Source organism: Pseudomonas sp. B21-036, from assembly GCF_024748925.1.
In the GTDB taxonomy this organism is placed as follows: domain Bacteria; phylum Pseudomonadota; class Gammaproteobacteria; order Pseudomonadales; family Pseudomonadaceae; genus Aquipseudomonas; species Aquipseudomonas palmensis.
The window spans coordinates 1477027-1531212 of the sequence record NZ_CP087178.1; the positions used below are offsets into that span (position 1 = coordinate 1477027).

The following is a 54186-nucleotide window of genomic DNA, read 5'->3' on the forward strand; positions in this document are numbered from 1 at the left end:
CTGTTGACGGTTCCCTGAGCGAAGAAGCCGCTCTGCGCGCAATCACCACCTTCTACTTCGAATACGACAGCTCGGACCTGAAGCCAGAAGCCATGCGCGCTCTGGACGTTCACGCCAAAGACCTGAAAGGCAATGGCGCTCGCGTCGTCCTGGAAGGCAACACCGACGAGCGTGGTACTCGCGAATACAACATGGCCCTGGGCGAGCGTCGTGCTAAAGCCGTACAGCGCTACCTGGTACTGCAAGGCGTTTCCCCAGCCCAACTGGAACTGGTTTCCTACGGCGAAGAGCGTCCAGTTGCTACCGGTAACGACGAGCAATCCTGGGCTCAGAACCGTCGCGTCGAACTGCGTAAGTAATTCGATATGCGAACGTGCCGCCGTGCTGTAACCGTCCTGGCTCTCGCCCTGCCACTCGTGGCCTGGGCCGAGGTTCCTGTTGTTGATGACAACGCTGGCTATAACGGCGCAAGCAGTTATCCGCCAGCGGGTTATGGTACGAGCGGCGCCTACGCCGGGGGAGGGGTTTCGGCCCCTGCCTCGGCGCAGGGTCAGCTGTTCATGCAATTGCAGCAGATGCAGGATCAGATTTCGCGCCAGCAAGGCGTGATCGAAGAACTGCAAAACGATGTAGCCCGCCTGAAACAGGAAGGCCTGGAGCGTTACCAGGACCTGGATCGGCGTATCGGAGCCGGCGGTGCACCCGCTGCAACTCCAGAGAATTCCTCCACCGGTGGTGACGTAGCCGCCGGTGCCGCTGCAGGCGCGGCCACCGCCCCTGCGGCCAGTAGCGAACCTGGCGACCCGGCGAAAGAAAAGCTCTATTACGACGCTGCTTTCGACCTGATCAAGGCCAAGGATTTCGACAAGGCCAGCCAGGCATTCAATGCCTTCCTGCGCAAGTACCCCAACAGTCAGTACGCCGGCAATGCCCAGTACTGGCTGGGTGAAGTGAATCTTGCCAAGGGCGACCTGCAGGGCGCTGGCCAGGCGTTTGCCAAGGTCAGCCAGCTGTATCCGAAGCACAGCAAGGTGCCGGACTCGCTGTACAAGCTGGCCGATGTCGAGCGCCGCCTGGGTCACACCGACCGGGTCAAGGGTATTCTGCAGCAGGTGGTCACCCAGTACCCGGGTACCTCCGCCGCACAGTTGGCCCAGCGCGACCTGCAGAAGCTCTGAACTGCCCGCCTGGAAGAAACCCGCGCTAGTCGCGGGTTTTTTCGTTAGAATCGATGCCCTTTTATTGACACACGCTGCTGCGAACTACGCGATGCCGGGTTCGCTGCAGTGCCTGACGGAGGCGGACAGCCTGTTTAGCTGTTACGCCCGTGGCGACTATGCAAGACACATTACGAATTACCGAAGTTTTTTACTCGTTGCAGGGTGAAACGCGTACCGCTGGGCTGCCCACGGTATTTGTACGTCTCACCGGCTGCCCTTTGCGTTGCCAGTATTGTGACAGTGCCTATGCCTTCAGTGGTGGCACCGTGCGCAGCCTCGACTCGATTCTCGAGCAGGTGGCTGGTTTTCGCCCGCGTTACGTGTGCGTCACTGGCGGTGAGCCATTGGCCCAACCCAACGCCATCCCCTTGCTCAAGCAATTGTGCGACGCCGGCTATGAGGTGTCGCTGGAAACCAGCGGAGCACTGGACATCTCGAAGGTCGACCAGCGCGTCAGCCGGGTGGTGGACCTCAAGACGCCGGGCTCCGAAGAGATGCACCGCAACCTCTACGAGAATATCGAGCTGCTGACCCCGAACGATCAGGTCAAGTTCGTCATCTGTTCCCGTGAAGACTATGACTGGGCGGTATCCAAGCTGATCCAGTATGGTCTGGAGAAGCGTGCCGGGGAGGTGCTGTTTTCGCCGAGCCACCATCAGGTCAAGGCCAGCGACCTGGCCGACTGGATCGTGGCCGATAATTTGCCGGTTCGTTTTCAACTGCAGTTGCACAAGCAATTGTGGAACGACGAGCCGGGACGCTGATTGGGGAGTGATGTCATGACTGAGAAACGTGCGGTAATCCTGCTGTCTGGTGGCCTGGACTCGGCCACGGTGGTCGCGATGGCCAAGGCCGAAGGCTACAGCTGCTATACCATGAGTTTCGACTACGGCCAGCGTCATCGCGCCGAGCTGGACGCCGCTGCGCGAGTTGCCCGTGACCTGGGTGCAGTCGAGCACAAGGTGATCGGCCTGAGCCTGGATGGTATTGGTGGTTCGGCGCTGACCGACAGCAGCATCGATGTACCCGAGACGCCGGGTGAAGGCATTCCAGTGACCTACGTACCGGCGCGCAATACCGTGTTCCTGTCGTTGGCGCTGGGCTGGGCCGAGGTGTTGCAGGCGCGGGATATCTTCATCGGCGTGAACGCGGTGGATTACTCGGGCTACCCGGATTGCCGTCCCGAGTTCGTCGAGGCATTCGAGCGCATGGCCAACCTGGCCACCAAGGCCGGTGTCGAGGGGCAGGGCTTTCGCATCCAGGCACCGTTGCAGAACCTGAGCAAGGCGCAGATCGTTCAGGCGGGCATGGCGCGTGGTGTCGACTACAGCCTCACTGTGTCGTGCTATCAGGCTGACGATCAAGGCCGTGCCTGTGGCAAGTGCGACAGCTGCCGCCTGCGTGCAGATGGCTTCCGGGCAGCCGGCGTGACCGACCCAACCCGATATTTTTGATTTTTTTACGGTGGGGTGTTGATTTCCTTAAGGAAATCAGTATTATACGCCCCACGCAACGGGTCGTTAGCTCAGTTGGTAGAGCAGTTGGCTTTTAACCAATTGGTCGTAGGTTCGAATCCTACACGACCCACCATTTCGAAAACCCGCTTTCCATGAGAAAGCGGGTTTTTTTTCGTCTGTTGAATTTCCCTCCCTGTTCAGCAACTGAACCGTGATCTGCGGGTTGACCTGGAGATTGCGTTCGCGCCAGCTCGGCTGGGTGCGAGCTGGCGCGGGAGGGGGTCACCGGTTTACGGGTTGCCTACCGAGAGTGTCTGCAGGCCCTGGCTTCGGGCCTGCTCGAGCAGTTCTTCGGTGTCTGCCCCGCCGGGCAGCGCGAGCACGATGTCCGGTCGGCTATCGGCCAGCATGAAGCGGTTGCGCAGGCGTTCGGCCTGTTTGCCGTGGTGCTGCCAGTTGGGTGGGTAGCGCACGATGTGGGCTGCGTTTTCCCGGGCCCAGTCCTCGATATGTGCACCGAGGAACTGACTGCCACCGTGGATGACCACCTGCACCGGGTGCAGGCGCTGGAAAGCTTCCAGAGCCTGCCGGCACACCCGGCTGTCGGCGTAATGGCGGCCGGCGCAAATCAGTACGCGCATAGGCGTTCTCCCTGAGCCACGTTCTTCAGAACCACTGCTTGAAGCGGCGGATGTACAAGGTCTTCATGGTCTGGGCGACCACGCAGTAGCTGAGCAGTGTGCCCACCAGCCAAGGGAAGTATTCCCACGGCAGCGGAACCAGGCCGACCATGCTGCCCAGCGGCGAGAAGGGCACGTAGATTCCCAGCGCCATCACCAGCCCCGTCGCCAGCATTACCGGCAAGGCTGCAGTGCTCTGGATGAACGGGATCTTGCGGGTGCGCAGCATGTGCACCACCAGGGTCTGGGACAGCAGCCCTTCGATGAACCAGCCCGACTGGAACAGGCTGGCCATTTCCACGCTGTTGGCGGCGAACACGTACCACATCAGCGCGAAGGTGGTGATGTCGAAAATGGATGAGGTTGGCCCTATCCACAGCATGAACCGCCCGATGTTCCGGGCATCCCATTTGCGTGGCTTGGCCAGGTACTCCTTGTCCATCTTGTCCCATGGCAGCGCCAACTGGGAGAAGTCGTACATCAGGTTCTGCAGCAACAGGTGAATCGCCAGCATCGGCAGGAAGGGGATGAAGGCACTGGCGACCAGCACCGAGAACACGTTGCCGAAGTTGGAGCTGGCGGTCATGTTCAGGTACTTCATGATGTTGCCGAAGGTCTCGCGACCCTTGATCACCCCTTCCTCCAGTACCATCAGGCTCTTTTCCAGCAGGATGATGTCTGCCGACTCCTTGGCAATGTCGGTGCCGCTGTCCACCGAGATGCCGACGTCGGCGTCGCGCAAGGCAGGGGCGTCGTTGATCCCGTCACCCAGAAACCCGACGGTGTGGCCGTTGGCTTGAAGGGCCTTGAGCACACGGGACTTCTGCAGTGGCGTGAGCTTGGCGAACACCGTGCGCTCTTCCACCCGGCGCGCGAGCACCTCATCGTCCATGTGCTCGATGTCGCGGCCCAGCAGCGGCTCGCCTGCCTCCAGGCCCACTTCCCGGCAGATCTTGGCGGTAACGGTGGGGTTGTCGCCGGTGAGTACCTTGACCGTCACGCCGTTGTCGCGCAGTGCGGCGATGGCCGGGCCGGCGCTTTCCTTGGGCGGGTCGAGGAAGGTCAGCAAGCCTTCGATGATCAGCTCGCGCTCATCGCTGGCGCTGTACTGGGTCTGCGTCTCGCCTGCGGCTATTTGGCGGGTACCCACCAGTAGCACGCGAAAGCCGTCGCGGTTATAGGCCTCGGCGAGTTTGAGCAGGGCCGAACGGCGCTCGGCATCCAGGCTTACGGCAGTGCCCTGCTGGCGGACCCGGCTGGCGGTCTCCAGCATCTCTTCCACGGCGCCCTTGCACACCAGCAGGTGACCACCACTGGCATCGGCCAGTATCACCGACAGACGCCGACGTACGAAGTCGAAGGGCAGTTCATCGACCTTGCGCCAGGCTGCCGGAGGGGTGAACTGCGGATTGTCCTCGGCGAAACTGACCACGGCGCGGTCCATGAGGTTTTTCATGCCGCTCTGGTGGTGGCTGTTGAGCCAGGCCAGTTGCAGCACCTCGTCGCAGCGGTTGCCGCCGACATCGACATGGTGTTCGAGGATGATGCGGTCCTGGGTCAGGGTGCCGGTCTTGTCGGTGCACAGTACGTCCATGGCGCCGAAGTTCTGGATCGCGTTCAGGCGCTTGACCACTACCTTGCGCCTGGCCATGGCGGCCGCACCCTTGGCCAGGTTGGCGCTGACGATCATCGGCAGCATTTCCGGGGTCAGGCCAACCGCTACCGCCAGGGCGAACATGAAGGCTTCGGCCCAGTCCCCCTTGGTGAAGCCGTTGATCAGCAGCACGATGGGTACCATCACCAGCATGAAGCGGATCAGCAGCCAGCTCACGCTGTTGACCCCGCGGTCGAAGGCGGTCTGCGCGCGGGAGCCGACGATGGAGCGGGCGAGTGAGCCGAAATAGGTACGAGCCCCGGTGGCGACCACCACGGCCGTGGCGGTCCCGCTGACCACGTTGGTGCCCATGAAGCAGATGTTGGGAAGGTCCAGCAGGTCCTGTTGGTCGGCGGCCTGGGCCTTGGCGGATTTTTCCTGCACCGCACCCAGGGTGTCGTACTTTTCCACTGGCAAGGCTTCGCCGGTCAGTACCGCCTGGCTGATGAACAGGTCGCGGGACTCGATCAGGCGAATGTCTGCGGGGATCATGTCGCCGGCAGACAGCTGGATGATGTCGCCCACCACCAGTTCGCGCATGGGTAGTTCTCGAACCCGCGCCTGGGCCCCTAGCTGCTCGCGCCGCAGCACGGCTGCGGTGGTGCGCACCATCGCCTTCAGGGCTTCGGCGGCCTTGGCCGATCGGTGTTCCTGCCAGAAACGCATCACGCCGCTCGCCAACATCATCACCAGCACGATGATTACGCCGGTCAGGTCGGTTTCTTCGCCGGCCTGCAGCGGCAGCCAGAAGTCGGTGAAGAAACTGATACCCGTCAAGGTCATCAGCACATAGATGAAGGGGTTGTTGAAAGCGTGCAGCAACTGCACCAGTGCATGGGGCGGACGGTCATGGGCGACTTCGTTGTGGCCGTCCCGTTGCAGGCGCCCCTGGGCTTCTCCTTCGGTGAGCCCGGCGGGGCTGGAGTTGACGTTGGCCAGGGTAACGGCCAGGCCGTTCTGGGCCTCGCGCGCGGCGCGCATCGACAGCTTGTTGCTGTCACGGGTGGGGTGGGTGTGGCGGGGTGTTGGGTTTTTTACAGTCATGGTCTGTGCTCCTGCCGCCTGCTCGCGGCACGACACACCGACAACTCAACTAATCATAGGCGAGTGAAAGTATGTCGAGTCGCGGGCAGGCGATCGATTCGAAGAGTGGAATCTTTAGCGGTGACGTTCGCTGCCTGTTGAATGAACGTGCACAGGCAGCGAACCGACTACTGGCCTCTTCCATAATGTGCTCCACAGATTTTTATTAATGCGAAGGCAATAAAGTGCCGGCGAATTTTCCAACTAGGAAATTCGTTTTTTAATAAGCGCAAAGTTGCCGTTTATTCAAGGGGAAGTACGCACCCCGAATGCATGCAAACCTGGATCAGGCGTGCTGCAGAAACAGGGCGGCGCCCCGACTCGGTGGGTCCTGACTGTCGTCCAGGCTCCAGCGCTGCTGGCGTTGGCCGCTTGTGGAGCAGACGCGCCAACGGGCCCGCAAGGCGCTGCTGGCAGGGGAGTCGCAGAGGAGCCTTGGCGCACGCACGGGCAGCCTGGGCGCGCGCAGAAGCCTGGCCCGCAGGGCTGAAGTGAAGGCGCGTACGCCCGGTATTGCAGAAGAAGTGAAGTACATAACGTGTGCCTCGCGACCGGACGAACCGGGGAGGCAAGCCACGTTGGAGCATCAAGCCCTAGCGCAGCTTACCCGACCGCGGAGTCGAGTCCCGTCATTTTCAGGGTTAAGTGCCTGGCGTTGCGCAGCGGCAATGACCAGACAGCGTCTAGATACTATGTCCATTGGCTTCTTTGGTGAGTTGAAAAAAGGCCGGATTTCCGGCCCGCGCAATTTACTCAGGAGGGGGAGCGAAGTCAACAGCAATCAGGCGTGAAAATTGAAACGTTAATAAAATTTCACACAAAGCAGCCAGCGGCAGAGGAGAGTCTGCCTGTGCCAAGGAATAATGCTAAGTGGGCAGAGTTTCACCGGTGGAAGGGTAATGTTTTTTTGAAACAGCAATTAATGTCTGTTTTGCTATAGCGATTCTGTATATGGCATTTTTTTGTAATTGCTATGGTACTTGGCATGGATTCAAAACCAGCCAGGGAGTGGGGCTATGTCTAAAACTATTGTCGTCGTGGGGGGAGGTGTCGGCGGCACGATGCTCGCCAATCAATTGGTCAGACAACTGTACCCGGAAATACTCAAACACCAGGTCACGGTCAAACTGCTGTCGAATTCGCCGGATCATTATTACAAACCTGCCTTCATGTACGTTGCCTTCAACAGCTATTTCCAGGAAGACCTGAAACGGCCCGAGCGTTCGCTGTTGCGACCTGAAATCGACTTCCAGGTGGAGGAGGTCACCCGCTTCGACTTCCCCGGACAAACCCTGCACACCCGCTCTGGAAGGCACGTGGGCTATGACTTTCTGGTGATCGCGACGGGCTGCGTACCCGCTCCCGAGCGCATCGAGGGGCTGCAGGAGGCGGGGGATCATTTCTATCAATACAAGGCGGCGCGACAATTGGCGCAACGTCTGATGACGATTGAAAAAGGGCGCATCTTCATATCCGTTTCTTTCCCACAGACGCCCAATGTTCCGCATCAGTGCGGTATTGCGCCGGTGGAAACTACCTTGATGCTGGATGACTTGCTGCGCCGTCGCGGTGTTCGCAATAACATTGAAATTGTTTATACCTATCCGACCACTGCGCAATTGCTCAGAAACTGTCTGTTCATGCAGCGGCCAACCGGAGAACTGTTGCCCACCCTTTTGAACAGAAGAACATCAGGTTTCAGCGTGGCTTCACCCTGGACCGCGTGGACCCGGATCAACGTATTGCCTATTCGGCCGAAGGCCAGGCGCAGCCGTTCGACATCCTGATGGCGACCCCACCCATTCGTGCAGTGGACGCGGTGATACAGAGCGGTGCGTCCCAGGCCCCCAACAACGAGGGCTGGCTGCCGACCAACCACGAGACCCTGCAGGTCTACGGCCTGGAGAACGTCTACGTGATCGGCGACACCATGGACCTGCCCATCAGCAAGGCGGGCGGTGCCTGCCATAACCAGGCACCGGTGGTGGCCAACAACATCGCCGGCGAGATCCGCCTGGGCACCCCCTGCGCCGTCTACGACGGGAAGGTCCAGGCCGTTGCGCAGATGGGCCTCAACGCCGGCATGCCACTGACCTACAACTACCAGCAGGATGTGGTGCCCACCCCGCCGACCAAGCTGGGCGGCCTGTTGCGCAATGGATTCAACCGGGGTCTCTACTGGGCGGTTGCCCGTGGAATGATCTGAGTCGAGCGGTGCAGGAGTACGTCGATATGGAAACCTTCGAACCTACCGTGGAACACCTTGCTCACCCGGGCGTTGATGCCCTGATGAAAAAACTCGAACCGCTGCTGGTCAGTGGTCGCATGGACAACATCATCGACTTGCTGTCGCTGGGGTCCGACCTGGTCGACCTGCTCGACACCGCGATGGTGGACAAGCTGGCCCATGGGTTCGAGGACGTGACAGCCCTGACCTGGACCGTGGGCAACGCGCTGCGCATGGCGCAGGCGCAGAGCAGCGATACCCAGCCACCAAGCCTGCTGGGCCTGGTGCAACTGCTGCGCGAGCCGCAAACGCGACGTGGTATCGCGCTGGTGTTGAGGGTGTTGAACAATCTTGGACGGCAATATTGATCGCATGGAGCGAGAGGAACGTGGCAATGCTTGTAAAACAGCAACAGGGTCTGCGCGGGAGTACGACCTGGGACCCGCAAGGCTATCAGCAGTTTTCGCGTTTGAGGGAGCGTCCGGTGATCGAGCTGCTCGATCACCTGCCCTTGCAGGCACCAGCGTCCATCTATGATTTGGGCTGTGGTACCGGAATCGCCACCCGGCTGCTGGCCGAACGCTGGCCGGAGGCACAGTTGTTCGGCGTCGACAGCTCGGCGGAAATGCTCGCCGAGGCCCGAGCCCTGCCGGTCAATGCCCAATGGCTGAACAGCGACATAGGCCAGTGGGAGCCCAAGCAGCCGGCAAGCCTGCTGTTCGCCGCTGCCGTGCTGCATTTCATGGAGGACCACGAAAACCTGCTGCCGCGGCTGCTCGGCAATCTGCACGCCGGCGGCTACCTGGCGCTGCACATGCCCAACTGGCGGGATGCACCCTGGTACCACCTGATGCTCAGGGCCCTGAGCGAATGCGGGCCTGCGGGCCGGGTGATCGGCACGCTGGAGCTGCGCAAGTTCATGTCGGCGCGCAATGTCCTGTCCCTGGACTGCTACTACCGGTTGCTGGCGCCGCTTACCAGCAAGCTGGATATCTGGGAAACCGAGCATCTGCAGGTGGTCGAAGGCCAGTCGCCGGTGTTCGACTGGGTCAAGGTTTCGGCACTGCGCCCGGTGCTCAGCTCCCTGGATGACGAGGACCGTGAGGCCTTTCTGCGCAAGTACCTCAGGCTTCTGGAAGCGCACTACCCGCGTGAGGACGACGGGCGCACGCTGTTCCCGTTCAAGCGCACCTTCATCGTGGCCTCGGTCTGAGATTGCCCTTGGGCGGTCACTCTCGACAGCCCTGCAAGCCGCGACTGGTCTCTCCCTCAGAATGAGGGGTGTCAGCGCGTGCAGGGCTTCTGGAGGGGGGGCGTTTTCGTTTTCTGTTCGCTTATTTTTGTTTGGGTTCGGGTCTGGCGACTGTCGGAGTGTCGGGCAGGAATGGTATGTTCTCCTCCAGAATGAAGATGAAGAAACTGGAATGATCATGCCTAGAGCCTCCCACCAAGATTTGCGCCGTGCCTTTCGTAAACTCCTGGCCTCCCCGGTCTGCTATCACACGGCTTCCGTGTTCGACCCGATGTCTGCGCGAATCGCCGCCGACCTCGGCTTCGAAGTCGGCATCCTGGGCGGCTCGGTGGCTTCGTTACAGGTGCTGGCGGCTCCGGACTTTGCCCTGATCACCTTGAGTGAATTTGCCGAGCAGGCCACGCGCATCGGGCGTGTCGCACAGCTGCCGGTGATCGCCGACGCCGACCACGGCTACGGCAACGCGCTGAACGTGATGCGCACCGTCACCGAGCTCGAGCGCGCCGGCGTGGCTGCGCTGACCATCGAAGACACCCTGCTGCCTGCCCAGTTCGGGCGCAAGTCCACCGACCTGATCAGCATCGACGAAGGCGTGGGCAAGATCCGCGCTGCCCTGGAGGCTCGCGTCGACCAGGAGCTGTCGATCATCGCGCGCACCAATGCCGCGCTGATCCCGGTCGAAGAAGTCATTGCCCGCGTGGTCGCGTACCAGAATGCTGGCGCCGACGGCGTGTGCATGGTCGGCATCCGCGATTTCGATCACCTCGAAGAGATTGCCCGCCACGTCAGCGTGCCGCTGATGCTGGTGACCTACGGCAACCCGCAGCTGCACGACGACACGCGCTTGGCCGAGCTGGGCGTGCGTATCGCCGTGGATGGCCATGGCGCCTACTTCGCCGCGATCAAGGCCACCTACGACTGCCTGCGCGAGCAGCGCCGCATCACCAGCAGCGCCTCGGACCTCAGTGCCACCGAACTCACCCATACCTACACCGTACCCGGCGACTACATCGTCTGGGCGCGGGAGTTCATGGACGTCAACGAGTAACATCGCTTCACCTCAATATGGATAGCAAACGGATCAATTCATGAAGAAAACACTGGGAGTGGTGTGCGGGCTTGCCGTCGCCGTAGCGGCCGTATGCACGGCCGGGGCGTGGTATACGGGCAAGCAGTTGCCTGGCGTGCTGGAGCACGCTACCGCACAGTCCAATCTGCAGATGCAAAAGTCGTTCAAGGGCCTGGGTGCCACGGCGCGGCTTGAGCTGGTATCGCTGGAGCAACACCTGTTCAGCAGTGTCGCGCGTTACAGGTTCACCGTGCAGAACCTGGAGCTGGGCGATGAGCCGAGCAACCTGGAACTGACCCTGGTCGATCGCATCGAGCACGGGCCGTTTCCCTGGCAGCGGGTCAAGGCATTCAAGCTGATGCCGGTGATGGCGGCATCCAGCACCTCGATCGAGAAGGATGCCACCACAGCCGAGTGGTATGCGGCCAGCGGTGATGTCTCGCCGGTGCAGGGCGAGTTCAGCCTGGGCTATGACCAGTCGTATGACGGCACGTTGAGGCTGATGCCGCTGGACATCGCCAAGGACGGTTCGTCGGTGAAGTTCTCCGGCTTCGACCTGGGCATGAGCGGTGACTTCGAAGGCAAGCGCCTCAAGCTCGACGGCAGCATGGGCACCTTGCAGGTGTCGATGGTCGATAGCGAGACGCCGCCGCTCAAGTTCGACCTCAAGGGCCTGAAACTGGTTGCAGACCTCACCCTGACGCCCTACGACTTCTATGAAGGCCAGGCCGACGTGACCCTGGACGACAGCGCCTTCACCTTTGGCGATCGCCAGGTACCGCTGACCGTCAAGGGTGTGGAGCAACGCAACACCTACAAGGTCAACGGCGACAAGGTCGATGCCAGGGCCGCCTACAAGGTCGACGCCATCACCTATGACGGCAAGGCCGTGGGCGGCGGGCAACTGGTGGTGGCGGTCAACCGCTTCGATATCCCTGCGCTGCAGGCGATCATGGCGATCTATGAGAAGCACATGCCCCAGTTGCAGGAGACGGCCGCTGCCGGCCAACCGCCCGAGCTGGAGCTGAATGCCGAAGAGCAGGCGCTGATGCAGGTGCAGATGATGCAGTTGCTGGCGGGCAAGCCTCAGGTGGCCGTGGAGGACCTTTCCTTCAAGACCGCCAACGGTGAAAGTCGCTTCAACCTCACCCTGGACCTGGCCAAGCCGACGTCGGCCGACCTGCCTTCCGATCAACTGGTGCGCCAGATGATCGAGAAACTGCAGAGCAGCTTGTCGCTGTCCAAGCCGATGATCGGTGACCTGGCAGCCTTGCAGGCCAGCCTGGAAGGGCAGGACGAGGCGCAGGTCAAGCAGGCCGCAATGGCCGGCGAGATGGTCGGGCAGATGGCCTTGTATTCCAAGCTGGCCACGCTCAAGGGCAATGACATCATTGCCAACCTGCACTATGCCGATGGCCAGGTGGCCTTCAACGGGCAGAAGATGACCGTTGAAGAGTTCGCCGCGCTGGTGATGTCCAGCCTCGGCGGCCTGCAACCGGCAGGCAACTGACCGCTGGGCTGGCGGGCTTGCCCCGCCAGCCTGGTTTGGCAAAAAACCCTTTAGAATTCATTCGATTATCTGTAGCCTTCGGCAACCCATAAAACCCGAGGCCGCAGAGGGTCTTTGGTTCTGTCGTACAGGCTGAACCGTTATCCGATTTGCCAGGGCTCGGTGATACACTCGACTTACGCGCACTAGCGCCTGCAGGTCTTGCGAACATGACCCAGATTTCCGAACGCCTTCTGGTCCAGGCCCACCTCGACGCCAAGCAGCCCAAGCCGCTGACGCCCGAGCAAGAGGCTGACTACCGTGCCGCCATCGCCGCCGAGCTCAAGGCTCAGGACGCCGTGCTGGTGGCCCACTTCTACTGTGATCCGGTGATCCAGGCCCTGGCCGAGGAGACCGGCGGTTGCGTGTCCGACTCGCTGGAGATGGCCCGTTTCGGCAACCAGCATCCGGCCAAGACCGTGGTGGTGGCCGGTGTACGCTTCATGGGTGAGACGGCGAAGATCCTCAACCCCGAAAAGCGCGTGCTGATGCCGACCCTGGAGGCCACCTGCTCGCTCGACCTGGGTTGCCCGGTGGAGGACTTTTCGGCGTTCTGTGACAAGCACCCCGAGCGCACCGTGGTGGTGTATGCCAACACGTCGGCGGCGGTCAAGGCACGGGCCGACTGGGTGGTGACCTCCAGCTGTGCGCTGGAGATCGTCGAAAGCCTGATGGACAACGGCGAGACCATCATCTGGGGGCCTGACCAGCACCTGGGCCGCTACATCCAGAAGAACACCGGCGCGGACATGCTGCTGTGGGACGGTGCCTGCATCGTTCACGAGGAGTTCAAGTCGCGTCAGTTGCTGGACATGAAGGCGCTGTACCCGGACGCGGCGATCCTGGTGCACCCCGAGTCGCCAGAGGCGGTGATCGACCTGGCCGATGCGGTGGGTTCCACCAGCCAGCTGATTGCGGCTGCGCAGCGCATGCCGAACAAGACCTTCATCGTGGCCACCGACCGCGGCATTTTCTACAAGATGCAGCAGCTGTGCCCGGACAAGATCTTCGTCGAGGCGCCCACTGCCGGCAACGGCGCGGCGTGCCGCAGTTGCGCGCACTGCCCGTGGATGGCGATGAACACGCTTGAGCGCACCTTGCAGTGCCTGCGCGAGGGCAGCAACGAGATCTTCGTCGAGCCGGCGCTTATCCCGCAGGCACTCAAGCCACTCAAGCGCATGCTGGACTTCACCCAGGCGGCGCGGCTCAAGCTCTCCGGCAACGCCTGAAAGCAGCATCGCGGGTCGAGCCCGCTCCCACAAGGGGGCGGGGCTGACCCGCGATATGGTGTGCGCGCTACCTTGATGCGTGTCAGCGCATCATGTCCTTGACCATCCGCTGCTGTTCCATCAGCTCGCGCTGACGGGCATCGATCTTCGACGACAGCACAAAGTTGTTGCCCGCCCGCTGCTTGGCGTAGTCGAGCTGCTGCAAGGCCTGGTCGAAGTCGCCCACCAGAGCAAAGTACTCGGCGCGAGCCTGGTGCAGGCCGATTGTGTTGCCCGACAGGCCGCGAACCTCCGCCACCTCATACCAGACATCCGGGTCTTGTGGCCGATTCTTGAGCAGCGCATCCAGTGCCTTCTCTGCCTCGGCCGGGCGGTTCTGCTTGAGCAGCAGGTCGATGCGTGACTGCTGCAGCGGGTAGTTGCCCGGGTACAGGGCTCGCATCTTCTCCACCCGTTGCTGGGCATCGGCCAGGCGGTTGTTGGTGACGTCCAGGTCGATCTGCGCAAGGTTGTAGGTGATGTCGTTGGGTGCCTTGGCGAGCAAGGGCTTGAGGCTCTCGCGGGCCTCGTTGAGCTGGCCGCCCTTGATCTGCGCCAGTGCCAGGCCGTAACGCGCCGCATCCAGGTTGGGGTTTTCGTCCAGCAGGGCGCGGAAGCGCTTGGCACCCAGGCCCGGCGTGCCTTCGTAGGTCAGTTGCAGGCGTGCACGAATCAACTGGTAGCGCAGGCTGTCGTCCACACCGCCCTTGGGGGCCTGTTCGGCACGGTTGCGGGTGTCGGCGACCCGCGACTCGGTAACCGGGTGAGTCAGCAGAAATTCCGGTGGCTTGGCGCTGTACTGGTACTGGCGCATCAGCCGTTCGAACATGGTCGGCATGTTGCGCGGATCGTAGCCGGCCTTTTCCAGGTTGAGGATGCCGATGCGGTCGGCCTCCTGTTCGTTCTGGCGCGAGAAGCGCCGTTGTTCCTGGATGGCGGCGGCCTGGGTGCCGGCAATCGCGGCGATGCCGGCATCGCCAGCCCCGGCAGCGGCGGCAATGATGCCCACCAGCAGGGCGCCCATCATCGGCAGTTGCATGCGTTGCTGGGCTTCCACGCCGCGGGCGAAGTGGCGTTGCGACAAGTGCGCCAGTTCGTGGGCCAGCACCGAGGCGTACTCGCCCTCGGTCTGGGCGTTCAGGAACAGGCCGCCGTTGACCCCCACGATCCCGCCGGGGGCGGCGAAGGCGTTGAGTTCCTTGCTGTCGATCAGGATGAACTCCAGGCGCCGGTCCTGCAGCTGGCTGGTTTCGGCAAGGCGGTAGACGCTGGTTTCGACGTAGTCCTTGAGCTGGGGGTCGGACAGCTGGCGCACGTTGCCGCGCAGCAGGCTCAACCAGGCGCGGCCCAGTTGGTGTTCCTGTTGCGGGGAAACGATGGCCGAGCTGGCGTCGCCGAGTGACGGCAGGTCGTCGGCATGGCTCGGTAGAGCCAGCAGGCAAGCCAGCGTCAGCAGGGTAGGGCGCAGAAAATTCATGCACGAAGCTCGGGTCGACAAAGAACCTTACTGTAGCCGGCTCACACGTTGACGACCAGTGGCGGTATCCTACGAGGTCTGTGCATGCCGCTACCTGCCGTGGGCATGCACCTGCCTGGAGAAGCCCGATGACCGATGCCGTACCCTGCGACGCCGAACTGGATGCCAGCGGCCTGAATTGCCCCTTGCCGTTGCTCAAGGCCAAGATGGAGCTCAACCGCCTGGGCAGTGGTGCAGTACTCAAGGTGGTGGCCACCGATGCCGGCTCGCAGCGCGACTTCCGCACTTTTGCCCGCCTGGCCGGTCATACGCTGCTGCATGAGCAGGCCGACGCCGGGGTCTACACCTACTGGCTCAAGAAAGCCTGAACCCTTCTTTTTAAGGATCACCGATGTTCAAAGTGCTTCGTGGCTGGCTGCACCGCTATTTCTCGGATGAAGAAGCGGTGGTGCTGGCGGTCCTGCTGTTTCTGGGGTTCACCGCGATACTGACCCTGGGCGGCATGCTGGCTCCGGTGCTGGCGGGCATGGTGCTGGCGTTCCTGATGCAGGGCCTGGTCAATGCGCTGGAGCGCCTGCGGGTGCCCAGCAAGGTGGCGGTGGGGCTGGTGTTCCTGCTGTTCCTGAGCGCGCTGGCGGTGTTCCTGCTGGTGCTGGTGCCGTTGCTCTGGCACCAGTTGATCACCCTGTTCAACGAACTGCCGGGCATGCTTGGCAAGTGGCAGTCGCTGCTGTTGCTGCTGCCGGAGCGCTACCCGCATCTGGTCTCGGATGAGCAGGTGCTGCAGGCCATCGAGGCGATGCGCGGCGAGATCGGCAAGTTCGGTCAATGGGCGCTGACCTTCTCGCTGTCGAGCCTGCCGTTGCTGGTCAACATCATGATCTACCTGGTGCTGGTGCCGATCCTGGTGTTCTTCTTTCTCAAGGACCGCGAGCAGATCGCGCGCTGGGTCAGCGGCTACCTGCCGCGCGAGCGGGCCCTGATGACCCGCGTGGCCGAGGAGATGAACCGCCAGATCGCCAACTACATTCGCGGCAAGGGCATCGAGATCCTGATCTGCGGCGTGGCCACCTACATCGCGTTCATCGCACTGGGCCTGAATTATGCGGCGCTGCTTGCGCTGCTGGTGGGGTTGTCGGTGGTGGTGCCGTATGTGGGGGCGGTGGTGGTAACCGTACCGGTGACCCTGATTGCCCTGTTCCAGTGGGGCTGGGGCGACCAGTTCATCTACCTGATGGCGGTGTACGCGATCATCCAGGCGCTGGACGGCAACGTGCTGGTGCCGCTGCTGTTCTCCGAAGCGGTCAGCCTGCACCCGGTGGCGATCATCTGCGCAGTACTGCTGTTTGGCGGATTGTGGGGCTTCTGGGGGATCTTCTTCGCGATCCCGCTGGCTACGCTGTTCAAGGCGGTGCTCGACGCCTGGCCGCGGCGTGAGCCGGTGGTGGCGCCGCTGCTCTAGCCGCGGCGCACGCTTCGCCGGCGAAGCGCTTCAGCCCTTGTTCAATGCTTGCGCCTGCGCCAGCACCGCTTCCACATGCCCGGGCACCTTCACGCCGCGCCATTCCTTGCGTAGCACACCCTCGCTGTCGATCAGGAAGGTGCTGCGGTCTACCCCCATGTATTCCTTGCCGTACAGCTTCTTGAGCTTGATCACGTCGAACAGCTGGCACAGGGCTTCGTCCTTGTCGCTGATCAGCTCGAACGGGAAGCCCTGCTTGGCCTTGAAGTTCTCGTGGGACTTGAGCCCGTCACGCGATACGCCGAACACCTCGGTGTTGGCCGCCTGGAACGCCGCGTACTGGTCGCGAAAGCCCTGGCCTTCGGTGGTGCAGCCCGGGGTGCTGTCCTTGGGGTAGAAGTAGATCACCACTTGGCGACCCTTCAGGCCGCTCAGGCTGACGGTCTTGGCGCCGGTGGCTTGCGCCTCGAAATCGGCGACGGGTTGGTCGAGTGCTACGGCCATTGCGGGTTTCCTTACATGGGGTTCTGTGGGCGCCACGGTTCGATCAGCGCATCCAGGTTCAGGGCGTCGGAGAAGTCCAGGAACTGGTCACGCAGCCAGCTGATCTGGGTGCCGGCCGGCAGGGTCACGGTGAACGTGGCGTTGAGCATGGTGCCGCCGGTCTGTGGTGCCTGATAGGTGTCGCAGGTCAGGTTCTCCAGCTCGACGTTGTGGTCGATGAAGAACTGGCACAGCTCGTTGATGATGTCGGGGCGGTACGCGGCACTGACATAGGCGACGTAGGGCAGCGACAGCGGGCGCACTTCGAGTTCGGCGCTACGCACCACATTCACGGTGAAGGTGTGCTTCTTGGCCAGGGTCGGCAGCGCCGCTTCGAAACGCGCCAGGGCGTCCCAGCTACCGGTGACCTGCAGCACCAGTGCGCTGCACTCGCCGTGGCGGGTCAGGCGCGAGGTGACGACCGAGCAGCGATTGTCGTTGCTGGCCCGGCACAGAATGTTGGTCAGTTCCATGGGGTTGGCGCCCAGGGCACTGATGACAAGGAATTGTTCGCGAACGGTGGGGGTGGACATGCAGCATTCCTAAAGCGATGAGCGGTCGGTACGTGACGGGGCAAATAGGCTTGTCGGCGTGGTTCCGTGGCTCAGGATCGAGGGCTCGGGCACTGTCGGGGCGCGTTGTCGGCAGCCCGGCGGGCCGCTGTGTACCGATCAAAGAGAGAAGGGTAGCGAAAATGGTCGCCGAGGGGAATGCTCCTGCCGCCTGCTTCGCTTGTGCAAGCCCTGTGGCGCCAGTACCATTACCGCTCTCTTTTTCCGGCAGGAGCAGCTTCATGATTGCGGGCAGTATGGTGGCATTGGTCACACCCATGGATGCACAAGGGCGTCTTGACTGGGACAGCCTCAGCAAACTCGTGGACTTCCACCTGGAAAACGGCACCCACGCCATCGTTGCGGTCGGTACCACCGGCGAATCGGCGACCCTGGATGTCAATGAGCACATCGAAGTCATCAAGGCCGTGGTCAAACAGGTCAACGGCCGTATTCCGGTGATCGCCGGTACGGGTGCCAACTCCACCAGCGAAGCGGTGCACCTGACCCGCAATGCCAAGGACGCCGGTGCCGACGCCTGCCTGCTGGTGGTGCCTTACTACAACAAGCCGACCCAGGAAGGCCTGTACCAGCACTTCAAGCACATTGCCGAAGCCGTCGACATCCCGCAGATCCTCTACAACGTGCCCGGCCGTACCGCCTGTGACATGCAGGCCGAGACCGTGATCCGTCTCTCGAGCGTGCCCAACATCATCGGCATCAAGGAAGCCACCGGCGACCTCAAGCGTGCCAAGGCGATCCTGGATGGCGTGAGCAAGGATTTCATCGTGCTGTCCGGCGATGATCCGACCGCCGTCGAACTGATCCTTCTGGGCGGTAAAGGCAACATCTCGGTGACCGCCAACGTCGCCCCGCGCGAAATGGCCGACCTGTGCAACGCCGCACTCGAAGGCAAGGCCGACGAGGCCCGCGCCATCAACGAAAAACTGATGCCCCTGCACAAGGACCTGTTCGTCGAAGCCAACCCGATTCCGGTGAAGTGGGCTTTGGTCGAAATGGGCCTGATGCACAAAGGCATCCGCCTGCCGCTGACCTGGCTGAGCGAATCCTGTCACGATACGGTACGCCAGGCCATGCGCCAGTGCGGCCTGAAGTTTTAATTGAGGACGTACACCGCATGAAGCGATTGGCTGGTCTTTCCGCCCTTGCCTTGATCATCTCCAGCACCAGTGGTTGTGGCTGGCTCTGGGGCGAAGAGGGTTACTTCCGTGACCGGGGCAGCGATTATCTGGAGGCCACTCAAAAGCCGCCGATGCAGCTGCCGCCGGATGTCAGCAACGTCAAGCGTCTTGACCCGCTGCTGCCGATTCCGCGCAACGTCGCCGACGACAACGTCAAGGGCGAGTTCGAAGTGCCGCGTCCACAGCCGTTGGCGGCAGGTGCCGACATCAGCGATTTCAGCCTGCAGAAGAGCGGCGCTTCGCGTTGGGTCCTGGCCCAGCGCGCCCCGGCCGAGGTGTGGCCGGTGGCCCACCAGTTCTTCGAGGACAACGGCTTCCGCATCGCCGAAGAGCGCCCGCAGACCGGCGAGTTCAGCACCACCTGGCAGCGTTTCGACGAGTTGTCGGCGTCCATGGCCCAGCGCCTGGGCGGTGTTGCAGGCAGCAGCAACAATGAAATCCGTGCCCGGGTTCGCATCGAGCCGGGCGTACAGCGCAATACCAGTGAAGTCTATGTGGTGACCGTCGAGCGTGCTGCCGGCAGCACCGCCGAACAGGACTTCCCGGCACGCGCCGAGAACACCGGTGTGGACGCTGCACTGGTCGACGAAATGCTTGCCAGCATGACCCGCAGCGCCGAGAAGGGCGGTTCGGTATCGCTGCTGGCGGCCCGTGACTTCGATACCCCGAGCCGTGTCAGCCTGAGCGAAGACGGCAGCGGCAACCCGGTACTGAACCTGAGCGCCGACCTCGATCGCGCCTGGTCCAGCGTCGGCCGTGCCCTGGAACAGGGCGAATGGCGGGTTGAGGACATCAACCGCAGCCTGGGCCTGTACTACATCAACCTTGCCGAAAAAGCCGAGGCCAAGGACCAGGAGCCTGGTTTCTTCAGCCGCCTGTTCGGCAGCGCGCCGAGCAAGGAAGAGCGTGAAGCCCGCGCCGAGCGCTATCAGGTACGCCTGAGCAAGGTGGGTGACAGCGTGCAGGTGACGGTCGAGAAGAACATCAACACCGTGGCCCCGGCCGATGTGGCCCGTCGCGTGCTGAGCGTCATCCAGGACAACCTGGGTTAAGTGCGCTTCGCCGTACTCGGAAGTGGCAGCCAGGGAAATGGCACGCTGATTGTCAGTGGCAGTACCTGCGTACTGGTCGATTGCGGGTTCTCCCTGCGCGAAACCGAGCGGCGTCTCGCGCTGCTCGGCGTGTCGGCGGCGCAGTTGAGCGCGGTGCTGGTGACCCACGAGCATGCCGACCACGTGCATGGGGTGGGTTTGCTGGCGCGGCGCTACAATGTGCCGGTGTACCTCAGTCGTGGCACCTTGCGCGGGATGCGCAAGCCCGTGGAGCCCAGCGGCTTCCTGGCAGCTGGCGATACCCTGCAGCTGGGTGCATTGAGCATTGCCGCCGTTGGCGTCAGCCACGATGCGCTGGAGCCCTTGCAGTATGTGTTCAGCGATGGCCGCCGCCGGTTTGGCGTGCTGACCGACCTGGGCTCGTACGACGCGGCCCTGCTCGACAGCTATCAGGGCCTGGATGCCTTGCTGATCGAAGCCAACCATTGTCGCGACATGCTGGGCCGCGGGCATTACCCGATGTTCCTCAAGCAGCGCGTGGGTGGCGACTACGGACATTTGAACAACCACCAGGCCGCGCGCCTGGTGTCGGAGTTGGGCTGGCAGAACCTGCAGCACCTGGTGCTGGCCCACCTCAGCAGCAAGAACAACCTGCCACAGCTGGCCCGGCAATGTTTCGTCGACGCCCTCGGGTGTGACCCGGACTGGCTGCAAGTGGCGAATCAGGATTACGGGCTCGACTGGCGCGAAATCGCCTAGCCCATTTCAATTTAGCAAGCGGAGCCCATCATGGAAAAACGTGAAGAACTCTACCGCGGCAAAGCCAAGTCGGTGTACAAGACCGACGACGCCGACCGCTTGATCCTGCTGTTTCGCAACGACACCTCGGCGTTCGACGGCAAGCGTATCGAACAGCTCGACCGCAAGGGCATGGTGAACAACAAGTTCAACGCCTTCATCATGCAGAAGCTTGAAGAAGCCGGCATTCCAACCCAGTTCGACAAGCTGCTGGGCGACAATGAATGCCTGGTCAAGAAGCTCGACATGATTCCGGTCGAGTGCGTGGTGCGCAACTACGCAGCCGGCAGCCTGGTCAAGCGCCTGGGCGTGGAGGAGGGCATCAAGCTGGAGCCGTCGACGTTCGAGCTGTTCCTCAAGAACGACGAGAAGGGCGACCCGTTCATCAATGAATCCCACGTGGTTGCGTTCGGCTGGGGCACCGCCGAGCAGCTGGTGAAAATGAAGGCGCTGTCGTTGAAGGTCAACGAAGTGCTGAGCAAGCTGTTCGACGACGCTGGTCTGCTGCTGGTGGACTTCAAGCTCGAGTTCGGCGTGTTCCATGGCGAGATCGTGCTGGGTGACGAGTTCAGCCCGGATGGTTGCCGCCTGTGGGACAAGGAAACCCGCAAGAAGATGGACAAGGACCGCTTCCGTCAGGGTCTGGGCGACGTGATCGAAGCCTACGAAGAAGTTGCCAAGCGTCTGGGCGTGCCGCTGTAAGCGCGTGACTGACGCAAGCGCCTGATACCACGCGAATTTTTTTCACAAGAAGCTTTGCGTTTGGGAAAACTGCTGGTATCATGCGCGCCACTGGAGAGATGCCGGAGTGGCCGAACGGGACGGATTCGAAATCCGTTGTACTGGCAACAGTACCTAGGGTTCAAATCCCTATCTCTCCGCCATACATGCAAGAGCCCCTGAAACCTACGGTTTCAGGGGCTTTTTGCTTTTCGCGTGCGCACAGCAATTGTGCGTAGGAAACACTGTTCCCTGTTTCGGCGCGTTCTGGCACTCAAGTAACACCCCATAAACCACGTATTCACGCCTGGAGTCAGGACTTTTCCTATGGGCAGTGAAAGTGGCCGGTATTACTCTCGACCTGCACCTGAAAACAAGTGCGCACATGAATCCATCATGAAAAGGATATTTCCATGGGTAAGTACTGCTGCATGTATATCAACGAGTTCAAGGTCGACCAACCTGCTGAAGACGAAGTGGATAGCGTCAAGCTGGAAGAAGAGTTCACGCCAGAAGAAGCTGCTGTACTGGCTGAGTGATGAAAATGAATGAGGCGCTTGCTGCGCCTCATTTTTCTTTCAGCGTATATGGAAATTCCAGCCGATGAACATGATTGCTCCCGAACGAACGTTGTCATTGCAAGATGCAGAAAGTGTGATAGATCAGCACTTTATCAACGAAGGAATACAGGTAACCCTGAACCGTTACGGTAGCCCGCTGTCCAGCACTGTGGCCACGCTTGAATTCCCCTTTGACAGCCGTGACATGGAGTCTGTCGGCTGCGGAAAAGGGTATGAAGCAGAGGCGCGCATCGGCGCCAAGTATGAAGCGTATGAACATAGCATGGGGCCACTTCAACTACGCTCCCATAGCGCCTTGCAGTGTTTTGATTCGGTTGTTTCCCAACCGGCCCTGCAGGACGTACTGCCGGTGCAGATGCTTCGTCATTCGAAGACTGCACAGATGGCTGTCATCCACTTTGCGGCGCATGAAGCATCAGGCGGCGCTGATCTGCACTACCCGTCATTCCTGATCAATCATCAGTATGCCAATGAAGCCATCGCTGGCGATGATACCGACTATGGCGCTGCGCGCCGATATTCCTGTGGTACGGGTGTGGCAGCAGGCTACGGGTTCGCCGAGGCGGCGATACATGCCGCGAGCGAAGTCATAGAGCGCCACGGTATCGGCCGCTTTATTGCACAGCACTTCTTTTACGAGTGCAAAACACACATAAGAAAGATCGCTCACGCCTCGATGCCGCAAGCATTGCTGCAAACCTTGCGCGATGCGCAAGGTGCCATCGGGGCCTCGATCGAAGTGTTCGACGCCACCAGCCAGATACCCTATCCCGTTTTCATTGCCTATTGCCCAGACAAGACAATCGCCGATGTGCATGTGGTTGGCGGTGGCTGTTCGCTGTACCCGAGCCACGCCGCAGCACGCGCCATCAAGGAGCTGGTGCAGCAATACAAAGTCGCCGAAGGCCTGGAAGAGGTCACCCGGGAATGGACAGGTTCAAGGAACAACCTGGCACGGCACCCACGGCTGCTGCGGTGCCTGCGCCTGGCGTTTGATTCGACGCAGCGCGCCAGGATGACATCTGCCCCCATGCCACGCGACCCGGACAGAATGCCACTGGATCAACATTTGCTGCACCTGAAGCACGAGTGCTTCAAGGCGGATCATCCCATCTGGGTAAAGGAGCTGCATTGCAGCGCGGCCCAAGTGAGCCTGGCCTGTGCCGTCATGCCGAAAATGGAAAGGTTCTCCATCGTCTCGCTGGGTGGAAAAGTGGTGCCTTGCTACAAGTACGAGTAAACGGCACCACCCTCAGGTCGCCAGGGGCAGGTCATCATCAACGGGCTGGATCAGCCCTCTCTTTCGGAATCAGGCCATTCATGAGCCCAACCAAAAACGTGAGCCCGCGTGAACGGCAGCGCCGTGATTATCTGCTGTCTTCGCCACTCGGCGCTGCTACCCGCGCGATCCACCTGGGGCAACATGAGGCGGGCCTGGATCAGTTTCCAGTGCCCGCACTGATCTGCAATTCCGCGGCACTGTTGGACTCCGTTGAAGCGGGGAGGGACATGCTCGGCAATGCAGAGGGGGAAAACTTTGCCTACCAGCGCTACGCCAACCCCACCGTTTCCGTCCTGGAGGCGAAGTTTCGTGCCATCGAACACTGCGCCTACAGTCTGGCAGTCAACAGCGGAATGACCGCCTGCCTGCTGATCTTTCGTGCGCTGCTGGGCGCAGGTGACCACGTCATCGTGCCCCGCGGCCTGTTCTATGAAGTGATCGAACAGCTTGAGCATGAAACACGTCAGCGTGGCATGACGCTGTCGGTCATTGAAGCGTACGAAACGGCGGCGTTTCAGGCGGCCCTGCGGCCCGACACCAGAATGATCTTTATCGAGGCACCCACCAACCCGGCTTTTCTGGACATCAATATTGCGGAACTGGCGAAACTTTGCATGAAGAACGCCGTTCTTCTGGTTGTCGACAATACCTTTCTAACGCCACTTTGCCAGAAGCCGTTGTCGCTGGGGGCGGCAGTGACCTTGTATTCCACCACCAAGCATATCAATGGGCACGGTGATGTAATGGGCGGGATGGTAAGTACCAATGACCCGGATCTGTTCAAGGCATTGAAGTCTCACAGGGAAAGTGCCGGGCTGATCCTCGACCCGTTTTCGGCCTGGCTTACGGTGCGTGGTTTGAGAACACTTGCGCTCAGATTGAAAAAGCATGCCGACAATGCACTTGCTGTCATTGCCATGTTGAATCAGGAGTTTCCCACGTTGCAATGGCGTGCCGTATGGTCGACCAGGAGCGCACAGGCCAACGGCATTGATCCGTCATTGCATACAGGTCTTATTGCCATTGTGTTGCCTTCGCAGGAAGCGGGCACAATCTTTGTTAGTCAACTGCAATTGATACGAACAGGTACCACCTTCGGGAACATTGAATCCCTGTGTTATCACTACGGTAGTTTTGCCCGAGCAGGCGGCACCGACCTGGAGCGAATGGGCGTACCTCGCGGGTTGGTCCGGATCTCTGTGGGGCTGGAAGACACCGACGATATCAATGCAGACATCAGGAGCGCACTGCGCCTTGCCATGCCCGCCGAAGCCTCGGCAGCAGGCGAAGTGTCGCTGGTGTGAAGCTCGAGAATCTGAGCCGAAAATCAGAATGACCGTCGAAGTCGATTCGCAGGCCCTGCCCGGGCAACTAGCACGAACGTTCCATAAGACTTTGAAAGGTGTAACAAATCTTTTGATTTATTGTGCTGACCTCCCTACAATCGCCGCGCCATCAGTAAGACGGCGAATCGTAATTTAAGGGATTTAGAATGAAAAAGTTTATCAAGGCATCGGTCGCAATCGCTGTTGTTTCGGGTGTTGCCCTGCTGTCCGGTTGCACTGGCCAAGTGTACAACCAGCCAAAGAACTGCTCGTACGATTACCTGTTCCACCCTTCGGTTTCCATCTCCAAGGTTATTGGTGGCTGCGGTCCAATCGACAAACTGCCGCAGCAGCAGTAAGTTTGGCGTGATCAGGCCATTGCGGCCTGATCAAGAAACCCCGACACGCCAAGTGTCGGGGTTTTTTTTGGCTTGCCAATTACCTGGCAAAAAGTTGATATCAAAATGATATTAACTGTTGTGGTCAACCAAGATTTATCCAGCATGGCAAGCGGTACAACGCCTAGGCTTTGAGATGGTCGACGATCTCATCCTTGGTCAGCAGCCGTTTCTTGCGCAGTTCCGTCACCTGATCGTCCGTGGCGCTGCCGCTTTCTGCCTCGACCACTTGGGCGTCGATCGCGTTGTACTTCTCGTGCAACGTACTGAGCCGCGGGTCGGTTTTCTTTTTTTCGTCGAAGGCTTCCCTGGTCAGATTCAGGTCTGCAAGCAAATCGTGTTTGACCGGCATCTCTTCACCTCTGCTGATAGGTTGGTGGGCATGAACCTTCAGGATAGACGCGTTTGCCGCCACCCGCAGATGGGGTAGTCTGTCGAATCATTTCCCCCGACGGACGCCCGAGTCATGCCCCATCTGCACCTGGAATACAGCGCCAACCTGCGCGAGCTTGAAGTCGACAAGGTTCTGCTGCGCCTGAATCACGCGCTGGTCGGCAGTGGTCAGTTCGCCCAGGAACTGGATATCAAGAGTCGCGCGCGCGCCTTCGAACATTTTCGTGTGGGCGTGGCCCCGGTCGAGCGGGCATTTGTCTGTGTGCGGCTGTCGCTGCTCAGCGGCCGCTCCCCGGAGGTCAAGAAGCAGCTCTCGGGCAGCCTGCTCGAGGTGCTCAAGGATGCGGTGGTCGAGGTGAGCGGTCGCGAGCTTCAGTTGAGCGTCGAGCTGGTCGACATGGACCGCGACAGCTACGCCAAGGTACTGTTGCCCGCCTGACCGCTGTTCGGGAGCAGGGCGACAGGCCCTGCTCCTGAATAAAGGCTGAACAAGAAGTGTTCTGCCCTTCGTTCAATAAAGTGCAATTATTTGTTGGCGTCTTTTTCACGAAAAATTGATGGCACCCTGCCTACAGTCCGCCTTGTTTTTAATTGATGTTGCAATGACATCGTCCCGGACTTTCAAGAAGCGAAGCGCCATGTTCAAGTTAAAACCCCTGCGTGCCGAATGGGTAACGTTGATTGCCAGCCTGTACCTGTTGATCGGTTTCAACGCGGTGCTGTGGCAGCATGTTTTCAGTATCGTGCCGGGGGATGCCCCGGGCCTGGTGCTGCGCCTGGCGTTTGCCGTGCTGGTGTTCTGCGCGTTCAACCTGGTGCTGACCCTGGTGGCCTTCCGGCCCGTGTTCAAGCCGGTGCTGGCGGGGTTGTTCCTTGTCAGCGCGGGGGTGGCCTACTTCATGAATCGCTACGGCGTGCTGATCGATGTGGGCATGTTGCGCAATACCATGGAAACCAATGCCACCGAAGTGCGTGATCTGCTCTCGTTCACGTTGGCCGGCTATATCCTGTTACTGGGCGTAGTGCCGAGTATTCTTTTATATAAAACCCCGATTCTTTATCGCACCTTCCCCCGCGAGTTGTTGAGCAAGTTGGTGGTCGGTACGGCCAGCGCAACAGTACTGGGCGCGGTGGCATTGCTCAATTACCAGGGGCTTTCCTCGTTGTTTCGCAATCACCATGAACTGCACCTGATGGTCGTGCCCAGCAACTATGTCGGCGCCGCAGTAGCCTATGTCAGCGAGCAGCTAGGCAGCGCGCATGTACCGTTGCGCCGCATTGGCGAAGATGCCGTGCGCCCGCTGGCGGTAACGCCCCAGGCCCGCAAGTCGTTGACCGTGCTGGTGGTGGGCGAGAGCGCCCGCGCACAGAACTTCGGCCTGCTCGGTTACGACCGCGATACCACGCCTCAGCTGAGCAAGGAGGCGGGGCTGGTGGCCTTCAGCGACGTGCATTCGTGCGGCACCGAAACGGCGGTGTCGGTACCCTGCATGTTCTCCACCTTCACCCGCAAGCAGTATGACGCCAGCAAGGCCAGGAACCAGGAGGGCCTGCTCGACGTGCTGCAGCGTGCCGGCATCGCGGTGCACTGGCGCGACAACCAGTCCGGCTGCAAGGGCACCTGCGATCGCGTGGCGTTCGAGGATGTCAGCAACCTCAAGGACCCGGCCCTGTGCGTCGACAGCGAATGCCACGACGAAATCCTGTTGAAGGGGCTGGAGGCGATGCTCGACAACCTGCAGCAGGACACCGTGCTGGTACTGCACCAGATGGGCAGCCACGGGCCGGAGTACTTCAAGCGCTACCCCAAGGCCTACGAGCGTTTCACCCCGGTGTGCCGCAGCAATGCCCTGGACAAGTGCGACCGCCAGAGCATCATCAATGGCTACGACAACACCCTGGTGTACACCGACCACGTGCTGGCCACGCTGATCGACGTCCTGCGCAGTCGTCAGGACAAGGTCGACACCGCCATGCTGTACCTGTCCGACCATGGCGAGTCGCTGGGTGAGTACAACCTGTTCCTGCACGGCACGCCCTACATGCTCGCTCCCGAGCAGCAGAAGCACATACCGATGCTGGCGTGGTTTTCCGATGGCTATCGCAAGGACTACGCCGTCGATACCGACTGCCTGCAGCGCTCGCGCAACCAGCCGCTGAGCCAGGACAACCTGTTCCATTCGATGCTCGGCCTGCTGCGGGTGCACACCTCGGTGTACGACCCGCAACTGGACATGTTCGCCAGTTGCCGTCCGGTGGTCGCTACACACTGACCGCGTGCGCAGGCTGGCGAGGGAACGGCGGTCGAGCGGTTTCCCGGCGGTGGCCTGCGCCGTATATACTGCGCGCCATTGTTCGTGGGAGAGCCTTGTGGCCATCGATATTCACTGGATTTGCGACGACCGCAGCCTGGCCGAGCACTGCCGACAGTGGCGGCAGTTGCCTTATGTAGCGCTTGATACCGAATTCATGCGGGTTGACACGTTTTACCCCATCGCCGGTTTGATCCAGGTCGGCGACGGGCAGCGTGCCTTTCTGATCGATCCGTTGCTGATCGGCGACTGGCAGCCGCTGGCCGAGCTGCTCGAAGACAGCGCCGTGACCAAGGTGCTGCATGCCTGCAGCGAAGATCTCGAAGTGCTGATGCGCCTGACCGGCAGCCTGCCGGCGCCGCTGTTCGACACCCAACTGGCCGCCGGCTACCTGAATCTCGGGTTCTCCATGGGCTACTCGCGACTGGTGCAGGAAGTACTCGGCATCGAGCTGCCCAAGGGCGAGACCCGTTCGGACTGGCTGCAGCGCCCGCTGTCGGAAACCCAGGTCAGCTACGCCGCCGAAGATGCCGTGCACCTGGCCGAAGTCTACGAGCGCCTGCGCCCGCAGCTGTCCGAAGACAAGAATGCCTGGGTGCTGGAAGACGGCGCCGAGCTGGTGGCCCAACTGCGCCGCGAAACCGACCCCTACGAGCTGTACCGTGATGCCAAGCTGGCCTGGAAGCTGTCGCGTGCGCAACTGGCGGTACTGCGCGAGCTGTGCGCCTGGCGCGAACGCGAGGCGCGTGCGCGCAACCTGCCGCGCAACCGGGTGCTGCGCGAGCAATCGCTGTGGCCTCTGGCCCGTACCCAGCCCGACAATCTGTCGGCCCTGGCCAAGATCGAAGACATGCACCCGCGCACCATTCGCCAGGATGGCGAGTTCCTGCTCGAGCTGATCAAGAAGGCCGCCAGCGTGCCGCCCAGCGAGTGGCCGCCGGCCCTGCCCGAGCCCTTGCCGATCGAGGCTTCGGCGCTGCTCAAGCAGCTGCGTGCCATCGGTCAGGCCGAAGGCGAGCGCCTGGGCATCGCGCCCGAACTGATGCTGCGCAAGAAAACCCTCGAGGCGCTGCTCAAGAGCGGCTACCCCAACGGGCCCTATCAACTGCCTGATTCGTTGCGCGGCTGGCGCCGCGAGCGGATGGGCCAGGCGCTGCTCGATTGCCTGGCCGGCACCGGAGACCAGCCATGAAACGTATCTGCTCGATCTACAAGAGCCCGCGCAAGAATGAAATGTACCTCTACGTGCTCAAGGCCGATGGCCTGGAGCGCGTGCCCGAGGGGCTGCTGCCGGCCTTTGGCAAGCCGGTGCATGCCTTCGACCTGGTGTTGACCCCCCAACGCCAACTGGCCCGCGAAGACATCACCCAGGTGCTGGCCAATCTGGAGAAGCAGGGCTACCACCTGCAGATGCCGCCACTTGAAGACGAGTACATCGAGCATCTTCCCGAAGAGCTGTTGCGGCGCAACGACCCGGTCTGAGCTTTTTTCTGTCTTGCATGGCGCGGCCCGCGCAGTGAGCGGGCCAGCGCCGTGGTTTATGCCAAGGTTATCCAAAACATGCGCGTTCTGATCGTTGAACAGGATCATGCCCTTTACGCTCGCCTGCTGCGCGAGATGGCACCGGACCTCGAGGTAGTGACCAGCGGCGACTCTGCCGAACTGTCGAAGCTGGCAGCAGAGTGCCCGGTGTGGCTCGGCCAGCCCGATCTGCTGGCCACCCTGCTGCGTCAGGGCCACGGCCCTGCCTGGGTGCAGTCGACCTGGGCCGGCATCACCCCGCTGTTGGTCGACGGCTTGCCGCGTGGCTATCGCCTGACGCGGGCGGTGGGCATCTTTGGCCAGGTGATGGCCGAGTACGTGCTCACCTACATGCTCGGCCATGAGCGCGAGGTGCTCGCGCGCGTGCTCAGCCAGGTGGAACGCAAGTGGGACGGGCGCCTGGGGCGCAGCCTGGAAGGGCGGCGCGTGCTGATCGTGGGCACCGGTGACATCGGCCAGCAGGTTGCCGAGTTCCTGCTGCCCTTCGGTGTCACCTTGTATGGCGTGGCCAGCCAGGCCCGCGTACAGGCGCCGTTTGTCGAGGTGGCCGGCCTGGATGAGCTGGGACGGTTGGTGGGCGAGGTGGATTATGTGGTCAACCTGCTGCCCGATACGCCTGCCACCCACGACCTGTACAACGCCGCGCTGTTCGCCAGGTTCAACCCCCAGGCGCTGTTCATCAATGCCGGGCGCGGGGTGTCGGTGGTCGATGCCGACCTGGTCGAGGCGCTGAAGCTGGGGCACCTGGCGGGCGCGGTGATCGATGTCTGCCGCCAGGAGCCGCTGCCGCAGCGTCATCCGTTCTGGACCGCCTGGGGCCTGCTGCTGACCGGGCACAGCTCGGCGCCGACCTCGCCGACGGCGATGGTGCGTTTGTTCGTGGAGAATCTGCGGGCATACGAGGCGGGGCAGGCGTTGCGTGGCGAGGTGGATTTCGAGCGGGGCTACTGACTGAAACCGCGTCGCAGCCTTCGTTGGCAAGGCCGGCGCCTACAGGAGATCCTTTAGGCGCCGGCCTTGCCGGCGAACGGGGCGCCGCGAACTTCAGCCCTACAGTCTGAAATCACCCTCGGCCGCCAGCTCGCTCAACGGCTTGCGCGGGCTTGGCACTTCACGGGCCTGCAGGTACTCGGCCAGGCTGGCCTTGTCGCCCAGCTTGCCGATGGCGACCATCGCATGCAGTTCATAGCCGTCCGGAATCTTCAGCTCCTTGCGCGCCAGCACTTGGTCGAACCCGGCCATGCCGTGGGTATGCCAGCCACTGATGCTGGCCTGCAACGCCAGGTGGCCCCAGGCCGAGCCGGTGTCGAAGGTGTGCCACAGCGCCGGGGTTTCTTCGCTGGCGCCTGGGGCGGTAAAGGTGGTCTTGGAAATCACCAGCACCAGCGCCGAGGCGTGCTGGGCCCAGCTGCGGTTGAATTCGTTGAGCAGGCCCAGGAAGCGCTCCCAGTTCGGCGTGTCACGGCGCGCGAACAGAAAGCGCCATGGCTGCGAGTTGTAGGCCGAGGGGGCCCAGCGCGCCGCTTCGAAGAAGCTCAGCAGGGTGTCTTCGGCAATCGGTTCGGCGGTAAACGCCCGGGGCGACCAGCGCTGGATGAACTGCTCGGCAATGGCATAGTCGGCAACGCGAGGGTTGGCACTCATGGAGGGGTTCCTGACGGGGTGGGAAAACACACAGCCTGTCAAACTACTGCGTGGCGCCAGCCCTGACAAGCGGTCTGGCAAAGCCCGGCCACACGCCCTAGACTGGCGCCGCCACGCGCGCGCACTTGAATTGAAACAGGACAAAACGCACCATGCCTGCCACCCAACCCTTCTGGATCAGCAAGCCCCTCGATCAGCTCGATCGCCAGGAGTGGGAGTCGCTGTGCGATGGGTGCGGCCTGTGCTGCCTGCAAAAGCTCGAGGACGAAGACGACAACAGCGTCTACTACACCAGCATTGCCTGCAAGCTGCTCGACCTCAAGACCTGCCAGTGCAGCGATTACCCCAACCGCTTTGCCTCGGTACCCGACTGCATCCAGCTCACCCCGGGCAAGGCCGACCAGTTCAAGTGGCTGCCGCCCACCTGTGGCTATCGGCTGGTCAGCGAGGGCAAGGACCTGCCCAGCTGGCATCACCTGGTCAGTGGCGATCGCGAGCAGGTGCACAAGCAACGCATTTCGTGGTCTGGACGCATGCTCAGTGAAGACAGCGTGGCCGAAGACGATTGGGAAGACTATCTGATTTTCCGCGCCGGCTGAGGCTGCGGCGCAAGGGGATGTGAATGGAGATACGTCGCTGTTTGCTGGGGGCTGCGCTGTTGCTGGCGAGCCATGGCGCCTGGGCGAAGAAGGTCGACCTGGATTACCACGTGCGCCTGTTGCCCCAGAGCGGGCAGGCCGAGGTGCGCCTGACCCTGGCCGACGGCGCAGCGGTGCGCAGCCTGGATTTCGACCTGGGCAAGGAAGCCGTCTACAGCGATTTCAAGGCCGATGGCGCCTGGCAGTTGCAGGCCGGAGCACGCCGTGGCCTGTGGCAGCCGGGGGCGGGAGTGTCCAGCCTGAGCTACCGGGTACAGCTTAACCATGCCCTGAAGAACGCCGGCTACGACAGCCGCATCACTGCGCAATGGGCCTTGTTCCGGGGCGATGACCTGGTGCCTGCCGCACGCCTCGACCAGCAGGACGGCACCGAGCTGGTCGCGCGCCTGATGTTCGAGTTGCCGGGCGACTGGAAGAGTGTCGAAACGCCCTGGCCGCGGATTGGCAAGCAGCGTTTCCGCATCGACAACCCTTCGCGGTTGTTCGACCGGCCTACCGGCTGGATGCTCGCCGGCAACCTGGGCAGCCGGCGCACCCGTCTGGGCGAGACCGAGGTCACCGTCGCCGGGCCCCAGGGCCAGGGCCTGCGGCGCATGGACACCCTGACCCTGCTGACCTTCGTGTGGCCACAGCTGCAGAGCGTGTTCCCGCGCAACCCGCCCAAGCTGCTGCTGGTGGGCGCCCGCGACCAGTTATGGCGCGGCACCCGGGCCGGCTACCACTCGATCTACCTCAACAGCAATCGCCCATTGGTCAACGAGAACGGCAGCAGCCCGTTGTTGCGCGAACTGGTGCGGGTGTTCGCCCAGGTCAACGACCAGGAGCGCAGTGACTGGATTGGCGAGGGGCTGGCCGAATACTACGGCATCGAACTGCTGCGCCGTGCCGGCGGCATCACCGAGGACCGCTACCAGGCGGTGCAGGCCCGGCTGGCCAGGCAAGGTGAAAAGGTCACCACGCTGCGCGGCGAGCAGATCACCGATGCGGGGGTGGCCCGTGCGGTGTTGCTGCTGCAGGCGCTGGACCGCGAGATCCGCCTGCACACGCATAACCAGCGTTCGCTGGACGACGTGACCCAGGGCCTGATGCGCCTCAACAGCGTCAGCACCGCGGAGTTCATCCAGCTCAGTGAAAACGTGCTGGGGCGTGGCTCCGAGGTGCTGGACACCAAGCTGTTGCGTTAGGCCTTGGGGCTTTTGAGCGAGTCGTTGCCGGTGACCGTGGCGCTGTGGGTGGCCGCTTGCGCATTGGCCTTCAGCACGCTGAGCTCTTCACCGGTGCGTTCGATCTTGCTGCGGATCTGATCCAGGTCGCGGCGCCCGCGCTCGATCAGGCTCTTGGCCGAACTGTGTCCGGTGATGCCCCGGGCCAGCGCCACGCCGCCGATGGCGATCTGGATCAGGCCGAAGAAACCGCCGCGACGCAGCCCCTTGCCGACCATCACTACACCTGTGGCCAGGGAGCCAGCGCGCTCCCAGCCTTGCACGTTGTGTTCGGTCTTGCTCTGAAACGGTGTGGCCAGGGTCAGGGTCTTGTTCTGGGACATGGTCGTACTCCTGTGGGGGCATGGATAGTCAGCAGACCGCCAGGGCCGCCAGGACGTTCCCGCGGATTACTTGAATTTGGGCCCGGAGCGGGTGTTCAGGCCCTTGGCCATGCGGTCGTAGAGCACCACGTTGACGGTGGCAGCGAGGTTCATGCAGCCATTGGTCGGGATGTAGATGGTCTCTTCGCACCAGGCGCGCACGTCGGCATCCAGCGAGCCGTCTTCAGGGCCGAAGATGTAGATCGCGCGGTCGGGGTGGGTGTATTCGGGCAGCGGGCGGGCGCCCTCGACCAGTTCGACGGCAACCGGTGTGCAGCCCAGCGGGATGATCTTCTGCAGGTCGTCGATGCCGATCAGCGGGATGTCATAGTGCACCCGCTTGGTGTCGGTGACGAAGTCGCGGGCGCGCTCGTAGCGCTTGCCGGTGTAGAACACCGAGTTCACGCCATAGCAACCCGCCGCACGCATCACCGAACCGACGTTCTCCGCTGATTTGGGGTTGAACAGACCAATGCAGCTGTACCGTTTGTTCGCCACGTGCCGGGGCCCTTGAGAAAAAAGACGCGATTATACGGGCTTGCCGGCACGGGTGGGGCGCAGGGTCAGTCTTTCTTGAGCAGCCCGGCCAGCCCGGCGAACGGGTTATGGGTGGCCTTGGCGATGCTTGGGCTGGCGGTGGAGCCTTCGCTGAAGTACTGCTGGTCGGTGTAGCGCGAGTGCTCGTTGTCGTGGCAGTACAGGCACAGCAGTTCCCAGTTCGAACCGTCCTGGGGGTTGTTGTCGTGGTTGTGGTCGCGGTGGTGCACGGTCAGTTCGCTCAGGCGCTTGCCGGCGAATTCGCGGGCGCAGCGGCCGCACACGTGGAGGTACATGCGCAGGGCCTTGTCGCGGTAGCCCATTTCCTTGTCGCGCTTGGCATCGGCGAGGATGCGGTCCAGCCGCGCGGTGGCGGCGGCGGAAGAGGTTGCCGAACTCATGGTTGTACCTTTCTCGGGCTTGTTACGGTTATGCCGTGAAGTTTAGCGCCATGACGGGCATTTCGGACAGGCAAACCGCAGCGCTTGCGCGTAGCCTGTAGGCAGCACTCTCCAGGAGCCCGCCCCATGCGCCATGCGAGCATTGCCCTGCTGTTGATTGCCTGGCTCGGCCAGGCCCAGGCTGCGGACCTGCAGCCACGCACCCTCGCACCGGTACCGGGTGCACCGGGTACGCCCACGCCCACCCCTTACCCGCAGGTGGCCCCGTCGACCATCCCCCGTGCAGGGCAGGGCTCGTCGGGTGCGCCGCTGTTGCCGCCGATTCCCTTGCCCAGCCCGCCGAAGGACCAGCCGCTGCCAGGGCTTGCGCCGGATGCCGGCAAGGACAAACCGCGCGAGGGCTAGACCTGCTGCGAGAGACGCTGGCCGTCGAGCATGCGCAGGCGACGCGACAGTGCCACGGCCAGGGCGCGGATGATCTTGGCGGCCACCTTGGGCGTTTCGTTGAGCATTTTTTCCAGTGAGTCCTTGCCCAGGTTGAGCAGTTGACAGTCGCTGGCGGCCACGCAGCTGGCCGATCGGCGTTCGCCGTCCAGCACGGCCATCTCGCCAAAGGCGCGGCCCTTGCGCAGGGTGGCGATCTCCACCTGATGCTCGTCGGGGTCGGTCTTGCGTACCGATACCTGGCCCGCGTGGATGATGCACATGAAGGTGCCGGCATCGCCTTCGTGGAAGATTTCCTCGCCCTGGGCGATGGTGCTGATGCTGAAGTAGCCGGCAGCGGTCTGAAAGTCAGGCGGCAGCAGTTGGTCGAACAGGCCGCAGTCCATGAGCATGTCGCGAATTTCGTTGTTCAGGGAAGTCGGGTCGGGCATCGCGGTTGGTCTTTTTCTTGGAGGTTTGTGGTGTCTGGTTTTCGCCGTCAAGGCCGGCTCCTGCAATGGCCAGTGCATAGCTTGCAGGAGCCGGCCTTGCCGGCGAATTGCTGATTCAGACAACAGAAATCCTGAATTACACCAGGCCCAGCACTTTAAATACGAACGCGTACTCCAGTGCCACGTCCTTGAGCCCCTGGTAGCGCCCGCTCATGCCGCCATGCCCGGCGCCCATCTCGGTCTTGAGCAGCAGCAGGTTGTCATCGGTCTTGTGCACGCGCAGCTTGGCCACCCACTTGGCCGCCTCCCAGTACTGCACGCGGCTGTCGTTGTAACCGGCCACCACCAGCAGGGCAGGGTAGGCCTGGGCCTTCACGTTCTCGTAGGGCGCATACGCCTTGATGCGCGCGTGCACCTCGGGCTCCTGCGGGTTGCCCCACTCGTCATACTCGGTGACGGTCAGCGGCAGATCGGGGTCGAGCATGGTGTTGAGCACGTCGACGAACGGCACCTCGGCAATCGCCGCCTTGAACAGCTCGGGACGCTGGTTGAGCACCGCGCCGATCAGCAGCCCGCCGGCACTGCCGCCACTGATCGCCAGGTGCTCGGCATCGGTCACGCCGGTGGCGATCAGGTGTTCGGCGCAGGCGATGAAGTCGCTGAAGGTGTTGGGCTTGTGCTCCTGCTTGCCGGCCCGGTACCAGGCCTCGCCCAGTTCGCCGCCGCCGCGCACGTGGGCAATGGCGAAGGCCACGCCGCGCTCCAGCAGGCTCAGGCGCGCATGGGAAAACCACGGGTCCAGGCTTTCGCCGTAGGCACCGTAGCCGTACAGGTACAGCGGCACCGGCTTGCCGAGGTCCTCACGGCGCTGAACCAGGCTGATCGGTACCTGCGTGCCGTCGCCGGCGGTGGCCCACAGGCGCTGGCTGACGTAGGCGTCGGGGTCGAACGGGCCGAGCACCGGGGTCTGCTTGAGCACCTGCTGCTGACCATCGGCAAGCGTCAGCTGGCGTACCTGCGCAGGGCGGTTCAGCGCCTCGTAGCGCAGGCGGATGCGTGGGCTGTCGAACTCCAGGCTGTCCTGCACGTACAGGCTGTAGGCTGCATCCGGCAGCTCGACGCGGTAGGTGGGCAGGCCGTGGGGGCGCACCTCGATGATCGGCAGGCCGCCCTCGCGCAGGCTCAGGGTCAGGGCGCTGGCGTTCAGGGTCAGCCCCTCGAGCATCACGGTGTCGCGGTGCGGCACCAGTACCTGCCACTGCTCGTGGGTTGGCAGGGTGTCGGCCGGGCCGTGGAACAGGGCGAAATTGATGCCTTGCTGGTTGCTGCGGATGAACCAGTGCCAGTGGCCGTTCAACTGGCCATGGTCAGGGTAGTACTCATGGCCTTCGACCCGTGGTGCCAGGCAGGTGAACGCCTGTTCCGGGGTGTGCGCATCCAGTACCCAGGCCTCGCTGGTGGTCTTGCTGTTGAGCAGCAGGATCAGCTGGCGCTCGGAGCTGGCGCGGTAGCAGTGCAGGAAGAAGCGACCGTCGGCCTCCTCGAACACCTGCACCGCCCCCTGGGTGCCCAGGCGATGACGCATCAGCCGGTGCGGGCGGTGGGTGTCGTCCAGTTCGGCGAAGAACAGCGTCTGGCTGTCGTTGGCCCAGGTCATGCTGCCGTCGCAGTCTTCGAACGGCAGCTGTTCGACCGCGCCGCTGGCCAGGTCCTTGACGTACAGGGTGTAGACCTCGTCGCCGCTGGTATCCAGGCTGTAGGCCAGGCGCTGGTGGTCGGGGCTGATGTTGAAGGCGCCCAGGCTGAGGAAGCCACCGGCGGCCAGCAGGTTGGGGTCCAGCAGCAGCTCTTCGCGGCTTTCATCGACCGTCGGCGAATCGTCGGCCGGGCGTGGGCAGCGGTAATGACGCGGGTACTCGTCGCCGGCGGTGGTGCGGGTGTAGTAAAGGTAGGGGCCCCAGGGCGAGGCCAGCGACAGGTCGGTTTCGAGAATGCGGCCACGGATCTCTTCGAACAGCTGCTCGCGCAACCCGGCCTGGTCGGCCAGTTGCGCCTCCTGATAGGCGTTTTCCGCGTTCAGGTAGGCCAGCACCTCGGGGGTGTCCCGGGCCTGCAACCAGGCATAGGGATCGGTGCCGGCATCCTGGCGGGCGATCGGGGCTTGGGGGGCGTTGGCAGCTGCGGACATGCGGGGTTCTCTTTGCTGGGGCGCGCCTGCGCGCTGAAAAGTCGTTATCATAAGCATCTATTTGCCTAGCTTGCCACGGACGCCATGACCGAGAACGATTATCTGCTCGCCTGGGGACTCTATGCCCTGGCCGCCCTGGGTTGCCTGCTGGTGGGCTTTCGCCTGACCGCGTGGATGTGGCGCTGGTTGCGCGAGCCGCTGCGGGTGATCATGGCAGTGCTGCTGCTGACCCCGACCATCATCGACCCGGTGAAGGAGAAGTTTGCCCCGGCCATTGCCATCACTGCCCTGGACCTGGCCTTCAAGGTCGGCAACAACGTGCTGCGCGCCGCGTCCGACCTGGCCATGTACGGCATGATCGCGTTCATCCTGTATGCCGTGTTCGTGCTGCTGCGCTGGCCGCTGGAGCGCCGTGCCAAGGCCCGCCGCGCCGCTGCCGAAGCCGCCGCCAGGCGCGATGCCGACGAGCCGCTGGACGACCAGCCGTTCGCCGCCGACAGCCGTGACCGCTACCGCAGCGAACCCCCTGAAGCACCCGCCGGCGGCAGCCGCGAGCGCCTCGAACCGCGTTTGTAAGATCCGCCCTGGAGCGACCCCTGCATGTGTGAATTACTGGGCATGAGCGCCAATGTCCCTACCGATATCGTGTTCAGCTTCACCGGGCTGATGCAGCGTGGCGGACGTACCGGGCCGCACCGTGACGGCTGGGGCATCGGCTTCTATGAAGGCCGTGGCCTGCGCCTGTTCCAGGACCCGGCGGCCAGCTGCGAGTCGGAAGTCGCCAACCTGGTGCAGCGTTATCCGATCAAGAGCGAGGTGGTCATCGGCCACATTCGCCAGGCCAACGTGGGCAAGGTATGCCTGTCCAACACCCACCCGTTCGTGCGCGAACTGTGGGGGCGCAACTGGTGCTTCGCACACAACGGCCAGCTGGGCGACTTCCAGGGGCAACGCACCTTCTACCGCCCGGTGGGCGATACCGACAGCGAGGCCGCCTTCTGCGACCTGCTCAACCGCATCCGCGAGGCATTCCCCGAGCCGGTCGAGGTCGAGGAGCTGATCCCGGTGCTGGTGCAGGCCTGCGCCGAGTTCCGTGGCAAGGGCGTGTTCAACTGCCTGCTCAGCGATGGCGACTGGCTGTTCTGCTTCTGTTCGACCAAGCTGGTACACATCACCCGGCGCGCACCGTTCGGCCCGGCGCGGCTCAAGGACGTGGACATGATCGTCGACTTCCAGGCCGAGACCACGCCCAACGACGTGGTCACCGTCATTGCCACCGAGGCCTTGACCGAGGACGAGATCTGGCACCGCTACGAGCCTGGCCAGTGGGGCCTGTGGCGGCGCGGTGAATGCATTGCCCAGGGTCAGGCCAGCTAAGGATCAGCCTTCATGTTCAGAAGTTACCTGCGTTTGCTGTTGTTTACCTTCGGCCTGCTGGTCGGTGTGCAGATCCCCGGGCTGATCAACGATTACACCCAGCGGGTCGAGGCGCACCTGCTCGAATCGCGCGAGGGCCTCAAGGGCTTCAACCAGACCGCGCAGCGCTTTTTCAATGGCGACCTGCAGGCGCTGGTACGTCACTACCGTGCCAGCGACGACCCGGTGTTCAACAGCGATGCCGACAGCATCGACAGCCTGGTGGCGCGCAATCGCCTGCTCGAAGAAGAGTGGCAGACCCTGCAGCGCCCGTGGCTGGTACGCACCTGGCACGTACTGGTGGCGGCCGACCCGGCCTTGCGCGAGGAAACCCTCAAGGGCTACAGCTACCAGATCCTGCTGGCGCCCGAGGCGATGGCCTGGGGCCTGGCCAGCGCCATGCTGCTGGCACTGGTGATCGAGAGCCTGCTGATGCTGATCGGCTGGGCGATCCTCGGCGGTCGGCGCAAGCCGGTGGAGCCGAGCTGGCGCTAGACGGCCTCCGGGCCGCCCCCCCCACCCGACACAGGAGCAACGCGCGTGAGCCGCCTGCTACTCAATTGCGACATGGGTGAAAGTTTCGGCAGCTGGAGCATGGGGCTGGATGCCGAAGTGATGCCCTTTATCGATTGCGCCAACATCGCCTGCGGTTTTCATGCTGGCGACCCGGGCATCATGCGCACCACCGTGGCGCTGGCCGTGGCCGGGGGCGTGCTGGTGGGGGCGCACCCGGCGTACCAGGACCTGGCCGGTTTCGGACGCCGCTCGATGGCCTGCAGCAATGAAGAGATTCGCGACCTGCTGCATTACCAGATCGGCGCGCTGGACGGTATCTGCCGTACCCAGAAGACCCAGGTGGCCTACGTCAAACCCCACGGGGCGCTGTACAACGACATGATGGCCGAGCCGGGCAAGCTGCGTGCGGTGATCGAGGCGGTGGCCGCCTACGACCGCAGCCTGCCGCTGATGCTGATGGCCACGGCCGACAATCGCGCGGCCCAGGCACTGGGTGACGAATATGGCGTCACGTTGTGGTTCGAGGCCTTTGCCGACCGTGCCTACAACCCCGCCGGACGCCTGCTGTCGCGGCGCCTGCCCGGTGCCGTGCACCACGACCCGGCCCTGATCGTCGAGCAGGCCCTGCGCCTGGCACGGGGCGAGCCGCTGGTTGCCAGTGATGGCAGCGCACTGCGCCTGCAGGCCCATACGCTGTGTGTGCATGGCGACAATGCCAGCTCGGTGGCTGCGGTGCGGCAGATTCGTCAGGCTCTCGATGCGCAGGCGGCGCCATGAAGTGGCGCGTCGAGGTGGTTGCTGTCGATTGCCTGATGGTGCGCCTGTTCGATGCGATCGATGAGTCCAACATGCCCTGGATGCTCGCTGCCACCCAGCGTCTGCGTGCAGCCTTTGCGGCGCAGCTGATCGATCTGGTGCCGTCGTACACCACCGTGATGGTGCATTTCGACCTGTCGCCCACCCAGGCCCGCGAGCGTATCGCGCAGGCGCTCGAAGGTCTTCGCCCCGACGAGGGCGGGGCAGGGCAGCGCCACGACATTCCGGTGTGGTACGACCCCAGCGTCGGGCCCGAGCTGGCCTTGCTGACGCAGCGCAGCGGCGATTCCGTGGCGGGGGTGATCCGCCGCCACAGCGCGCGCGAGTACCAGGTGTTCGCCCTGGGCTTCGCCCCGGGTTTCGCGTTCATGGGGCTGGTCGAGGAGGCGCTGGCCGCGCCGCGCCTGGCCACCCCGCGCAAGCGCGTGGCAGCCGGCAGTGTGGGCATCGCCGAGCGCCAGACGGCGGCCTACCCGGCGGTGTCGCCCGGGGGCTGGAACCTGATCGGGCGTACCCCCAGCCGCCTGTTCGATCGCCAGCGTGAGGGCTACAGCCTGCTGCAGCCGGGCGACCGGGTGCGCTTCGTGGCGGTGGAGCGTGCCGAATTCCTTGCACTCGGCGGCGACGACACGCCCCTGCAGGTGTCGCCGTGAGCCGCTTGCTGATCGAGGCCAGCACGCCGCTGTGCCTGTTGCAGGATGCCGGGCGCTTTGGCGTGCGCCACCTGGGCGTGACCCAGGGCGGTGGTCTGGACTGGGTATCGATGCGCTGGGCCAACTGGCTGCTGGGCAATGCACCGCAGGCGGCGGTGGTGGAAATCACCCTGGGCGGGCTGACGCTGGTGGCCGAGCAGGCGTGCTGCCTGGCACTGGCCGGTGCTGATCTGGGCGCACGGCTCGACGACCAGCCGCTGGCGCCGTGGCGCAGTTTCGTGATGGCCAAGGGGCAGCGCCTGCAGTTCACCCAGCCGCTGCAGGGTGTGCGGGCCTACCTGGCGGCGCCAGGGGGATTCGCTGCGCCGCAGGTGCTGGGCAGTTGCGCTACGGTGGTGCGCGAGGAGCTGGGCGGGCTGACGGGACTGGGCGGGGCATTGGCCCGAGGCGAGTGCCTGGGCTACGCCGGCAACGCGCCGGGTGTGCGTGAGGTGCCCGAAGGGCTTCGACCCGTGCCTGGTACCTGCACCGTGCTGGACCTGGTGATGGGGGCGCAGATCGGCGAGTTTGCCGGGCAGAGCCTGTTCGATGCCTTCAACCGCGACTGGACCCTGGACACCCGCGCCGACCGCATGGGCATGCGCCTGCTGGGCCCGGCGTTGCAGTATCAGGGGCAGCCGATGATCTCGGAGGGGATACCGCTGGGCGCGGTGCAGGTACCGCCGGATGGGCAGCCGATCGTGTTGCTCAATGATCGGCAGACGATTGGCGGCTATCCGCGACTGGGGGCGCTGACCCCGCTGGCGCTGGCCGGCCTGGCGCAGTTGCTGCCGGGGCGTGTGGTGCGGTTGCGGGCCGTGGTGCAGGAGATGGCATGGCGAGAGCAGCAGGTTTATCTGCAGAGGTTTGCCGACTGACAGGGCCTCTTCGCCGGCAAGGCCGGCGAAGGGTTCACCGCTACTTGGACAGAAACCGCATCCCTTCCTCCAGCCCGCGCAAGGTCAGCGGGAACATCCGGTCCTCGACCAGCTCGCGCACGATGTTGGTCGAAGCGGTATAGCCCCAGGTGTCCTTGGGGTAGGGGTTTATCCAGATCAGCTTCTTGTACTTCTCCATGAAGCGGCGCATCCACACATACCCGGCTTCCTCGTTCCAGTGCTCCACGCTGCCACCGGGCTGGGTGATCTCGTAGGGCGCCATGGCCGCATCGCCAACGAACACCACCTTGTAGTCGGCGCCGTACTTGTGCAGCAAATCCATGGTCGAGGTGCGCTCGGAGGTGCGGCGCAGGTTGTTCTTCCACACCGACTCGTACACGAAGTTGTGGAAGTAGTAGTACTCCAGGTGCTTGAACTCGGTCTTGCAGGCCGAAAACAGCTCTTCGCAGATCTTCACGTGGGCGTCCATCGAACCGCCGATGTCGAACAGCAGCAGCAACTTCACGCTGTTGCGCCGCTCCGGCCGCATCTGGATGTTGAGCAGCCCGGCATCGCGCGCGGTGTGGTCGATGGTGCCGTCGATATCCAGCTCTTCGGCCGCGCCCTGACGGGCGAACTTGCGCAGCCGGCGCAAGGCCAGCTTGATGTTGCGCGTGCCCAGTTCCACCCCGTCGTCAAGGTTCTTGTACTCGCGCTGGTCCCATACCTTGACCGCCTTGCCCTGGCGCTTGCCGGCATCGCCCACGCGAATGCCCTCGGGGTTGAAGCCGCCCGAGCCGAACGGGCTGGTACCGCCGGTGCCGATCCATTTGTTGCCGCCGGCATGGCGTTCCTTCTGTTCTTCCAGGCGTTTCTTGAACGCTTCGATCAGCTTGTCCAGACCGCCCAGGGACTGGATCTGCGCACGCTCTTCATCCGTCAGGGAACGCTCGAATTCCTTGCGCAGCCAGTCTTCGGGGATCAGCGCCTCCAGGTGGTGGTCGAGGTTTTCAAGGCCCTTGAAGTAGGCCGAGAAGGCCCGGTCGAACTTGTCGAAGTGGCGCTCGTCCTTGACCAGGATGGCGCGCGCCAAATAGTAGAACTCGTCCATGTCGGCGAAGATCACCCGCTGCTTCAAGGCATTGAGCAGGTCGAGCAACTCGCGTACCGACACCGGCACCTTGGCCGCGCGCATTTCATTGAACAGGTTCAGCAGCATGGCAATGACCCCGTTGGCTCAGCGGTTGCCGCGCCGGCTCATGAACGCCAGGCGCTCCAGCAACTGCACGTCCTGCTCGTTCTTGACCAGCGCACCGGCCAGCGGCGGGATGGCCTTGGTCGGGTCGCGCTCGCGCAATACCGCTTCGCCGATGTTGTCGGCCATCAGCAGCTTGAGCCAGTCGACCAGCTCGGAGGTGGAGGGTTTTTTCTTCAGGCCCGGCACCTTGCGCACGTCGAAGAACACGTCCAGCGCCTCGCTGACCAGGTCCTGCTTGATGTTGGGGTAGTGCACGTCGACGATCTGCTGCAGCGTGGCGCGATCGGGGAAGGCGATGTAGTGGAAGAAGCAGCGGCGCAGGAAGGCGTCGGGCAGTTCCTTCTCGTTGTTGGAGGTAATGATGATGATCGGGCGCTGTTTGGCCTTGATGGTCTCGTCGATCTCGTAGACGTAGAACTCCATCTTGTCGAGTTCCTGCAGCAGGTCGTTGGGGAACTCGATGTCGGCCTTGTCGATTTCGTCGATCAGCAGGATGACCCGCTCCTCGGCTTCGAAGGCCTCCCACAACTTGCCCTTTTTCAGGTAGTTGCGCACGTCGTGCACCTTGTCCACGCCCAGCTGCGAGTCGCGCAGGCGGCTGACCGCATCGTACTCGTAGAGGCCCTGGTGGGCCTTGGTGGTGGACTTGATGTGCCAGGTGATCAGCTTGGCACCGAAGGCTTCGGCCAGTTGCTCGGCGAGCATGGTCTTGCCGGTGCCGGGTTCGCCCTTGACCAGCAGCGGGCGCTCCAGGGTGATCGCCGCGTTGACGGCCAGTTTCAGGTCATCTGTGGCGACGTATGCGCTGGTGCCTTCGAACTTCATGTACCGATCCTCAAAAAATGGTCATGCGGTGACTATCATGCGACGACTATAACGCGGGGCTTGCGTGGCTGTGAACGCGGACGGGGTATTCAGTCTGTGGATGATTGGTCATGGAACCGGGGTGGCAGGCCTGGCCTCGTCGCTGGCTTGCCAGCGAAAGGGCCAGTACCGCGATGGATCAGTCAGCTTTCGGCGGCCCCTGTTCATACCGCGCATTGAATGCCTGCACGAAGCCGTTGCGCAGAATCTGCAAAAACGCCTCGAACGCGCTGATATCGCTGTGATGTACGCTGCCGCTGAGCTCCACGCGCGTGGCGAACTGGTTCTTGCGCTGGTTCTTGAGCACCGTTTCGGTACCGCCCACCAGGGCTTCCCAGATCGAGCGCAGAAACCCCTTGTCCTTGTTGTCCACGTCCTGCTGCCAGTTGAACACTTCGACATCGCGCAACAACGGCTTGATGTAGCCCTTGAGCTGGCCCTTGTTCGCCTCGGCCTCGATCACCACGTCGCCGTGCCCGGCATTGAAGTCGAACTTGCCGTAGGCGCTGGCAAAGTCGTTCATCTGGCGCAGCTGGATGCCGGTGGCGCGCAGGCGGAACTGGAAGTCCTCGAAGTTGCTCAGCGGGTCGAAGGTGGCCGTGCTTTCCACCCGCGCGTCGCCCAGTAGCCGGGCCTTGCCCTCGAAGCGGGCGTCGCGCTTGCCTTCGACGTCCACCACGTTGGTCAGGTTGTAGACGCTGGCGTTGAGCTGGGTCGCTTCAAGGCTGACCGGCGGTTTGGAATTGAAGTTGCGAAAGGTCAGGGTGCCGTCGTCTATGCGCAGCTCGTTGAGGGTGATCGGCAGCAGCTTGCTCAGCTGCGCGCGCCAGTCGGTGCCCTTACCGGTCTGCGACGCCTGGGTGTTGCCGCCATCGACGAAGTTCAGTTTCGGGCGCAGGAAGGTCACTTCGGCCACCACGGCATGGTCGTACCACAGTGAATGCCAGCTCACCGACAGGTCGATCAGCGGCGCCTCCAGAAACGGCACCGGCACCTTGCCCGTGGTCTTGACGATGGTCAGGCCGTTGATCTTGTAGGCACCCCGCCACAAGGCCAGGTCGACATCGGTGACCTGGCCGCGGTAGTCGCCCATGTCGGCGAGCTTTTCGTTCAAGTAGTTGCGTACCAGGATCGGCAGGGTCAGGTGCAGGGCCAGCAGCAACAGTGCAATGCCCAGCAGCCCCCACAGGGGCCAGCGGTAGCGGCGTTTCATCGGCGTGGGTTCCGTGATTGAGGATGATCGGTTGACCGCCGCATGGGCGCATCGGTTCGTTCGGGGTGGACGCACCGCAGGGGCAGGCATACCCTTGAAGTTTTCGCACGGTGCCAAAAGGACCCAAGCCATGAGCCGTATCTTCGCTGACAACGCGCACTCCATCGGCAACACGCCGCTGGTGCAGATCAACCGCATCGCCCCGCGGGGCGTGACCATCCTGGCCAAGATCGAGGGGCGCAACCCCGGCTATTCGGTCAAGTGCCGGATCGGCGCGAACATGATCTGGGACGCCGAAAGCAGCGGCCGGCTCAAGCCGGGCATGACCATCGTCGAGCCGACCTCGGGCAACACCGGTATCGGCCTGGCCTTCGTGGCCGCTGCGCGCGGCTATAAGCTGATGCTGACCATGCCGGCCTCGATGAGCATCGAGCGGCGCAAGGTACTCAAGGCGCTGGGCGCCGAGCTGGTGCTGACCGAGCCTGCCAAGGGCATGAAGGGCGCGATCGAGAAGGCCGCCGAAATCGTAGCCAGCGACCCGGCCACCTACTTCATGCCGGCGCAGTTCGACAACCCGGCCAACCCGGCCATTCACGAGAAGACCACCGGTCCGGAAATCTGGAACGACACCGACGGCGGGGTCGATGTGCTGGTTGCCGGCGTGGGCACCGGCGGCACCATCACCGGTGTGTCGCGCTACATCAAGAACACCCAGGGCAAGCCGATTCTGTCGGTGGCGGTCGAGCCGCTGGTGTCTCCGGTGATCACCCAGGCCCTGGCCGGCCAGGAAATCAAGCCCAACCCGCACAAGATCCAGGGCATCGGCGCAGGTTTCGTACCCAACAACCTGGACCTGTCGATGGTCGACCAGGTCGAGCTGGCCAGCGACGAGGAGTCCAAGGCCATGGCCCTGCGCCTGATGCAGGAGGAAGGCATCCTGTGCGGTATCTCCTGTGGCGCGGCGATGGCCGTGGCGGTACGCCTGGCCGAAAAGCCGGAAATGCAGGGCAAGACCATCGTGGTGATCCTGCCCGATTCGGGCGAGCGCTACCTGTCGAGCATGCTCTTCAGCGACCTGTTCACCGAGCAGGAAAACCAGCAGTAACCACCGCCAGGCTCCACCGAGGCTGATCCGCCTCAATGTTCGGCGCACTGCGTTGTTGCACAATTGCCAACACTGAATGTCCGGCCCCGGTTGTTTTTACCGGGGCCGGATCGGTTTATCATGTCCGATTATCCGGCAGCGATGGCCTGATCGAAATTCAAGGAGTGTTGCATGACCTTTTCCTTTGTCGCCAAGGCAGGTGTACTGCTGCTGTTCTTCGGCAGCACCCTGTACGTGCACCTGCGCGGCAAGGCGCGTTTGCCCGTGTTGCGCCAGTTCGTCAACCATTCGGCGCTGTTCGCCCCCTATAACGCCCTGATGTACCTGTTTTCCGGGGTGCCTTCCAAGCCCTACCTGGACCGTAGCCGCTTCCCCGAGCTGGACGTGCTCAAGGACAACTGGCAGGTGATCCGCGAGGAGGCCATGCACCTGTTCGACGAGGGCTACATCCGCGCCGCCGAAAAAGACAACGATGCCGGCTTCGGTTCGTTCTTCAAGAAGGGTTGGAAGCGCTTCTACCTGAAGTGGTACGACAAGGCGCTGCCATCGGCCGAGGCGCTGTGCCCCCGCACCGTCGAGCTGGTCAACAGCATCCCCAACGTCAAGGGCGCGATGTTCGCCCTGCTGCCGGGCGGCAGCCACCTGAACCCGCACCGCGACCCGTTCGGCGGTTCGCTGCGCTATCACCTGGGGCTGTCCACGCCGAACTCGGACGACTGCCGCATCTATGTCGACGGCCAGGTGTACGCCTGGCGCGATGGCGAAGACGTGATGTTCGATGAAACCTACGTGCACTGGGTGAAGAACGAAACCGAGACCACCCGGGTGATCCTGTTCTGCGATATCGAGCGACCGCTGACCAGCCCGCTGATGACCCGCATCAATCGCAAGGTCAGTGCCTTCCTGGGCCGGGCCACCGCGCCGCAGAATACCGACGACGAGCGCGTGGGCGGCATCAACCAGGCGTATGCCTGGAGCAAACGCTTCAGTACCGTGATCAGCAGCCGGGTCAAGACCTTCAAGCGCGCCAACCCCAAGGCCTACCGCGTGCTGCGCCCGGTGCTGGCGGTGCTGGTTGCTTACCTGCTGTACCGCTGGCTGTTCTGACCCCACTCGGTGCAAGGTTGGCCCCTGCCGGGGCGGGCCTTGCACCGTGTCGCGAGTGTGGCTATATTCACCCACAGTTCACCTCACCGAAGACCTGCACATGCCAGCTTCCCGCCCCACCACCGTATTCGCTACCGCGCCCGACGCGGTCGTGGTCGTGCGTGGGTCCCAGCAGCCGGTCATGATCAGTCACTACCCACCACCTGTCAGTAGCCCCGTGGCGTGCGTTGTCGCACCACCCGGCGTGGTTGTAGTGCTGGGCTGAGCGGCCACTGGCTGCGCCCCCACCACACCTGAACCCTACTGAATACGGCCGGCTGCACCGCGCAGCTAGACCGTTCGGCTTACTTGCCCGAATACAGGTGGCATTTCATGTCAGTTATCTCGAAACAATCCGTGGCCTCGGCGGCCACCACCAGCCTGTTCGTCCTGCTCTGGAGCAGCGGCGCCATCGTCTCCAAGCTCGGCCTGGCGCAGGCCTCGCCCTTTGCCTTTCTGCTGATCCGCTTTGCGATTGCCTTTGTCGGCCTGCTGCTGCTCGGCCCGTTGCTGCGCCTGCACTGGCCACGCGGTCGCGGCCCGTTGCTGCAAGCCATCGCCACCGGCTGCGTGCTGCTCGGTGCCTACCAGATCTTCTACCTGCTGGCGCTGGACCTGAAGGTGACGCCCGGCATCATGGCCACCGTGATGGGCGTGCAGCCTATCCTCACGGTGGTGCTGATGGAGCGCAAGCGTTCGTTCAGCCGGCTGTTCGGCCTGAGCCTGGGGCTGATCGGGCTGGTGATGGTGGTGTACCAGGGCATCGGCCTGGGCGGCATCTCGCTGGCGGGCATGCTGTTCGCGCTGCTGGCGCTGGCCAGCATGACGTTCGGCTCGATCATGCAGAAGCGCATCACCAGCAACCCGGTGGGCACGCTGCCCTTGCAGTACCTGGCGGGGCTGCTGATGTGCGCGCTGTTTGCACCGTTCCAGCCGCTGGCGGTCAACCCCAATACCAGCTTTGTGTTCTCGGTGCTGTGGATGGGCCTGGTGGTGTCGTTGCTGGCGACCTTGCTGCTGTACCGGCTGATCGCCAAGGGCAACCTGGTCAATGTCACCAGCCTGTTCTACCTGGTGCCGGCGGTGACGGCGGTGATGGACTACCTGATCTTCGGCAATCGCCTGGCGGCCTTGAGCCTGCTGGGCATGGGCTTGATCGTGGTGGGCCTGCTGTTCGTGTTCCGCAAGCCCGCGACCAAGCCTGACACGGTGGATCAGTCGCTGGCCAGCTGACGGGCCTGGCGGGCCGGCTTGAGCACCAGCCACAAGGCCACGGCAATCAGCAGCCCGCCATACAGGTGCGCCATCGACAGGGGCTCGTCCAGCAGCCACGCGCCCCACAGCACGCCGAAGGCCGGGATCATGAAGGTCACGGTGGTGGATTTTACCGGGCCGATTTCGCTGATCAGGCGAAAGTACAGGATGTAGGCGAAGGCGGTGCACAACAGGCCCAGCCCCAGCAGCGACAACCACACCTGCCAGCCGCCCCAGCTGGCAGGTGGCTGGGTGATCACGCTGAAGCCGAACAGCGGCAGCAACAGCAAGGTGGCACCCATCATGCTGCCCAGCGCCGACAGGCGACTGTCCAGGCCGCCCTGCTGGTCGAGCCAGCGCCGCGCCAGATACCCCGAGAAGCCATAGCAGGTGGTGGCCGCCAGACACGAGAGGGCGCCCTGCATGAGCCTGGCGTCGAAGGCCACCGGCCCCGCACCACTGAGAATGCCGACCCCGAACAGGCCCAGGAAGATGCCGCCCAGCTTGGGCAGGGTCATGGCCTCGCGAAAGAACAGCGCGCCGATCAGCACGCCCATCAGCGGCGTGGTGGCGTTGAAGATCGCCGAGTAGCCGGCGGGCAGCACCTGTGCGGCCACCGAGTAGAGCGTTGCGGGTATTCCCGAGTTGATCATGCCCAGAAACAGGCAGGCCTTGAGTTTGCCCTGGAAGTCCCAGCGCACGCGCAGCAGGGCGAGAATCACCAGCAACCCGGCGCAGGCGATGGAGACGCGAAAGAAGGCGGTGGGCAGGGTGCCCAGCACCGGCGCAATGATGCGCATGAACAGAAAACTGGCCCCCCACACGGCAGCGAGAATCAACAGTCGGGTGATGGCGATGGGGCTCACGGGGGTTCTCCGGGTAACAGGGGCAGGGGCGGGAGTTTACGGTAAAAGCCCGGGCGGGCTCTCTCGCTTTCTTGCGGTGTCAATTTGGGCGCTTTCGCCAGCACCGCCGGCTCCTGCTGTGGGGGCGGCATCTGTAGGAGCCGGCCTTGCCGGCGAAGGGCGCGAAACGGTTCCTAAGTAGGCTATCGCAGCCTTGCGTGACTGGCTAAGCTCAGGTCTTTGAAATTCCCGCAGAGGTCTTACCCATGCCCCAACAATGGCCGGCCGCCGCCATCGCCCGGATGATTCTCGATGGCTTCGACAGCTACCGTGAGCACTTTCGCCAGATCACCGACGGGGCACGCCAACGCTTCGAGCTCGCGCAATGGCAGCAGATCCAGACGGCCTCGGCGGCACGTATCAATCTCTACGAGGAAAAGGTCAGCGAGGTCAGCGGCTGGCTGGCCGGCGCTTTCGAGCCCGAGGTTCTGCTGGATGCGACGTTCTGGCCGCTGGTCAAGAGCGCCTACATCAGCCTGATCGACCCGCGCCTGGACGATGAGCTTTCCGAAACCTGGTACAACTCGATCTTCTGCAGCCTGTTCAGCCATGACCTGATCAGCGACGGCTGCATGTTCATCCATACCACGCGCCCGGCACTGCGCGCCCATGAGCGCGCCGCGCAGACCCGCACCTACCGCCCCCAGGGCGGGCTGGGCGAGATGCTCGCGCAGGTCTTCGCCGACTACGCCTTCGCGGTGCCCTTCGCCGACCTGCCCGGCGACCTGGCGCGCCTGGAGGCGCAGTTGCGCGAGAACCTGCCCGATTGGGTGTGCAAGGACCCGCAACTGCAGGTGGAGCTGTTTTCCTCGGTGCTCTATCGCAACAAGGGGGCCTACCTGGTGGGCCGGCTGTTCACCCACGATGAGCAGTGGCCGCTGGTGATTCCGCTGCTGCACCACGAAGGCCACGGCATCGAAATCGATGCGCTGATCACCGATGAAGCCGATGTGTCGATCATCTTCTCGTTCACTCGCTCGTACTTCATGGTCGATGTGCCGGTGCCGGCCGAGTTCGTGGGCTTTCTCAAGCGCATCCTGCCGGGCAAGCACATCGCCGAGCTGTACACCTCCATCGGTTTCTACAAGCACGGCAAGTCCGAGTTCTACCGGGCGCTGATTAATCATCTGGCCAGTACCGATGACCGCTTCATCATGGCCCCCGGCGTGCGCGGCATGGTCATGAGCGTGTTCACCCTGCCGGGCTTCAACACCGTGTTCAAGATCATCAAGGACCGCTTCTCGCCGTCCAAGAGTGTCGACCGCGCCACGGTCATCGAGAAGTACCGCCTGGTAAAGAGCGTCGACCGCGTGGGGCGCATGGCCGATACCCAGGAGTTCGCCGACTTTCGCTTCCCGCTGGGCAAGTTCGAGCCCGAGTGCCTGGCCGAGCTGCTGGAAGTGGCACCGTCGACCGTGGTGGTGGAGGGCGACACGGTGCTTATCCGCCACTGCTGGACCGAGCGGCGCATGACCCCGCTGAACCTGTACCTGGAAAACGCCAACGAGGCCCAGGTGCGCGAGGCGCTGGAGGACTACGGGCTGGCGATCAAGCAACTGGCGGCGGCGAACATCTTCCCCGGCGACATGCTGCTGAAGAACTTTGGCGTTACCCGGCATGGGCGGGTGGTGTTCTATGACTATGACGAGATCTGCTTTCTGACCGAAGCCAACTTCCGCTATATCCCGCCGCCGCGTTTCCCCGAGGACGAGATGGCCAGCGAGCCGTGGTACTCGATCGGGCCGCTGGACGTGTTCCCCGAGGAGTTCCCGCCGTTTCTGTTTGCCGACATCGGTCAGCGGCGGCTGTTCAGCCAGTTGCATGGCGAGTTGTATGACGCCGATTACTGGAAGGGGCTGCAGGCGGCGATACGGGAGGGGAAGGTGATCGATGTGTTCCCGTACCGGCGCAAGTGCCGGGAGAACTGAGCAGCTTCGCCGGCCTTGCCGGCGCCAAGGGGAAGCGCGTCGCGCCTGTAGGAGCCGGCCTTGCCGGCGAATCGGTTCAGGATTGCAGGCACTTGAGCTTGCTGAAGTCCTGCTGCACCTTGGCCAGCCTGCCCAGCAGGTGCTGACGTTGCTGCTCGCTGCTCTGCGCCATCAGGTCCACCAGCAGGCTGCGCGCCTCCTGTTCGGTACGCTGGTAGGCCATGCGGTACTCCGGCGTCCACAGGCTTTCGCGCTGCTTGAGCAGTAGTTCCAGCCTTGGTTCGAATGCCTCGCTGCGCCGTTGCTCCATCGCCGCAGTGAACTGCGCCTGCCAGTGTGCGCGGTTGGCGATCCACTGACGGTTCTGTTCGCCCAACGCCTGTGACCACTGCGCCACGCGCAGGCGCTGCTGCGGGTTCAGTTCGCCCAGCCATGGCGTCAGGCGTTTTTCCATGCGCTGCTGGCGCTGCTCGATCTGCCTGGCCAGCGGCGTCTTCACATACTTGGCCTCGCGCTCGCGAATGTCTTCGGCAAACGCCTCGCGCATGTCGCTGACCTGTTCGTCGTCCATGCCGCGCAGCAGCTGCGTGGCCGACGGCATGATCTGGTCGGCCACCTCGGCGATGGCCTGCTTGGCCTGCTCGGTGCGCAGCCTTAGCTGCGCGTCGGTGACCTCGTTGTGCGCGACCATCTGTCGAATATCGCCCAGCCATGTCAGATAGCCCGGCAGCTGTGTACGACAATGCCATGCCAGGTGCGCCTTTAGTCGTTCGTCCAGCCAGCCTTTCTGCTGGCGATTCATGCTCAGGTAGTCGCTCAGCGACCAGGGCACCAGTACATCGAGGTTGCGGTAGGCGAGGTCCATGCGGTTGCAGCCGACCAGCAGCAGCGTCGACAGCACCAGCAGCGAAAGGCAGCGAAACAACGTGGACAGGCAGGCATCCATGGGTGCATATCCTTGCAGGGGCGTGCTTGTGTTTATAGAACAACGGCGCGCCTGGCGGTTCCCGTAGCGTGTAGAATGCCAGCCTCGCAACGAGGATTTCAGCAAATGGCTTTAGTTGGGCGTTACAACACTTTGCAAGTGGTCAAGCACACGGATTTCGGTCTGTACCTGGACGGCGGGGCGGACGGCGAGATCCTGCTGCCCAACCGTTACATCCCCAAGGACACGCCCACCGAGGTCGAGGACTGGCTCAACGTCTTCGTCTACCTCGACAGCGAAGACAAGCTGATCGCCACCACCGAGAAGACCAAACTGCAGGTGGGCGAGTTCGCCAGCCTCAAGGTGGTGGAAATCAACAGCATCGGCATCTTCCTCGACTGGGGCCTGCCCAAGGACCTGTTGATGCCGTACTCCGAAGAAAAACGCCAGATGAAGGCGGGCGAGTACTGCGTGGTGCATGCTTACCTCGACAAGCGCACCCGGCGCATCACCGCCACCGCGCGCCTGGACCGCTACCTCGACAAGCTGCCGGCCAACTACAGCGTGGGCCAGGAAGTCGACCTGCTGGTGGTCGAGGAAACCCCGATGGGGTTCAAGGCCATCATCAACAACAAGCACTGGGGCCTGATCCACAAGAACGAAGTGTTCAAGTTCTTGCGTTCGGGCAAGCAGGAGAAGGGCTACATCAAGGAGCTGCGCAGCGACGGCAAGATCGCCCTGAGCCTGCAGCCGGTCGGCCAGGCCCTGGCCAGCACGCTGAACGACAAGATCCTCGACAAGCTCAAGGCCGCCAACGGCGTGCTGCCGGTCAGCGACAAGAGCGACCCGCAGGTGATCAGCGACCTGTTCGGGGTGAGCAAGGGCAACTTCAAGAAAGCGATCGGCGCCCTGTACAAGGACGGGCGCATCGTGATTCACGCCGACCGCATCGAACTGGTCTGATCAGACCTGCACGAAGGCGGCAAAACTCAGGTTTTCGCCGCCCGGACGCAAGTCCTGCAGCAGCGAGTCGCGGTCGGCGCTCAGCGCCAGGCTGATGGTCGAGCGACGCTTGCCCGGCTTGCGTACTTCCATCTTCTCCAGGTGCGCACGCAGGAAGTTGACCGGCACCTTGAGGTGCTGCAACTGGTCGGTCTCCGGGGTGTAGAGCAGCAGGTTGACCCAGTCGGCCACGCTCTTGGGCAGCACCAGCTTCACCGGCACATCGAACCACCACAGGCTGCGCTTGGTATCGAGCACGGCAAACAGGGTGTTGTCGCTGTTGAGCACAGGGCGTTCCAGCGCCTGGTTGCGACGGGCGATGGCGGTGGGTTTGTCGAGTTTCATGCAGGTTCCTACGGGTGACGCTTGAAAGGTCGGCCATTGTGCTGGGATTGCGCTGAAAACTAAAGCGGGGCCTGCTGACAGGGCCGACCATTTGCAGACAATCCCTGCCGACGAATGGCCGCCCCGCGGTCCTCAGCGCGCCAGCGCCTTGCTCAACTCCGAGGTGGCCCCGTCGGACCGGGTGACCGTCGCGGTGAACGCCTGCAGCCCATCTGCTTGCGGCAATACATACTCGAACTGCGCCTGACCCTTGGCATCCGTCGCCACCATCACTTCGCCCAGATACTGCTCCGCTTCACTGGCCTTTGAGTCAGCATTGCCGAACACCTCCACCCGCAACAGGCTGTCGGGCTCGCCACTCACCTGGCCCAGCAAGCGGTCACCTTTGACTGCCATGAGCAACGGGGCCGCCTGATCGTGATTGGGTACCGGCTGGCAACCCTGCGGTGCGGCCTTGTCGGTACAGATGATCGCCCGGTTGGTGCCCGACGGGTCGACACCGATGCCGCGCGAGCCCACATAGATCGCATGCTCCAGCGCCGGCACCGAAAACACGATGGCACCGGTGCGCTGATCGGGCACGCACGAACCACCCGCTTCGCAGCGCCGGATATCCTGGCTGTTGTTCCAGATGCGGTTGGCGGTCAGGCGGTTGCTGGTGGAGGTCGGCTCCGGGCGCAGCGCCACGCCGATGCGGTTGCCGTGGATCAGGTTGCCATCGAGGATGTTGCCCGCACCGCTGACGCTCACGCCGATGGAGTTGCCGGTAAAGGTGTTGGCCCCCAGATAATTGCGCTGGCCCCAGTTGATCTGCAGGCCGTCGGAATAGTCCTCGAAGCGGTTGCGCACCACCGTGTTGTCATTGCCCCACAGGATCTCGATGCCCTGGGAGGGCTCCGCGTTGGCCGGGGTGGAGCGAAACAGGTTGTCGGCCACC

Annotated in this window: 57 protein-coding genes, 2 tRNA genes and 1 pseudogene (2 of these 60 cut by a window edge); 41 read left to right on the forward strand and 19 right to left on the reverse strand. The window is 62.9% G+C overall.

Features of this window, described 5'->3' with window-relative positions:
• From pal to LOY33_RS06655, 5 genes are all read left to right on the forward strand, one after another.
• On the forward strand, positions 1 to 359 hold the 3' portion of the coding sequence (gene pal / locus LOY33_RS06635) for a peptidoglycan-associated lipoprotein Pal (protein ID WP_042121796.1). Its footprint begins 139 nt before the window's first position; the window shows 359 of its 498 coding nt (coding positions 140–498); the start codon falls outside the window, past its left edge; it ends in the stop codon at positions 357 to 359.
• A gap of 6 nt (positions 360 to 365) precedes the next feature.
• On the forward strand, positions 366 to 1178 hold the full coding sequence (ybgF, locus tag LOY33_RS06640; RefSeq protein ID WP_054914972.1) for a tol-pal system protein YbgF: 813 nt from the start codon (positions 366 to 368) through the stop codon (positions 1176 to 1178).
• 158 nt (positions 1179 to 1336) lie between these two features.
• Positions 1337 to 1984, forward strand: a complete 648-nt coding sequence (queE, locus tag LOY33_RS06645) for a 7-carboxy-7-deazaguanine synthase QueE (RefSeq protein WP_043864236.1) — start codon at positions 1337 to 1339, stop codon at positions 1982 to 1984.
• Between the two features lie 15 nt (positions 1985 to 1999).
• The gene (gene queC / locus LOY33_RS06650) at positions 2000 to 2674 is read left to right on the forward strand and encodes a 7-cyano-7-deazaguanine synthase QueC (protein WP_058541509.1); all 675 of its coding nucleotides are present in this window, start codon (positions 2000 to 2002) and stop codon (positions 2672 to 2674) included.
• Between the two features lie 60 nt (positions 2675 to 2734).
• A tRNA-Lys gene (locus tag LOY33_RS06655) sits at positions 2735 to 2810 on the forward strand.
• 157 nt (positions 2811 to 2967) lie between these two features.
• Here the strand turns inward: LOY33_RS06655 and LOY33_RS06660 are convergent.
• Entirely contained in the window at positions 2968 to 3318 is a 351-nt protein-coding gene (locus LOY33_RS06660; RefSeq protein ID WP_258662339.1) for a DUF2493 domain-containing protein, read from the reverse strand.
• Between the two features lie 25 nt (positions 3319 to 3343).
• Positions 3344 to 6055: a magnesium-translocating P-type ATPase gene (gene mgtA / locus LOY33_RS06665; RefSeq protein WP_258662341.1), complete on the reverse strand. Its 2712-nt coding sequence runs from the start codon at positions 6053 to 6055 to the stop codon at positions 3344 to 3346.
• 1055 nt (positions 6056 to 7110) lie between these two features.
• Between mgtA and LOY33_RS06670 the strand changes: the two are divergent.
• From LOY33_RS06670 to nadA, 6 genes and pseudogenes are all read left to right on the forward strand, one after another.
• Positions 7111 to 8300: pseudogene (locus tag LOY33_RS06670) on the forward strand (NAD(P)/FAD-dependent oxidoreductase).
• A 26-nt stretch (positions 8301 to 8326) separates the two neighbouring features.
• Positions 8327 to 8689, forward strand: a complete 363-nt coding sequence (locus LOY33_RS06675) for a DUF1641 domain-containing protein (RefSeq protein ID WP_078480035.1) — start codon at positions 8327 to 8329, stop codon at positions 8687 to 8689.
• A gap of 26 nt (positions 8690 to 8715) precedes the next feature.
• Positions 8716 to 9534 carry a methyltransferase domain-containing protein gene (locus LOY33_RS06680; RefSeq protein WP_043864230.1) on the forward strand — a complete coding sequence of 273 codons (819 nt, stop codon included), beginning with the start codon at positions 8716 to 8718 and terminating at the stop codon, positions 9532 to 9534.
• Between the two features lie 217 nt (positions 9535 to 9751).
• Complete coding sequence (locus LOY33_RS06685; RefSeq protein ID WP_043864299.1) at positions 9752 to 10621, forward strand: oxaloacetate decarboxylase; 870 nt, start codon at positions 9752 to 9754, stop codon at positions 10619 to 10621.
• 40 nt (positions 10622 to 10661) lie between these two features.
• Positions 10662 to 12152 (forward strand): YdgA family protein, encoded by a 1491-nt coding sequence (locus LOY33_RS06690; protein ID WP_058541515.1) that lies wholly within the window; start codon positions 10662 to 10664, stop codon positions 12150 to 12152.
• 209 nt (positions 12153 to 12361) lie between these two features.
• Entirely contained in the window at positions 12362 to 13420 is a 1059-nt protein-coding gene (gene nadA / locus LOY33_RS06695) for a quinolinate synthase NadA (protein WP_213607178.1), read from the forward strand.
• A gap of 82 nt (positions 13421 to 13502) precedes the next feature.
• Here nadA and LOY33_RS06700 read toward each other — a convergent pair whose 3' ends face one another.
• Entirely contained in the window at positions 13503 to 14936 is a 1434-nt protein-coding gene (locus LOY33_RS06700) for a M48 family metalloprotease (RefSeq protein ID WP_043864227.1), read from the reverse strand.
• Between the two features lie 128 nt (positions 14937 to 15064).
• Here LOY33_RS06700 and LOY33_RS06705 point away from each other — a divergent pair, with 128 nt between their 5' ends.
• Together LOY33_RS06705 and LOY33_RS06710 are read left to right on the forward strand one after the other, a co-directional pair.
• Positions 15065 to 15304: a sulfurtransferase TusA family protein gene (locus LOY33_RS06705; RefSeq protein WP_043864226.1), complete on the forward strand. Its 240-nt coding sequence runs from the start codon at positions 15065 to 15067 to the stop codon at positions 15302 to 15304.
• A 23-nt stretch (positions 15305 to 15327) separates the two neighbouring features.
• Positions 15328 to 16398, forward strand: a complete 1071-nt coding sequence (locus tag LOY33_RS06710) for an AI-2E family transporter (RefSeq protein ID WP_043864225.1) — start codon at positions 15328 to 15330, stop codon at positions 16396 to 16398.
• Between the two features lie 30 nt (positions 16399 to 16428).
• Here LOY33_RS06710 and LOY33_RS06715 read toward each other — a convergent pair whose 3' ends face one another.
• Entirely contained in the window at positions 16429 to 16902 is a 474-nt protein-coding gene (locus LOY33_RS06715; protein WP_043864224.1) for a peroxiredoxin, read from the reverse strand.
• Between the two features lie 11 nt (positions 16903 to 16913).
• Positions 16914 to 17474, reverse strand: coding sequence for a glycine cleavage system protein R (locus tag LOY33_RS06720; protein ID WP_043864223.1), 561 nt, complete (start codon positions 17472 to 17474; stop codon positions 16914 to 16916).
• A 260-nt stretch (positions 17475 to 17734) separates the two neighbouring features.
• On the opposite strand from LOY33_RS06720, the gene dapA reads away from it, so the two are divergent.
• The 9 genes from dapA to LOY33_RS06765 all read left to right on the forward strand — a co-directional run bounded on the left by dapA (position 17735) and on the right by LOY33_RS06765 (position 24811).
• The gene (gene dapA, locus LOY33_RS06725) at positions 17735 to 18613 is read left to right on the forward strand and encodes a 4-hydroxy-tetrahydrodipicolinate synthase (RefSeq protein ID WP_043864222.1); all 879 of its coding nucleotides are present in this window, start codon (positions 17735 to 17737) and stop codon (positions 18611 to 18613) included.
• Between the two features lie 17 nt (positions 18614 to 18630).
• Complete coding sequence (gene bamC / locus LOY33_RS06730) at positions 18631 to 19746, forward strand: outer membrane protein assembly factor BamC (protein WP_258662343.1); 1116 nt, start codon at positions 18631 to 18633, stop codon at positions 19744 to 19746.
• On the forward strand, positions 19747 to 20505 hold the full coding sequence (locus LOY33_RS06735; protein ID WP_043864220.1) for an MBL fold metallo-hydrolase: 759 nt from the start codon (positions 19747 to 19749) through the stop codon (positions 20503 to 20505).
• Between the two features lie 30 nt (positions 20506 to 20535).
• The gene (gene purC, locus LOY33_RS06740; protein ID WP_010223163.1) at positions 20536 to 21246 is read left to right on the forward strand and encodes a phosphoribosylaminoimidazolesuccinocarboxamide synthase; all 711 of its coding nucleotides are present in this window, start codon (positions 20536 to 20538) and stop codon (positions 21244 to 21246) included.
• Positions 21247 to 21338: 92 nt separating this feature from the next.
• A tRNA-Ser gene (locus LOY33_RS06745) sits at positions 21339 to 21428 on the forward strand.
• 249 nt (positions 21429 to 21677) lie between these two features.
• Entirely contained in the window at positions 21678 to 21803 is a 126-nt protein-coding gene (locus LOY33_RS06750; protein WP_254996984.1) for a hypothetical protein, read from the forward strand.
• 64 nt (positions 21804 to 21867) lie between these two features.
• Complete coding sequence (locus LOY33_RS06755; protein ID WP_258662344.1) at positions 21868 to 23085, forward strand: YcaO-like family protein; 1218 nt, start codon at positions 21868 to 21870, stop codon at positions 23083 to 23085.
• Between the two features lie 80 nt (positions 23086 to 23165).
• Positions 23166 to 24431, forward strand: coding sequence for a PLP-dependent aspartate aminotransferase family protein (locus LOY33_RS06760; protein ID WP_258662345.1), 1266 nt, complete (start codon positions 23166 to 23168; stop codon positions 24429 to 24431).
• 188 nt (positions 24432 to 24619) lie between these two features.
• A complete protein-coding gene (locus LOY33_RS06765) occupies positions 24620 to 24811 on the forward strand; it encodes a YhfL family protein (RefSeq protein WP_043864211.1) in 192 nt (63 codons plus the stop codon).
• Positions 24812 to 24974: 163 nt separating this feature from the next.
• Here LOY33_RS06765 and LOY33_RS06770 read toward each other — a convergent pair whose 3' ends face one another.
• Complete coding sequence (locus tag LOY33_RS06770) at positions 24975 to 25202, reverse strand: YdcH family protein (protein WP_043864210.1); 228 nt, start codon at positions 25200 to 25202, stop codon at positions 24975 to 24977.
• A gap of 114 nt (positions 25203 to 25316) precedes the next feature.
• On the opposite strand from LOY33_RS06770, the gene LOY33_RS06775 reads away from it, so the two are divergent.
• From LOY33_RS06775 to LOY33_RS06795, 5 genes are all read left to right on the forward strand, one after another.
• Positions 25317 to 25682 (forward strand): 5-carboxymethyl-2-hydroxymuconate Delta-isomerase, encoded by a 366-nt coding sequence (locus tag LOY33_RS06775; protein ID WP_058541519.1) that lies wholly within the window; start codon positions 25317 to 25319, stop codon positions 25680 to 25682.
• Positions 25683 to 25881: 199 nt separating this feature from the next.
• Positions 25882 to 27516 (forward strand): phosphoethanolamine transferase, encoded by a 1635-nt coding sequence (locus LOY33_RS06780; protein ID WP_258662346.1) that lies wholly within the window; start codon positions 25882 to 25884, stop codon positions 27514 to 27516.
• Positions 27517 to 27613: 97 nt separating this feature from the next.
• Complete coding sequence (gene rnd, locus LOY33_RS06785) at positions 27614 to 28747, forward strand: ribonuclease D (protein ID WP_043864207.1); 1134 nt, start codon at positions 27614 to 27616, stop codon at positions 28745 to 28747.
• Positions 28744 to 29037, forward strand: coding sequence for a YcgL domain-containing protein (locus LOY33_RS06790; protein ID WP_258662347.1), 294 nt, complete (start codon positions 28744 to 28746; stop codon positions 29035 to 29037). Before rnd ends, LOY33_RS06790 begins: the two co-directional genes overlap by 4 nt.
• 78 nt (positions 29038 to 29115) lie before the next feature.
• Positions 29116 to 30048 carry a D-2-hydroxyacid dehydrogenase gene (locus LOY33_RS06795; RefSeq protein ID WP_043864205.1) on the forward strand — a complete coding sequence of 311 codons (933 nt, stop codon included), beginning with the start codon at positions 29116 to 29118 and terminating at the stop codon, positions 30046 to 30048.
• Positions 30049 to 30147: 99 nt separating this feature from the next.
• On the opposite strand, the gene LOY33_RS06800 is transcribed toward LOY33_RS06795, so the two are convergent.
• Positions 30148 to 30741 (reverse strand): nitroreductase family protein, encoded by a 594-nt coding sequence (locus LOY33_RS06800; RefSeq protein WP_258662348.1) that lies wholly within the window; start codon positions 30739 to 30741, stop codon positions 30148 to 30150.
• A gap of 152 nt (positions 30742 to 30893) precedes the next feature.
• On the opposite strand from LOY33_RS06800, the gene LOY33_RS06805 reads away from it, so the two are divergent.
• Both LOY33_RS06805 and LOY33_RS06810 read left to right on the forward strand, forming a co-directional pair.
• Positions 30894 to 31340, forward strand: coding sequence for a YcgN family cysteine cluster protein (locus tag LOY33_RS06805; protein ID WP_043864203.1), 447 nt, complete (start codon positions 30894 to 30896; stop codon positions 31338 to 31340).
• Positions 31341 to 31363: 23 nt separating this feature from the next.
• A complete protein-coding gene (locus LOY33_RS06810; protein WP_258662349.1) occupies positions 31364 to 32584 on the forward strand; it encodes a hypothetical protein in 1221 nt (406 codons plus the stop codon).
• Here the strand turns inward: LOY33_RS06810 and LOY33_RS06815 are convergent.
• The 3 genes from LOY33_RS06815 to LOY33_RS06825 form a co-directional block, all read right to left on the reverse strand.
• Positions 32581 to 32946 carry a DUF2892 domain-containing protein gene (locus LOY33_RS06815; RefSeq protein ID WP_043864201.1) on the reverse strand — a complete coding sequence of 122 codons (366 nt, stop codon included), beginning with the start codon at positions 32944 to 32946 and terminating at the stop codon, positions 32581 to 32583. The genes LOY33_RS06810 and LOY33_RS06815 overlap by 4 nt on opposite strands.
• 66 nt (positions 32947 to 33012) lie before the next feature.
• Positions 33013 to 33483, reverse strand: a complete 471-nt coding sequence (locus LOY33_RS06820; RefSeq protein ID WP_043864200.1) for an RNA methyltransferase — start codon at positions 33481 to 33483, stop codon at positions 33013 to 33015.
• A gap of 65 nt (positions 33484 to 33548) precedes the next feature.
• Positions 33549 to 33923, reverse strand: a complete 375-nt coding sequence (locus LOY33_RS06825; RefSeq protein WP_258662350.1) for a YajD family HNH nuclease — start codon at positions 33921 to 33923, stop codon at positions 33549 to 33551.
• A gap of 126 nt (positions 33924 to 34049) precedes the next feature.
• On the opposite strand from LOY33_RS06825, the gene LOY33_RS06830 reads away from it, so the two are divergent.
• Positions 34050 to 34328 carry a hypothetical protein gene (locus LOY33_RS06830; RefSeq protein ID WP_043864198.1) on the forward strand — a complete coding sequence of 93 codons (279 nt, stop codon included), beginning with the start codon at positions 34050 to 34052 and terminating at the stop codon, positions 34326 to 34328.
• On the opposite strand, the gene LOY33_RS06835 is transcribed toward LOY33_RS06830, so the two are convergent.
• On the reverse strand, positions 34325 to 34798 hold the full coding sequence (locus LOY33_RS06835; RefSeq protein WP_043864197.1) for a cyclic nucleotide-binding domain-containing protein: 474 nt from the start codon (positions 34796 to 34798) through the stop codon (positions 34325 to 34327). The two genes, LOY33_RS06830 and LOY33_RS06835, sit on opposite strands and share 4 nt — an antisense overlap.
• A 136-nt stretch (positions 34799 to 34934) precedes the next feature.
• Positions 34935 to 36986 carry a S9 family peptidase gene (locus tag LOY33_RS06840; RefSeq protein WP_236176943.1) on the reverse strand — a complete coding sequence of 684 codons (2052 nt, stop codon included), beginning with the start codon at positions 36984 to 36986 and terminating at the stop codon, positions 34935 to 34937.
• An 84-nt stretch (positions 36987 to 37070) separates the two neighbouring features.
• Here LOY33_RS06840 and LOY33_RS06845 point away from each other — a divergent pair, with 84 nt between their 5' ends.
• From LOY33_RS06845 to LOY33_RS06870, 6 genes are read left to right on the forward strand one after another with little or no spacing between them, the layout of a single operon-like run.
• Complete coding sequence (locus tag LOY33_RS06845; RefSeq protein WP_100634621.1) at positions 37071 to 37562, forward strand: MFS transporter; 492 nt, start codon at positions 37071 to 37073, stop codon at positions 37560 to 37562.
• Positions 37563 to 37586: 24 nt separating this feature from the next.
• Entirely contained in the window at positions 37587 to 38363 is a 777-nt protein-coding gene (locus tag LOY33_RS06850; RefSeq protein WP_043864194.1) for a class II glutamine amidotransferase, read from the forward strand.
• 12 nt (positions 38364 to 38375) lie between these two features.
• Positions 38376 to 38897 (forward strand): DUF2937 family protein, encoded by a 522-nt coding sequence (locus LOY33_RS06855; RefSeq protein ID WP_054914961.1) that lies wholly within the window; start codon positions 38376 to 38378, stop codon positions 38895 to 38897.
• Positions 38898 to 38942: 45 nt separating this feature from the next.
• Positions 38943 to 39695: a 5-oxoprolinase subunit PxpA gene (locus tag LOY33_RS06860; RefSeq protein WP_258662351.1), complete on the forward strand. Its 753-nt coding sequence runs from the start codon at positions 38943 to 38945 to the stop codon at positions 39693 to 39695.
• Positions 39692 to 40387 (forward strand): 5-oxoprolinase subunit PxpB, encoded by a 696-nt coding sequence (gene pxpB, locus LOY33_RS06865; protein ID WP_258662352.1) that lies wholly within the window; start codon positions 39692 to 39694, stop codon positions 40385 to 40387. Before LOY33_RS06860 ends, pxpB begins: the two co-directional genes overlap by 4 nt.
• A complete protein-coding gene (locus LOY33_RS06870) occupies positions 40384 to 41304 on the forward strand; it encodes a biotin-dependent carboxyltransferase family protein (protein WP_258662353.1) in 921 nt (306 codons plus the stop codon). The genes pxpB and LOY33_RS06870 overlap by 4 nt, the downstream gene beginning before the upstream one ends.
• A 40-nt stretch (positions 41305 to 41344) precedes the next feature.
• Here the strand turns inward: LOY33_RS06870 and LOY33_RS06875 are convergent, their stop codons facing one another.
• The 3 genes from LOY33_RS06875 to LOY33_RS06885 all read right to left on the reverse strand — a co-directional run bounded on the left by LOY33_RS06875 (position 41345) and on the right by LOY33_RS06885 (position 44639).
• Positions 41345 to 42523, reverse strand: coding sequence for a VWA domain-containing protein (locus tag LOY33_RS06875; protein ID WP_043864189.1), 1179 nt, complete (start codon positions 42521 to 42523; stop codon positions 41345 to 41347).
• Between the two features lie 18 nt (positions 42524 to 42541).
• Positions 42542 to 43387, reverse strand: coding sequence for a MoxR family ATPase (locus LOY33_RS06880; protein WP_043864188.1), 846 nt, complete (start codon positions 43385 to 43387; stop codon positions 42542 to 42544).
• A 178-nt stretch (positions 43388 to 43565) separates the two neighbouring features.
• On the reverse strand, positions 43566 to 44639 hold the full coding sequence (locus LOY33_RS06885; protein ID WP_258662354.1) for a DUF748 domain-containing protein: 1074 nt from the start codon (positions 44637 to 44639) through the stop codon (positions 43566 to 43568).
• A gap of 130 nt (positions 44640 to 44769) precedes the next feature.
• Between LOY33_RS06885 and cysK the strand changes: the two genes are divergently transcribed.
• From cysK to LOY33_RS06900, 3 genes are all read left to right on the forward strand, one after another.
• A complete protein-coding gene (gene cysK, locus LOY33_RS06890) occupies positions 44770 to 45744 on the forward strand; it encodes a cysteine synthase A (RefSeq protein ID WP_043864186.1) in 975 nt (324 codons plus the stop codon).
• 171 nt (positions 45745 to 45915) lie between these two features.
• Positions 45916 to 46851 (forward strand): aspartyl/asparaginyl beta-hydroxylase domain-containing protein, encoded by a 936-nt coding sequence (locus tag LOY33_RS06895; protein WP_043864185.1) that lies wholly within the window; start codon positions 45916 to 45918, stop codon positions 46849 to 46851.
• A 372-nt stretch (positions 46852 to 47223) separates the two neighbouring features.
• Positions 47224 to 48123, forward strand: coding sequence for a DMT family transporter (locus LOY33_RS06900; RefSeq protein ID WP_123752997.1), 900 nt, complete (start codon positions 47224 to 47226; stop codon positions 48121 to 48123).
• Here LOY33_RS06900 and LOY33_RS06905 read toward each other — a convergent pair.
• Positions 48105 to 49010: a DMT family transporter gene (locus LOY33_RS06905; RefSeq protein WP_054914956.1), complete on the reverse strand. Its 906-nt coding sequence runs from the start codon at positions 49008 to 49010 to the stop codon at positions 48105 to 48107. The genes LOY33_RS06900 and LOY33_RS06905 overlap by 19 nt on opposite strands.
• Before the next feature lie 245 nt (positions 49011 to 49255).
• On the opposite strand from LOY33_RS06905, the gene aceK reads away from it, so the two are divergent.
• Entirely contained in the window at positions 49256 to 50977 is a 1722-nt protein-coding gene (gene aceK / locus LOY33_RS06910; RefSeq protein ID WP_043864182.1) for a bifunctional isocitrate dehydrogenase kinase/phosphatase, read from the forward strand.
• Between the two features lie 76 nt (positions 50978 to 51053).
• Here aceK and LOY33_RS06915 read toward each other — a convergent pair whose 3' ends face one another.
• Entirely contained in the window at positions 51054 to 51923 is an 870-nt protein-coding gene (locus LOY33_RS06915; RefSeq protein WP_408980686.1) for a DUF6279 family lipoprotein, read from the reverse strand.
• Between the two features lie 105 nt (positions 51924 to 52028).
• On the opposite strand from LOY33_RS06915, the gene LOY33_RS06920 reads away from it, so the two are divergent.
• Positions 52029 to 52865 carry a S1 RNA-binding domain-containing protein gene (locus LOY33_RS06920; protein ID WP_043864180.1) on the forward strand — a complete coding sequence of 279 codons (837 nt, stop codon included), beginning with the start codon at positions 52029 to 52031 and terminating at the stop codon, positions 52863 to 52865.
• Here LOY33_RS06920 and LOY33_RS06925 read toward each other — a convergent pair whose 3' ends face one another.
• Entirely contained in the window at positions 52866 to 53249 is a 384-nt protein-coding gene (locus LOY33_RS06925; RefSeq protein ID WP_043864179.1) for a hypothetical protein, read from the reverse strand.
• A gap of 132 nt (positions 53250 to 53381) precedes the next feature.
• Positions 53382 to 54186, reverse strand: partial view of a nitrous oxide reductase family maturation protein NosD gene (locus LOY33_RS06930; protein WP_258662355.1) — the 3' portion only. The gene runs 680 nt beyond the window's last position; the window shows 805 of its 1485 coding nt (coding positions 681–1485); the start codon falls outside the window, past its right edge; its stop codon occupies positions 53382 to 53384.

Excerpts from the sequence above, each read along its gene's own strand:
- ybgF (WP_054914972.1), top strand. The coding sequence starts at position 366 with ATGCGAACGTGCCGCCGTGCTGTAACCGTCCTGGCTCTCGCCCTGCCA.
- queE (WP_043864236.1), top strand. The coding sequence starts at position 1,337 with ATGCAAGACACATTACGAATTACCGAAGTTTTTTACTCGTTGCAGGGT.
- queC (WP_058541509.1), top strand. The coding sequence starts at position 2,000 with ATGACTGAGAAACGTGCGGTAATCCTGCTGTCTGGTGGCCTGGACTCG.
- LOY33_RS06660 (WP_258662339.1), bottom strand. The coding sequence starts at position 3,318 with ATGCGCGTACTGATTTGCGCCGGCCGCCATTACGCCGACAGCCGGGTG.
- mgtA (WP_258662341.1), bottom strand. The coding sequence starts at position 6,055 with ATGACTGTAAAAAACCCAACACCCCGCCACACCCACCCCACCCGTGAC.
- LOY33_RS06675 (WP_078480035.1), top strand. The coding sequence starts at position 8,327 with ATGGAAACCTTCGAACCTACCGTGGAACACCTTGCTCACCCGGGCGTT.
- LOY33_RS06680 (WP_043864230.1), top strand. The coding sequence starts at position 8,716 with ATGCTTGTAAAACAGCAACAGGGTCTGCGCGGGAGTACGACCTGGGAC.
- LOY33_RS06685 (WP_043864299.1), top strand. The coding sequence starts at position 9,752 with ATGCCTAGAGCCTCCCACCAAGATTTGCGCCGTGCCTTTCGTAAACTC.
- LOY33_RS06690 (WP_058541515.1), top strand. The coding sequence starts at position 10,662 with ATGAAGAAAACACTGGGAGTGGTGTGCGGGCTTGCCGTCGCCGTAGCG.
- nadA (WP_213607178.1), top strand. The coding sequence starts at position 12,362 with ATGACCCAGATTTCCGAACGCCTTCTGGTCCAGGCCCACCTCGACGCC.
- LOY33_RS06700 (WP_043864227.1), bottom strand. The coding sequence starts at position 14,936 with ATGAATTTTCTGCGCCCTACCCTGCTGACGCTGGCTTGCCTGCTGGCT.
- LOY33_RS06705 (WP_043864226.1), top strand. The coding sequence starts at position 15,065 with ATGACCGATGCCGTACCCTGCGACGCCGAACTGGATGCCAGCGGCCTG.
- LOY33_RS06710 (WP_043864225.1), top strand. The coding sequence starts at position 15,328 with ATGTTCAAAGTGCTTCGTGGCTGGCTGCACCGCTATTTCTCGGATGAA.
- LOY33_RS06715 (WP_043864224.1), bottom strand. The coding sequence starts at position 16,902 with ATGGCCGTAGCACTCGACCAACCCGTCGCCGATTTCGAGGCGCAAGCC.
- LOY33_RS06720 (WP_043864223.1), bottom strand. The coding sequence starts at position 17,474 with ATGTCCACCCCCACCGTTCGCGAACAATTCCTTGTCATCAGTGCCCTG.
- dapA (WP_043864222.1), top strand. The coding sequence starts at position 17,735 with ATGATTGCGGGCAGTATGGTGGCATTGGTCACACCCATGGATGCACAA.
- bamC (WP_258662343.1), top strand. The coding sequence starts at position 18,631 with ATGAAGCGATTGGCTGGTCTTTCCGCCCTTGCCTTGATCATCTCCAGC.
- purC (WP_010223163.1), top strand. The coding sequence starts at position 20,536 with ATGGAAAAACGTGAAGAACTCTACCGCGGCAAAGCCAAGTCGGTGTAC.
- LOY33_RS06750 (WP_254996984.1), top strand. The coding sequence starts at position 21,678 with ATGGGTAAGTACTGCTGCATGTATATCAACGAGTTCAAGGTCGACCAA.
- LOY33_RS06755 (WP_258662344.1), top strand. The coding sequence starts at position 21,868 with ATGAACATGATTGCTCCCGAACGAACGTTGTCATTGCAAGATGCAGAA.
- LOY33_RS06760 (WP_258662345.1), top strand. The coding sequence starts at position 23,166 with ATGAGCCCAACCAAAAACGTGAGCCCGCGTGAACGGCAGCGCCGTGAT.
- LOY33_RS06765 (WP_043864211.1), top strand. The coding sequence starts at position 24,620 with ATGAAAAAGTTTATCAAGGCATCGGTCGCAATCGCTGTTGTTTCGGGT.
- LOY33_RS06770 (WP_043864210.1), bottom strand. The coding sequence starts at position 25,202 with ATGCCGGTCAAACACGATTTGCTTGCAGACCTGAATCTGACCAGGGAA.
- LOY33_RS06775 (WP_058541519.1), top strand. The coding sequence starts at position 25,317 with ATGCCCCATCTGCACCTGGAATACAGCGCCAACCTGCGCGAGCTTGAA.
- LOY33_RS06780 (WP_258662346.1), top strand. The coding sequence starts at position 25,882 with ATGTTCAAGTTAAAACCCCTGCGTGCCGAATGGGTAACGTTGATTGCC.
- LOY33_RS06790 (WP_258662347.1), top strand. The coding sequence starts at position 28,744 with ATGAAACGTATCTGCTCGATCTACAAGAGCCCGCGCAAGAATGAAATG.
- LOY33_RS06795 (WP_043864205.1), top strand. The coding sequence starts at position 29,116 with ATGCGCGTTCTGATCGTTGAACAGGATCATGCCCTTTACGCTCGCCTG.
- LOY33_RS06800 (WP_258662348.1), bottom strand. The coding sequence starts at position 30,741 with ATGAGTGCCAACCCTCGCGTTGCCGACTATGCCATTGCCGAGCAGTTC.
- LOY33_RS06805 (WP_043864203.1), top strand. The coding sequence starts at position 30,894 with ATGCCTGCCACCCAACCCTTCTGGATCAGCAAGCCCCTCGATCAGCTC.
- LOY33_RS06810 (WP_258662349.1), top strand. The coding sequence starts at position 31,364 with ATGGAGATACGTCGCTGTTTGCTGGGGGCTGCGCTGTTGCTGGCGAGC.
- LOY33_RS06815 (WP_043864201.1), bottom strand. The coding sequence starts at position 32,946 with ATGTCCCAGAACAAGACCCTGACCCTGGCCACACCGTTTCAGAGCAAG.
- LOY33_RS06825 (WP_258662350.1), bottom strand. The coding sequence starts at position 33,923 with ATGAGTTCGGCAACCTCTTCCGCCGCCGCCACCGCGCGGCTGGACCGC.
- LOY33_RS06830 (WP_043864198.1), top strand. The coding sequence starts at position 34,050 with ATGCGCCATGCGAGCATTGCCCTGCTGTTGATTGCCTGGCTCGGCCAG.
- LOY33_RS06835 (WP_043864197.1), bottom strand. The coding sequence starts at position 34,798 with ATGCCCGACCCGACTTCCCTGAACAACGAAATTCGCGACATGCTCATG.
- LOY33_RS06840 (WP_236176943.1), bottom strand. The coding sequence starts at position 36,986 with ATGTCCGCAGCTGCCAACGCCCCCCAAGCCCCGATCGCCCGCCAGGAT.
- LOY33_RS06845 (WP_100634621.1), top strand. The coding sequence starts at position 37,071 with ATGACCGAGAACGATTATCTGCTCGCCTGGGGACTCTATGCCCTGGCC.
- LOY33_RS06850 (WP_043864194.1), top strand. The coding sequence starts at position 37,587 with ATGTGTGAATTACTGGGCATGAGCGCCAATGTCCCTACCGATATCGTG.
- LOY33_RS06855 (WP_054914961.1), top strand. The coding sequence starts at position 38,376 with ATGTTCAGAAGTTACCTGCGTTTGCTGTTGTTTACCTTCGGCCTGCTG.
- pxpB (WP_258662352.1), top strand. The coding sequence starts at position 39,692 with ATGAAGTGGCGCGTCGAGGTGGTTGCTGTCGATTGCCTGATGGTGCGC.
- LOY33_RS06875 (WP_043864189.1), bottom strand. The coding sequence starts at position 42,523 with ATGCTGCTGAACCTGTTCAATGAAATGCGCGCGGCCAAGGTGCCGGTG.
- LOY33_RS06880 (WP_043864188.1), bottom strand. The coding sequence starts at position 43,387 with ATGAAGTTCGAAGGCACCAGCGCATACGTCGCCACAGATGACCTGAAA.
- LOY33_RS06885 (WP_258662354.1), bottom strand. The coding sequence starts at position 44,639 with ATGAAACGCCGCTACCGCTGGCCCCTGTGGGGGCTGCTGGGCATTGCA.
- cysK (WP_043864186.1), top strand. The coding sequence starts at position 44,770 with ATGAGCCGTATCTTCGCTGACAACGCGCACTCCATCGGCAACACGCCG.
- LOY33_RS06895 (WP_043864185.1), top strand. The coding sequence starts at position 45,916 with ATGACCTTTTCCTTTGTCGCCAAGGCAGGTGTACTGCTGCTGTTCTTC.
- LOY33_RS06900 (WP_123752997.1), top strand. The coding sequence starts at position 47,224 with ATGTCAGTTATCTCGAAACAATCCGTGGCCTCGGCGGCCACCACCAGC.
- aceK (WP_043864182.1), top strand. The coding sequence starts at position 49,256 with ATGCCCCAACAATGGCCGGCCGCCGCCATCGCCCGGATGATTCTCGAT.
- LOY33_RS06915 (WP_408980686.1), bottom strand. The coding sequence starts at position 51,923 with ATGGATGCCTGCCTGTCCACGTTGTTTCGCTGCCTTTCGCTGCTGGTG.
- LOY33_RS06920 (WP_043864180.1), top strand. The coding sequence starts at position 52,029 with ATGGCTTTAGTTGGGCGTTACAACACTTTGCAAGTGGTCAAGCACACG.
- LOY33_RS06925 (WP_043864179.1), bottom strand. The coding sequence starts at position 53,249 with ATGAAACTCGACAAACCCACCGCCATCGCCCGTCGCAACCAGGCGCTG.